The sequence below is a fragment of the Streptococcus sp. 2018WUSS126 genome, from assembly GCF_044427425.1.
Taxonomy (GTDB): domain Bacteria; phylum Bacillota; class Bacilli; order Lactobacillales; family Streptococcaceae; genus Streptococcus; species Streptococcus hashimotonensis.
On the sequence record NZ_JAOTGB010000004.1, the window covers coordinates 1 to 57,671 of the forward strand.

Annotated in this window: 53 protein-coding genes, 1 tRNA gene, 2 pseudogenes and 1 riboswitch (1 of these 57 running past the window's edge); of the genes and pseudogenes, 19 read left to right on the forward strand and 37 right to left on the reverse strand. The window is 39.2% G+C overall.

Annotated elements, in window-relative coordinates; translation table 11 throughout:
* The coding region (locus ODU34_RS02355) for an IS3 family transposase (RefSeq protein ID WP_205032623.1) at positions 1-581 on the forward strand (581 nt) is incomplete at its 5' end.
* 41 nt (positions 582-622) lie between these two features.
* On the opposite strand, the pseudogene ODU34_RS02360 reads toward ODU34_RS02355, so the two are convergent.
* The 3 genes and pseudogenes from ODU34_RS02360 to ODU34_RS02370 form a co-directional block, all read right to left on the reverse strand.
* Positions 623-1,135: pseudogene (locus ODU34_RS02360) on the reverse strand (HAD family hydrolase); the annotation flags it as partial.
* Between the two features lie 53 nt (positions 1,136-1,188).
* Positions 1,189-2,928 (reverse strand): ABC transporter ATP-binding protein, encoded by a 1,740-nt coding sequence (locus tag ODU34_RS02365; protein WP_105178708.1) that lies wholly within the window; start codon positions 2,926-2,928, stop codon positions 1,189-1,191.
* Positions 2,928-4,655 carry an ABC transporter ATP-binding protein gene (locus ODU34_RS02370; protein WP_029186307.1) on the reverse strand — a complete coding sequence of 576 codons (1,728 nt, stop codon included), beginning with the start codon at positions 4,653-4,655 and terminating at the stop codon, positions 2,928-2,930. Before ODU34_RS02370 ends, ODU34_RS02365 begins: the two co-directional genes overlap by 1 nt.
* 747 nt (positions 4,656-5,402) lie before the next feature.
* Here ODU34_RS02370 and ODU34_RS02375 point away from each other — a divergent pair.
* Positions 5,403-6,170, forward strand: a complete 768-nt coding sequence (locus ODU34_RS02375; RefSeq protein ID WP_105148304.1) for a DNA/RNA non-specific endonuclease — start codon at positions 5,403-5,405, stop codon at positions 6,168-6,170.
* Between the two features lie 91 nt (positions 6,171-6,261).
* On the opposite strand, the pseudogene ODU34_RS02380 reads toward ODU34_RS02375, so the two are convergent.
* Positions 6,262-6,447 (reverse strand): annotated as a pseudogene (locus ODU34_RS02380) (transposase); the annotation flags it as partial.
* 186 nt (positions 6,448-6,633) lie between these two features.
* Here ODU34_RS02380 and ODU34_RS02385 point away from each other — a divergent pair.
* Positions 6,634-6,706, forward strand: a tRNA-Thr gene (locus ODU34_RS02385).
* Between the two features lie 68 nt (positions 6,707-6,774).
* Here ODU34_RS02385 and ODU34_RS02390 read toward each other — a convergent pair.
* Both ODU34_RS02390 and ODU34_RS02395 read right to left on the reverse strand, forming a co-directional pair.
* Positions 6,775-6,987 carry a tyrosine-type recombinase/integrase gene (locus ODU34_RS02390; protein WP_105148305.1) on the reverse strand — a complete coding sequence of 71 codons (213 nt, stop codon included), beginning with the start codon at positions 6,985-6,987 and terminating at the stop codon, positions 6,775-6,777.
* Positions 6,974-7,504, reverse strand: coding sequence for a tyrosine-type recombinase/integrase (locus ODU34_RS02395; protein WP_105148306.1), 531 nt, complete (start codon positions 7,502-7,504; stop codon positions 6,974-6,976). Before ODU34_RS02395 ends, ODU34_RS02390 begins: the two co-directional genes overlap by 14 nt.
* Positions 7,505-8,245: 741 nt before the next feature.
* On the opposite strand from ODU34_RS02395, the gene ODU34_RS02400 reads away from it, so the two are divergent.
* The 3 genes from ODU34_RS02400 to ODU34_RS02410 are packed head-to-tail and all read left to right on the forward strand — an operon-like array spanning position 8,246 to position 11,009.
* Positions 8,246-8,716, forward strand: a complete 471-nt coding sequence (locus ODU34_RS02400) for a ferrous iron transport protein A (protein ID WP_014637631.1) — start codon at positions 8,246-8,248, stop codon at positions 8,714-8,716.
* On the forward strand, positions 8,713-10,857 hold the full coding sequence (gene feoB / locus ODU34_RS02405) for a ferrous iron transport protein B (RefSeq protein WP_398578353.1): 2,145 nt from the start codon (positions 8,713-8,715) through the stop codon (positions 10,855-10,857). The genes ODU34_RS02400 and feoB overlap by 4 nt, the downstream gene beginning before the upstream one ends.
* Positions 10,857-11,009 carry a FeoB-associated Cys-rich membrane protein gene (locus ODU34_RS02410; RefSeq protein ID WP_105119105.1) on the forward strand — a complete coding sequence of 51 codons (153 nt, stop codon included), beginning with the start codon at positions 10,857-10,859 and terminating at the stop codon, positions 11,007-11,009. The genes feoB and ODU34_RS02410 overlap by 1 nt, the downstream gene beginning before the upstream one ends.
* A 52-nt stretch (positions 11,010-11,061) precedes the next feature.
* Here ODU34_RS02410 and ftsX read toward each other — a convergent pair whose 3' ends face one another.
* The 6 genes from ftsX to ODU34_RS02440 all read right to left on the reverse strand — a co-directional run bounded on the left by ftsX (position 11,062) and on the right by ODU34_RS02440 (position 16,190).
* The gene (gene ftsX / locus ODU34_RS02415; protein WP_398578354.1) at positions 11,062-11,991 is read right to left on the reverse strand and encodes a permease-like cell division protein FtsX; all 930 of its coding nucleotides are present in this window, start codon (positions 11,989-11,991) and stop codon (positions 11,062-11,064) included.
* Complete coding sequence (gene ftsE / locus ODU34_RS02420; protein WP_002936190.1) at positions 11,984-12,676, reverse strand: cell division ATP-binding protein FtsE; 693 nt, start codon at positions 12,674-12,676, stop codon at positions 11,984-11,986. The genes ftsX and ftsE overlap by 8 nt, the downstream gene beginning before the upstream one ends.
* A 142-nt stretch (positions 12,677-12,818) precedes the next feature.
* A protein-coding gene (gene prfB / locus ODU34_RS02425) for a peptide chain release factor 2 (protein WP_105135597.1) occupies positions 12,819-13,914 on the reverse strand; the annotation gives its coding sequence in 2 pieces (ribosomal slippage) (positions 12,819-13,841 and positions 13,843-13,914; 1,095 coding nt in all).
* A 34-nt stretch (positions 13,915-13,948) separates the two neighbouring features.
* Positions 13,949-15,076: a tRNA epoxyqueuosine(34) reductase QueG gene (queG, locus tag ODU34_RS02430; RefSeq protein WP_105115569.1), complete on the reverse strand. Its 1,128-nt coding sequence runs from the start codon at positions 15,074-15,076 to the stop codon at positions 13,949-13,951.
* A gap of 40 nt (positions 15,077-15,116) precedes the next feature.
* Positions 15,117-15,605 (reverse strand): VanZ family protein, encoded by a 489-nt coding sequence (locus tag ODU34_RS02435; RefSeq protein ID WP_015646579.1) that lies wholly within the window; start codon positions 15,603-15,605, stop codon positions 15,117-15,119.
* A gap of 168 nt (positions 15,606-15,773) precedes the next feature.
* Positions 15,774-16,190: a TM2 domain-containing protein gene (locus ODU34_RS02440; protein ID WP_014637624.1), complete on the reverse strand. Its 417-nt coding sequence runs from the start codon at positions 16,188-16,190 to the stop codon at positions 15,774-15,776.
* Positions 16,191-16,323: 133 nt separating this feature from the next.
* On the opposite strand from ODU34_RS02440, the gene ODU34_RS02445 reads away from it, so the two are divergent.
* Complete coding sequence (locus tag ODU34_RS02445) at positions 16,324-16,713, forward strand: hypothetical protein (RefSeq protein ID WP_398578355.1); 390 nt, start codon at positions 16,324-16,326, stop codon at positions 16,711-16,713.
* A 115-nt stretch (positions 16,714-16,828) separates the two neighbouring features.
* Here the strand turns inward: ODU34_RS02445 and ODU34_RS02450 are convergent, their stop codons facing one another.
* The 3 genes from ODU34_RS02450 to ODU34_RS02460 all read right to left on the reverse strand — a co-directional run bounded on the left by ODU34_RS02450 (position 16,829) and on the right by ODU34_RS02460 (position 21,012).
* Positions 16,829-19,516 (reverse strand): cation-translocating P-type ATPase, encoded by a 2,688-nt coding sequence (locus tag ODU34_RS02450; RefSeq protein WP_398578356.1) that lies wholly within the window; start codon positions 19,514-19,516, stop codon positions 16,829-16,831.
* A 210-nt stretch (positions 19,517-19,726) separates the two neighbouring features.
* Complete coding sequence (locus ODU34_RS02455; RefSeq protein WP_172033142.1) at positions 19,727-20,113, reverse strand: DUF1934 domain-containing protein; 387 nt, start codon at positions 20,111-20,113, stop codon at positions 19,727-19,729.
* Between the two features lie 11 nt (positions 20,114-20,124).
* Positions 20,125-21,012, reverse strand: coding sequence for a TSUP family transporter (locus ODU34_RS02460; RefSeq protein ID WP_398578357.1), 888 nt, complete (start codon positions 21,010-21,012; stop codon positions 20,125-20,127).
* Positions 21,013-21,110: 98 nt separating this feature from the next.
* Between ODU34_RS02460 and ODU34_RS02465 the strand changes: the two genes are divergently transcribed.
* Both ODU34_RS02465 and yidA read left to right on the forward strand, forming a co-directional pair.
* Positions 21,111-22,424, forward strand: a complete 1,314-nt coding sequence (locus tag ODU34_RS02465) for an HD domain-containing protein (RefSeq protein WP_002936179.1) — start codon at positions 21,111-21,113, stop codon at positions 22,422-22,424.
* Positions 22,414-23,223 carry a sugar-phosphatase gene (yidA, locus tag ODU34_RS02470; RefSeq protein WP_009909496.1) on the forward strand — a complete coding sequence of 270 codons (810 nt, stop codon included), beginning with the start codon at positions 22,414-22,416 and terminating at the stop codon, positions 23,221-23,223. The genes ODU34_RS02465 and yidA overlap by 11 nt, the downstream gene beginning before the upstream one ends.
* Before the next feature lie 53 nt (positions 23,224-23,276).
* Here the strand turns inward: yidA and tpiA are convergent, their stop codons facing one another.
* The 8 genes from tpiA to ODU34_RS02510 form a co-directional block, all read right to left on the reverse strand.
* Positions 23,277-24,029: a triose-phosphate isomerase gene (gene tpiA, locus ODU34_RS02475; protein ID WP_004298713.1), complete on the reverse strand. Its 753-nt coding sequence runs from the start codon at positions 24,027-24,029 to the stop codon at positions 23,277-23,279.
* 174 nt (positions 24,030-24,203) lie between these two features.
* On the reverse strand, positions 24,204-25,400 hold the full coding sequence (gene tuf, locus ODU34_RS02480; protein ID WP_012775011.1) for an elongation factor Tu: 1,197 nt from the start codon (positions 25,398-25,400) through the stop codon (positions 24,204-24,206).
* A gap of 355 nt (positions 25,401-25,755) precedes the next feature.
* Positions 25,756-26,727: an anti-sigma factor gene (locus ODU34_RS02485; RefSeq protein ID WP_211839818.1), complete on the reverse strand. Its 972-nt coding sequence runs from the start codon at positions 26,725-26,727 to the stop codon at positions 25,756-25,758.
* Positions 26,708-27,211 carry an RNA polymerase sigma factor gene (locus tag ODU34_RS02490; protein WP_105154264.1) on the reverse strand — a complete coding sequence of 168 codons (504 nt, stop codon included), beginning with the start codon at positions 27,209-27,211 and terminating at the stop codon, positions 26,708-26,710. The genes ODU34_RS02485 and ODU34_RS02490 overlap by 20 nt, the downstream gene beginning before the upstream one ends.
* Before the next feature lie 114 nt (positions 27,212-27,325).
* Positions 27,326-30,022, reverse strand: coding sequence for a phosphoenolpyruvate carboxylase (ppc, locus tag ODU34_RS02495; RefSeq protein WP_141600517.1), 2,697 nt, complete (start codon positions 30,020-30,022; stop codon positions 27,326-27,328).
* A gap of 20 nt (positions 30,023-30,042) precedes the next feature.
* The gene (gene ftsW, locus ODU34_RS02500) at positions 30,043-31,257 is read right to left on the reverse strand and encodes a cell division peptidoglycan polymerase FtsW (protein ID WP_011922075.1); all 1,215 of its coding nucleotides are present in this window, start codon (positions 31,255-31,257) and stop codon (positions 30,043-30,045) included.
* 136 nt (positions 31,258-31,393) lie between these two features.
* Entirely contained in the window at positions 31,394-31,759 is a 366-nt protein-coding gene (locus ODU34_RS02505; protein WP_024399550.1) for a DUF4430 domain-containing protein, read from the reverse strand.
* Positions 31,756-32,259: a hypothetical protein gene (locus tag ODU34_RS02510; RefSeq protein WP_044670970.1), complete on the reverse strand. Its 504-nt coding sequence runs from the start codon at positions 32,257-32,259 to the stop codon at positions 31,756-31,758. The genes ODU34_RS02505 and ODU34_RS02510 overlap by 4 nt, the downstream gene beginning before the upstream one ends.
* Positions 32,260-32,371: 112 nt before the next feature.
* Here ODU34_RS02510 and ODU34_RS02515 point away from each other — a divergent pair, with 112 nt between their 5' ends.
* The 6 genes from ODU34_RS02515 (at position 32,372) to lysS (ending at position 37,601) form a co-directional block, all read left to right on the forward strand.
* Positions 32,372-33,226, forward strand: a complete 855-nt coding sequence (locus tag ODU34_RS02515) for a glycoside hydrolase family 25 protein (RefSeq protein WP_141600516.1) — start codon at positions 32,372-32,374, stop codon at positions 33,224-33,226.
* Between the two features lie 23 nt (positions 33,227-33,249).
* Positions 33,250-33,345, forward strand: a riboswitch (TPP riboswitch).
* A gap of 58 nt (positions 33,346-33,403) precedes the next feature.
* The gene (gene thiT, locus ODU34_RS02520; protein ID WP_024382172.1) at positions 33,404-33,952 is read left to right on the forward strand and encodes an energy-coupled thiamine transporter ThiT; all 549 of its coding nucleotides are present in this window, start codon (positions 33,404-33,406) and stop codon (positions 33,950-33,952) included.
* Positions 33,953-34,054: 102 nt separating this feature from the next.
* Complete coding sequence (locus tag ODU34_RS02525; protein WP_029752199.1) at positions 34,055-34,897, forward strand: DUF368 domain-containing protein; 843 nt, start codon at positions 34,055-34,057, stop codon at positions 34,895-34,897.
* Entirely contained in the window at positions 34,897-35,379 is a 483-nt protein-coding gene (locus ODU34_RS02530; protein WP_002938479.1) for an aminoacyl-tRNA deacylase, read from the forward strand. Before ODU34_RS02525 ends, ODU34_RS02530 begins: the two co-directional genes overlap by 1 nt.
* 2 nt (positions 35,380-35,381) lie before the next feature.
* Entirely contained in the window at positions 35,382-36,008 is a 627-nt protein-coding gene (locus ODU34_RS02535) for a histidine phosphatase family protein (protein ID WP_002938482.1), read from the forward strand.
* A 102-nt stretch (positions 36,009-36,110) separates the two neighbouring features.
* Positions 36,111-37,601, forward strand: coding sequence for a lysine--tRNA ligase (gene lysS / locus ODU34_RS02540; RefSeq protein ID WP_024380363.1), 1,491 nt, complete (start codon positions 36,111-36,113; stop codon positions 37,599-37,601).
* Between the two features lie 273 nt (positions 37,602-37,874).
* On the opposite strand, the gene ODU34_RS02545 is transcribed toward lysS, so the two are convergent.
* The 4 genes from ODU34_RS02545 to ODU34_RS02560 form a co-directional block, all read right to left on the reverse strand.
* Positions 37,875-38,939 carry an LLM class flavin-dependent oxidoreductase gene (locus ODU34_RS02545; protein ID WP_105095129.1) on the reverse strand — a complete coding sequence of 355 codons (1,065 nt, stop codon included), beginning with the start codon at positions 38,937-38,939 and terminating at the stop codon, positions 37,875-37,877.
* Positions 38,940-39,064: 125 nt separating this feature from the next.
* Positions 39,065-40,312 carry an ABC transporter permease gene (locus ODU34_RS02550; RefSeq protein ID WP_105095128.1) on the reverse strand — a complete coding sequence of 416 codons (1,248 nt, stop codon included), beginning with the start codon at positions 40,310-40,312 and terminating at the stop codon, positions 39,065-39,067.
* The gene (locus ODU34_RS02555) at positions 40,313-41,008 is read right to left on the reverse strand and encodes an ABC transporter ATP-binding protein (RefSeq protein WP_024386665.1); all 696 of its coding nucleotides are present in this window, start codon (positions 41,006-41,008) and stop codon (positions 40,313-40,315) included. It abuts the gene before it with no gap.
* Positions 40,989-42,146 (reverse strand): efflux RND transporter periplasmic adaptor subunit, encoded by a 1,158-nt coding sequence (locus tag ODU34_RS02560; RefSeq protein WP_024402725.1) that lies wholly within the window; start codon positions 42,144-42,146, stop codon positions 40,989-40,991. Before ODU34_RS02560 ends, ODU34_RS02555 begins: the two co-directional genes overlap by 20 nt.
* 212 nt (positions 42,147-42,358) lie before the next feature.
* Between ODU34_RS02560 and gorA the strand changes: the two genes are divergently transcribed.
* On the forward strand, positions 42,359-43,708 hold the full coding sequence (gorA, locus tag ODU34_RS02565; RefSeq protein WP_398578358.1) for a glutathione-disulfide reductase: 1,350 nt from the start codon (positions 42,359-42,361) through the stop codon (positions 43,706-43,708).
* Between the two features lie 50 nt (positions 43,709-43,758).
* On the opposite strand, the gene ODU34_RS02570 is transcribed toward gorA, so the two are convergent.
* Positions 43,759-44,496 (reverse strand): cyclase family protein, encoded by a 738-nt coding sequence (locus tag ODU34_RS02570; protein WP_398578359.1) that lies wholly within the window; start codon positions 44,494-44,496, stop codon positions 43,759-43,761.
* A 187-nt stretch (positions 44,497-44,683) separates the two neighbouring features.
* Between ODU34_RS02570 and ODU34_RS02575 the strand changes: the two genes are divergently transcribed.
* Positions 44,684-45,223, forward strand: coding sequence for a biotin transporter BioY (locus ODU34_RS02575; protein ID WP_044670857.1), 540 nt, complete (start codon positions 44,684-44,686; stop codon positions 45,221-45,223).
* Between the two features lie 102 nt (positions 45,224-45,325).
* Here ODU34_RS02575 and ODU34_RS02580 read toward each other — a convergent pair whose 3' ends face one another.
* The 5 genes from ODU34_RS02580 to ODU34_RS02600 are packed head-to-tail and all read right to left on the reverse strand — an operon-like array spanning position 45,326 to position 52,776.
* Complete coding sequence (locus ODU34_RS02580; RefSeq protein ID WP_044670859.1) at positions 45,326-47,458, reverse strand: alpha-amylase family glycosyl hydrolase; 2,133 nt, start codon at positions 47,456-47,458, stop codon at positions 45,326-45,328.
* A 10-nt stretch (positions 47,459-47,468) separates the two neighbouring features.
* Positions 47,469-48,296 carry a sugar ABC transporter permease gene (locus ODU34_RS02585; protein WP_023369590.1) on the reverse strand — a complete coding sequence of 276 codons (828 nt, stop codon included), beginning with the start codon at positions 48,294-48,296 and terminating at the stop codon, positions 47,469-47,471.
* Positions 48,293-49,603 (reverse strand): carbohydrate ABC transporter permease, encoded by a 1,311-nt coding sequence (locus ODU34_RS02590; RefSeq protein WP_044670860.1) that lies wholly within the window; start codon positions 49,601-49,603, stop codon positions 48,293-48,295. Before ODU34_RS02590 ends, ODU34_RS02585 begins: the two co-directional genes overlap by 4 nt.
* Positions 49,604-49,611: 8 nt before the next feature.
* The gene (locus tag ODU34_RS02595) at positions 49,612-51,066 is read right to left on the reverse strand and encodes an extracellular solute-binding protein (RefSeq protein WP_022540577.1); all 1,455 of its coding nucleotides are present in this window, start codon (positions 51,064-51,066) and stop codon (positions 49,612-49,614) included.
* Between the two features lie 9 nt (positions 51,067-51,075).
* Positions 51,076-52,776, reverse strand: a complete 1,701-nt coding sequence (locus tag ODU34_RS02600; RefSeq protein WP_013730216.1) for a glycoside hydrolase family 13 protein — start codon at positions 52,774-52,776, stop codon at positions 51,076-51,078.
* 63 nt (positions 52,777-52,839) lie between these two features.
* Between ODU34_RS02600 and ODU34_RS02605 the strand changes: the two genes are divergently transcribed.
* Positions 52,840-53,634 (forward strand): LacI family DNA-binding transcriptional regulator, encoded by a 795-nt coding sequence (locus tag ODU34_RS02605; RefSeq protein ID WP_023369586.1) that lies wholly within the window; start codon positions 52,840-52,842, stop codon positions 53,632-53,634.
* A gap of 459 nt (positions 53,635-54,093) precedes the next feature.
* Here ODU34_RS02605 and ODU34_RS02610 read toward each other — a convergent pair whose 3' ends face one another.
* Positions 54,094-54,870 (reverse strand): InlB B-repeat-containing protein, encoded by a 777-nt coding sequence (locus ODU34_RS02610; protein ID WP_044679035.1) that lies wholly within the window; start codon positions 54,868-54,870, stop codon positions 54,094-54,096.
* A gap of 277 nt (positions 54,871-55,147) precedes the next feature.
* Positions 55,148-55,363 carry a YdbC family protein gene (locus ODU34_RS02615; RefSeq protein ID WP_004194749.1) on the reverse strand — a complete coding sequence of 72 codons (216 nt, stop codon included), beginning with the start codon at positions 55,361-55,363 and terminating at the stop codon, positions 55,148-55,150.
* Positions 55,364-55,454: 91 nt separating this feature from the next.
* Between ODU34_RS02615 and ODU34_RS02620 the strand changes: the two genes are divergently transcribed.
* Complete coding sequence (locus tag ODU34_RS02620; RefSeq protein ID WP_014735563.1) at positions 55,455-55,778, forward strand: hypothetical protein; 324 nt, start codon at positions 55,455-55,457, stop codon at positions 55,776-55,778.
* 212 nt (positions 55,779-55,990) lie between these two features.
* On the opposite strand, the gene ODU34_RS02625 is transcribed toward ODU34_RS02620, so the two are convergent.
* Together ODU34_RS02625 and ODU34_RS02630 are read right to left on the reverse strand one after the other, a co-directional pair.
* The gene (locus ODU34_RS02625) at positions 55,991-57,277 is read right to left on the reverse strand and encodes a U32 family peptidase (protein ID WP_015646557.1); all 1,287 of its coding nucleotides are present in this window, start codon (positions 57,275-57,277) and stop codon (positions 55,991-55,993) included.
* A gap of 175 nt (positions 57,278-57,452) precedes the next feature.
* Positions 57,453-57,671, reverse strand: partial view of a peptidase U32 family protein gene (locus tag ODU34_RS02630; RefSeq protein ID WP_398578360.1) — the 3' end only. The gene runs 711 nt beyond the window's last position; the window shows 219 of its 930 coding nt (coding positions 712-930); its start codon lies off the right edge, out of view; its stop codon occupies positions 57,453-57,455.

The window sequence follows — 57,671 nt, forward strand, 5'->3', positions numbered from 1 at the left end:
TTCGCTCCATTATCAGAAGATCCAAGGGATATTGCACCAAGACTAGCTTTGTCAATGTAGAAGACAATATTCTCAATCGTGATTTTACAGCTACTGCCCCCAATCAGAAATGGTGTACAGATGTGACTTTCTTGAAGTACGGTATCGGCTGTAAAGCCTATTTGAGTGCGATTAAGGACCTTTATGACGGCTCTATTGTCGCTTATGTGGTTGGTCAGTTTAATGATAATGAGTTGGTATTAGAAACGCTTCGTAAAGCCCGAACAGCTAATCCTGATGCGACACCATTAATTCATAGCGATCGAGGATCACAATATACTTCGAAAGATTATTACCGTCTGACGACTCAGTATCAGATGACACGCTCTATGTCTCGTGTTGGTAAGTGTATTGACAATGCACCAATTGAGAGTCTCTTTGGGCACTTTAAGACGGAGTGCTATGATTTGAAGAAGTATAAGACCTTTGAGGAGCTAGTTTCAGATATTGATGCCTACATCTATTTTTATAATCATCAACGATTTCAAGAACGCAACAACGGCCTTGCCCCTCTTGAAATGAGGAACAAGGCCGTCGCCTAATCTTTTATTATTTCATTGTCCACTTGACAGGGAGCAGTTCACATCCCCAAACGTTCTTCCATTAGTTGAAAAATAGCAGGATTTGGCTTTGTGATACCAACTTGTCCAGAAATAAGGACATGTTCTAGCTCAAACCAATTAACTAACCCCATCGTGCGTATCTTTCTCAACTGATGTTTATAAGGTCCATTCGTAATAATCCCCATTGTAATTCCTTGCGCCTGACACCACGAAAATATTTCTGGAAACACTGGACTGAGCTCTATCTGCCCTTGAAAATAATCATAATCTATTTGAATAGCTAAGGCTGTTGCATCAGACACCTGATACCCAAAATCTGCCAAAGCATGTTTCATCCGATAAATATGACTGTCTTTCAGACTCATCTTTCCAGTTGCTGTCGCTTTAAATACTTCATCCGCATATCTGCGAAAGGAAAGGTAGAGTGGTTCAATTTGCTCTCTTGCTACTTCAATATGTCTTTCCAAAGCACGTTCAAACGGTTGAATCTGGTCATAAAGCGTATCATCTACATCAAAAATTAAGGCTTTCATGAGTCAATTATAGCAAAAAATTCCAGCCAAAGCTTGGAATTTTTAACTGCTTATTACACCTTTGCTTGAATCTCATGCATTTGAGCATATACTCCACCACGTGCAACCAATTCTTCATGCTTCCCATGTTCAATAATTCGACCTTGATCTAAGACAAGAATCTGGTCTGCATTTTGAATGGTAGAAAGTCGGTGAGCAATAATAAAGGTTGTCCGACCTTCTTTTACCACTTCCATGGCATGTTGGATAATTTCTTCCGTCTCCGTATCAATATGAGAAGTTGCTTCATCCAATATCAGAATTTTAGGATCAGAGTAGAGTGTCCGCGCAAAGGCAATCAACTGACGTTCCCCACTTGAAAAGGCCGCCCCCTTCTCAACAACCGGTTCATCAATCCCTTTCTCTAAGCGAGATAGCATAGGCCTTGCACCAACTTTTTCTAGCGCCTGCATGATTCTTGTTCTATCTGCTTCCTCTTCATTCATGGAAACATTGCTGGCAATCGTCCCTGTAAAGAGATAGGGATCTTGCAAAACAATCCCCATGTGACTGCGCAGGCTTTCACGAGAATAATCACGGATATTTTTCCCATCAATCAGTACACGTCCCTCCTGTGGATCATAGAAACGATAGAGGAGGTTCATAATAGAAGACTTACCAGACCCAGTATGCCCAACCAGAGCAACTGTTTCTCCTTTTTCTGCCCGAATGGTAATATCTTTCAAAACTGGTCTGTTTTCTTCATAGCTAAAGTTCACGTGTTCAAACACGACTTGCCCTTGTTCAACTTCCAAAATACGATCACAGTCGTCCTCCACCTCTTCTTCTAGAAGGGCCATTAGACGCTTACCTGTTTCAAAAGAGCGAAGCATATTTGGGAACTGTTGAACCAGCGCTCCCAAAGCAATGAAGACTCCTTCGATATAGTTGACATAAACAAAGAGTTTCCCAGCTGTAACTCCATCCTGTCCCGCAAGAAACTGATAGCCGACTACCGTTAAAATCGCAGCAATGACCAAATTTTGCAGAAAACCACTCAGATTCCACGTGGCAAGAGACTGGGCCCAGATAATCTTATTATCTGCCCGACGCATCTTGTCAGCAGTCACTTCAAATTCTCTCATGATGCGCTCTTCTTGTCCAAAAAGTTGAATCAAACTTGCACCATTCATGGTCTCATTCACCTGCGTATTGACGTCACTCCTTGCATCATAAAAATCCTTCATTGGCTTGTCTGTCATTTTCTTGTAAGCAAATTGAATACCGATATAGAGTGGTATCAAGAGTAACATCAGCCAACCGAGACTCCTATTCATGTAAAATAGAACACCGTATGTAAAGAGCAAACGAACAATATTGTTAAAGACATTAACTAAGGTCCCATAAAATTGTGTCCGCAGGGTTTCTGTATCATTGACAATTCTAGTTGCAATTTTTCCAGCGGGCTTATCATCAAAATAAGAAATAGGCAACCGTTGCATAACATCGTAGGCTTGATTACGTAGATTTTCAGCAATACGATTGGCGCAATGCATAAGTAAACGCATAGATAGGTAGAAGCCAATAGCTCCCAGAATAATCATTACCATGTATTGAACTGACTGGTTTAAGAAAACAGCTTCATCAAAGGGCAAACCCTTGCTCAAATCCGTAATCGGCCCATCAATCGCCTGCTGAATCAGCAGAGGAGCCAATCGAACCATGGTCGAAGCCAGTAGATAGAAGCCGACAGCTACTATAAATAGCCACTTAACACGACCGATTTGTTTTAATAAAAAACCTAAAATAGTCATTACTCTCCTCCTTCCTGGCTTTGTTGTCGTTGGTATTGTTCATAGTACCAACCTCTTTGGGCAAGCAAATCAGCTGGACGCCCTTCCTCAACGATACGCCCCTCATCCAAGACTAGTACCCAGTCTGCATGGTTGACAGCAGATAGACGATGGGTCACGATGACATTGGTTTTGCCTGCACGTTCTTTTTGAATATTTTGGATAATCTGGCGTTCTGTCCGAGCATCCACTGCCGACAAAGAATCATCTAGAATTAACAAATCTGGTTCTCGCAGGAAAGCACGGGCGATGGAAATCCGTTGTTTCTGACCGCCAGAAATAGACACACCACGCTCACCAATCATGGTATCAAGACCATCACTCATCCGTTTTAAATCTTGACTAAAAGCTGCTGTGGCAATGGCTTGTTCAATCTCCTCAGAGCTACTAGCTACTTTCCCAAGGGCAATATTTTCTCCAACAGACCTTGAAAACAAAATGTGTTCTTGTGGAACATAGCCAATTTTTTCCTCTATACTAGAACGTTTAAAGTCTAAAACAGATTGATGATTGATGAAAAAATTTCCCTGACCAATCGGATACTGGCGTAAGAATTGGCGAACCAAGGTCGTTTTTCCAGAACCAGTCTTCCCAACGATACCTACAGTTTGCCCTGCTTTCAGTGTCCAATTGATGTCCTGTAGGCTGGCTCTTTCTGCCTGTGGATAACTAAAGCTATAATTTTTGAAGGAAATGCTAGACAGCTCTGCAATTTCCTTAGAACCATCAGCCTCCAAATCATCACCCGTCTCAATCAGCTCTTGCAGTTTTTCAAAAGATGTCTTACCAGTCTGATAAACAAGGATGAAATCTGCTAGTGTCCAAAACGGCTCTAAAAGCGAACCGACATACAATTGAAGGGCAATTACTTGTCCCAAGGTCAGTTGCCCTGCTTTCACGGCTTGTGCCCCCATGAGAAGCACGAAAATAGTAGATAATCCCAAACAGACTGTGGCTAATGGATTATACAATGATTGCAAGGAAGTGATGCGGTCCCCACCTTGAGCCAATTGCTTGGTACGAGCTTGAAATTGAGCCTTTTGAGTTGCTTTTTTACTATAAGCCCTAGTCACTCGAATACCTTCGATGACCTCCAAAACTTCATTATTGAGCTGGGCTACAGCTTCCCTATTGGCATCAATCGCCTTATCTTGTTTTCTCCCGATAAAAAATATACATAGTGTCATGAATAGCATCGGTAGTAAAGCTACTAGCGAAATTTTCCAATCAATAAAGAACATCGTGGGAATGATAAAAGCCAACATACCGCCTGCATAGACGACAATCATAAGACCGTAACCCACCATCTCCATCAGGCCATCCACATCCGTTGAAAAACGAGTCATGACATCTCCTGAGCGGAATTTTTCATAAAATGGAGTCCGCATGGTTACTAATTTTTTAAAGGCACGTTGCTGCATATCAAACTTGAAGTTGACAGAGGCCTGAAATAATTTCAGATGCCAAATGAAGGCTGTTGCATAGTTCAGCACTGTTACCAATAACAATAAGGTCATCTCCTGAACCAATATGGCCTGAGTCAATTCATTCTTGGTCAGTATATCGACCATCCGCTGTATGATTTGCGTTGGTAGCAAAAGTGTGGCGTCATAAATAATCAAGGTCACAGCAACCAATAGATAGAGCCACTTATGACGCTTGATGTAGTCAAAAATTAATCGAAACATATATCTCCTTTACAAATCTATAACCTATCATTTGCCACTTTATTCAATGAGTAACAGTTGATAGACCTTACCTTTCTAAGCGCACAAAAAAGCCTAGGGAAGCATCTCACTCCACCTAGGCTTGTGTAAGTCCACAAAAATAGACCAGCTCTTGAACATAGTCGACAATTTTTATCACACCATGACCACAGTGCTTGATTGTCTCAACGTTTCAAAATATAGCCCACGAAAAACGACAAAAGTTCATCAATGAGCTTTGTTTTCCTGCTTAGAAAGGAGTGTATGATAAAAAATAGCTTGCTGCATGACAAGTTGCTTGTTCATTTGTTTTACTCCTTTCATATTTCTAAGCCCTATTCTACCATAATAAACATTCATGTCAAGGGATTTTTTTAAAAAAACAGCCTGAATAGGCCGTTCCTTATTTATGCTGGTTTCTGGGATATTTTAAAAATACTTGTATTGGTAGAAATGTAAAATAGCCGATTTAATCGCATTTTAAATTTATTTTTACAACTCATTAATACATTCTTTTTTACTTTTGGAGCGAATTGGGGACAACGACTCCAATTTCCTCATCACCCCCTGCAGCTTCTCTGCAGTCTAACTTCTTCATCTATTTTAATTCGCAAAAAAATTAAAAAAATTGAGAATTATTTTTTTATCATGACTTTTTATTACTATAGTTGATTGATTTTATTTTAGTGATACAATTAAATCGAAAAATAAAACAAAGGAGATATTAATATGTCTACACAATATCGTTGCATTTGGAAAAAATTAGCAATTGCTTTGTTAATTTTTGTAACCGCTTTCTCCGCTATCCCTAGCCAAGCTAGTACCGGGAAGAGGATTAAGAAATTCCCGAGTACTTCACATATCGAACTTCGCACGGATGTTAGTAATATCCCTGGTACATTGCCATTTGATGGGCAAAATAGACAACTTTCGCTTGGAGAGCTAGATAGTCTCAACCGACCTACCTATGCACATATCCAGCTCAGAGACCAAGACGAACCTACGCTGACACGAGAAACTTTGACATACAATCCTGTTGGTTGGTTTAATTACAAAGTACCATATAACGGGAAAAAAACTTGGTTAATGAATAGGGGGCATTTAGTTGGTTATCAGTTTAGCGGTTTGAATAACGAGGCTAGAAACCTGGTGACCATGACAGCCTACCTTAACACAGGAGCCCTATCGGGAGCTAATGATAGTAATCCAGAAGGAATGCTTTATTACGAGAATAGACTGGATAGCTGGTTAGCTTTACACCCAAACTATTGGTTAGATTATAAAGTAACTCCGGTATATCAAGACAATGAACTAGTCCCTCGTCAAGTGATTTTGCAGTATGTTGGTATTGACTCAGAAGGGCAGGCGTTACAGATTAGTTTAGGCGGCGAAAAAGAAGTAGTAGACAATTACGGTATTACTACCGTTACACTAGAAAATGTATCACCTTTAGCGGAAATTAACTATGAGACAGGCATGTCTCCTACTATTAGGTAAAAAATATAAGAGGCTGGCAAAACTAGCCAGTAAATGAAAACACAGATAGATTGAGCTGATTTTGATGAAATCCAGCCGAACTGTCTGTGTTTTTCTTTTTGTTGTTACTACCTTTGGCTAATTTTTTAGCCAATTTCGTTAAATTCATATTCATTAGGAAGTATCCTATCTCTGTTTCAACTACCTTTTATCCTCTGACATGGACTCTACGCACGCCAAAAACACCCTTCATCCTACCAAATACGAGTTCGACATCCACCTTGCGTTTGGCATAAATTGTCAGATACTGACTTGTCCAGTAGTAAGTTCTACCTGATTTTTTCATCTCAGTCTAATTTCCAGTTTTGGTGTTAGACTAGAACTTACTTTAACTTACTTTGAAAAGTTAGGCACTCTCTTTTTCTTTTTATTTTAAAAAAATCCATTGACATTTTTTTGAGATATGATATACTAATCAAGTACTGCTGGTTTAGCTCAGTCGGTAGAGCGCATCCATGGTAAGGATGAGGTCGCCGGTTCAATCCCGGCAACTAGCATGGAATAACGTTAAAACCCTTGATACACAAGGGTTTTTATTATGTCTTCTCCAATTTGCCCCAAATTTTTAGAAGATTTTTCTGACCTTGTCATTGCTCTTCTCTTTTAATGATTCAAGCTGATGGACATAGACCTTGAGTTTAATGTTTAAATTTTCATGTCCAAGTAATTGAGAGATAGAGATGAGCTCTACTCCTTGCGTAATCAGGTAAGATACGTAGGTAGGTCTCAATGAATGTATATGAACATTTCGACCGACAATCTTCTTAATCAGAAGCATAGACTCTATTCTGATTATTCTCAATCCAGCACTTTTCTTTATAGTCTTTCATCAACTTGACAGTATGATCATAGATAGGTATTTTATGCACTGAACTGGTATTCTTAGTCGGAGCAAAGTCAAAGGTGGTATTGTAGTTGTATATCTTGTTGACATCTATAATCTTGTTTTCAAAGCTGATGTCATTCCATGTCAGCCCCAATGCTTCAGCAAAGCGTATGTCTGTACCTGCTATTAGGTAGATAATGACGTAGGAGTGGTATCGAATATTCTGTCTGGCACATTCGATAAGACTTGTATACTCGTCGATTTTAAGAAATTTTGCTTCTTTTGGTTCGGACTCTACTGATGAACGTATGGTAGTAAAATCGCAGAAATTCCGCTCAATAATGCCCTCATGTACCGCCATCTTCACGGCTGTCTTTACTTGATAATGGAACTTTTCAACTGTTTCCTGTGGTGAGTACTGGCAAATTGATTCAGTACTTGTTGCTACATACTGTTGGTTATTTCGCATAGTTTCGTATTTTCGAAATATAATTTTATTTTCTTTTCTGTATACTCGTATTTTTTCCAAGTAACCTGGCTGAGATTTGATTTTTTGTGAATTTGTGCCTAATTGCTACAGCATTCAAAATATGCCATTGATTTACCCTTTCTATTTTGTTAAAATGGGTGTAGGAAAGAGACCTACTGAAAAGCAGTTTTTTACTATACTTGTCACCCTACACTCAAATTTTACGACAGAGAGTGTTGGGATTTTTTGTTTTTTAAAAAGAAAAGGGAATGAGAAAGAATTCGACTAGTCAAAAACATATGTAGGCTCGGGCTAAAATAGTCCACTGGACTGTTTCACTCCCACACCCGCACAACTCCAACATTCAGAGTAGTGAATGTTAAAGCCAATCAACCACTGCACTGAGAGGTTGACACGAACTCTGAGAAGTGGCGCTGGGCTTGAGCCCAGTCTCATCACGATATGGGACCAAGTCCTAAATGTAAACTTTATGGAGCCAAACTCCTGACAGTCATATTGTAGGATATTTTATAAATAAGTCAAGAAATTAGAATAAATATAGTTCTTTCAATTTGCCATACACTTTTACTTTTCTCAGACTAACTTCTAGAATGTCTGAAACTAGAACTTACTTTGAGAATTTACCAAAAATAAAGAGAAAATAAGTCGTTCCTAAAAATTATCTGACACTTTTAAGGAATTATGCTATACTATTGTTATAAAAATCACAAAGGAATCAATATGAAACTGCAAAACCTTCAAGTTGGACAATCTTATTTAGTCAAAGATTGTCTAACGCAAGATGATATTCGTAAACACTTAGCGCACTTGGGTTTAAAAGTCGGAGAAGAGATTCGCATCATTTCAAAAACCAAGACCAATGCTATTTTCCAAGTCAAGGCAAGCCGTCTAGCCCTAGACAGAGAAATTATTGAATCTCTGGTTTTAATAGAAAAGTCAGCTACGGAAATAATCAATCTATCTGAGGCACCTATTGGTAGCTCAGCTAAGGTCATGGACATCTATGCAACAGGTGCACTCCGTCGTCGCCTCATGGATATGGGACTTACAAAGAACACGCAGCTATTTCTCAAAAAAGTCGCACCCCTGGGAGATCCAATCGAAATTACCTTGAGAGGATACGAGCTGACACTACGCAAATCTGAAGCGCAAATGATTGGTGTTCAAATCACAAGCGAGGTGAAGAAATGACAAAACACATCGCCCTTGCAGGAAATCCAAATAGCGGAAAAACAACTCTTTTCAACCTCCTAACAGGAACCAACCAACGTGTTGGTAACTGGCCTGGAGTCACCGTTGAAAGAAAATCTGGAACGATCAAAAAGCGAAAACATTTACTAATTCAAGATTTACCAGGTATCTACTCGCTATCTCCCTACACACCAGAAGAACGGGTTGCCAGAGATTATTTGATAGCGGACCAACCAGCTGCTATCCTCAACGTCCTTGATGCAACAAACTTGGAGCGAAATCTCTATCTGACCTTGCAGTTATTAGAAATGGGCCTTCCTACTGTTATCGCCCTCAATATGACAGACGCCCTGAAAAGTCAAGGTCGCTCAATAAACAGCGACCAGCTCTCCTATCAATTGGGAGTTCCTGTACAGCCTATCAGTGCACTAAAAAAGCTAGGTATATCCCAGCTCCTCCATGAAGTAGAAAAAATTACCAATCAGCAAGCCGAGCCAATCTATCCTCAGTATGATAAGCAATTTGAAGCCGGTCTCGCCCAAGTTATTGACCTATTATCGGATTCCATCCCAAATCATCAAAAACGCTTCTACGCTATTAAGCTACTCGAACAAGATCAAGTCATTCTGGACCAATTGCAACTCAATGCACAAGACATGCTTGATTTGACCGAAATCATTGCCATTTTGGAAAAAATTTACGCAGACGATATGGAAGCCATTATCGTCAATCAACGCTACCAATTTATCGAGAAAATCACAGAACTGGTCACAAAAGACAGCGATAAGGCTTTTAACCTGTCTGATAACATAGACCGACTTGTTACCAATCGTTTTCTTGCCCTCCCTATCTTTGCGGCAGTCATGTGGCTGACCTACTTCCTGTCTATTCAAACGGTTGGCACAATGGGGACGGACTGGGTGAATGATATCCTCTTCGGAGAGCTTGTTCCAGGCCTTATTCAGGAAAATCTAGATCGATTTGAAATCGCTGGCTGGCTACAATCTCTGGTCCTTGATGGCATTATTGCAGGATGCGGAGCCATCCTCGGTTTTGTACCACAAATTTTCGTCCTCTTCGTCTGCTTGGGAATCTTGGAAGACATCGGCTATATGAGCCGAGTAGCCTTTGTCATGGATAGGATTTTTAGACGTTTTGGTCTATCAGGCAAATCCTTTATTCCCATGTTGATTTCCACAGGCTGTGGCGTTCCTGGAATCATGGCAAGTCGGACTATTGAAAATGAACAGGACCGAAAAATCACCATTATGACAGCAACCTTCATGCCCTGTTCTGCCAAACTTCCTATCATTTCGCTGGTAGCCGGTGCTTTCTTTCCTGACAATCCTTGGATTGCTCCAAGCGCCTATTTTGTCGGTATGGCCGCCATCGTCCTATCCGGAATGGCACTAAAAAAGACCAAGCAGCTCGGTGGAGTCGCAAGCCCCTTTATCATGGAATTACCATCTTATCACTTACCGAAACTCAGTACGGTTCTCCGGTATGCATTCGATAAGGCCCTTAGTTTTATCAAGCGAGCTGGTACCATTATATTTGTGACCAACATCATTATTTGGTTCAGTAGTTCCTATAATTGGTCTTTACAAATGGTAGAAACAGATGAGAGTATCTTAGCCTCCATTGGACGCAGTTTTTCTCTCCTCTTTGCCCCACTTGGTTTTGGAAATTGGCGAGCAACTGTTGCAGCCATTACAGGTCTCTTAGCCAAGGAAACCGTCATTGCCACCTTTGGTATCCTCTATAAATTAGGAGAAACAACCGAAGAAAATCCCGAACTCTGGGGGCTTTTACAACAAGACTATACCGCATTATCAGCCTATTCCTTCCTAGTATTCAATCTCCTCTGTGCCCCTTGTTTTGCGGCTATTGGTGCCATTCACCGTGAAATGGGAGAAGCCAAGTGGACATGGATTGCTATCGGTTTTCAAACAGGTTTAGCCTATGCAAGTAGTTTGGTTATCTATCAGCTTGGTCTTGTACTTATCTACGGACAATTACCAACCGTCTGGACATTTATCGCTATCTTTCTAATTATCACAGCCATCTACAGCCTAGTGAAAAAAACAGCCAATACTCTTCCAATCGTCACGCTAAAAACATTAGAAAAAGGAGAATATTAATGCCTACTCTTATCCTCTTTCTCATCATCGTCATCTTATTTTCTCTTGCTATTCGCAGTCTCATCAAAGGAAAAGGATCCTGCGGAGATTGTTCCTGCGACTGTACTATTAAGCAAGAGATGAACAAATCTTCTCACCATAGACATCCATAACAAAAAGGTCTGCCTCATTATTGTGCAGACCTTTTTACATGTAGCTTGTCTATTAAATTTTTAAGTAGCGGTTCATGGAAATGACTGATCCCAAGGAACCAATAATAATACCAATTACAAAAAGTGCGCCAATCATTCCTGGAACAAAGACATTCATACTAATCAGAGACAAATCTTGACTAGCAAGACTAGCATTTACTGAAGTATAGATCATCTTATAAAGAGAATAGACTAAAACAGAAGGTAAAATAGCTCCGAGGAACCCTACCCAGGCACCTTCCCAGAGGAATGGTCCACGAATATAACTGTTTTTAGCACCAACCAGACGCATAATCTGAATTTCACGGCTACGAGAAATAATGGTAATTCGAATAGTATTGGAAATCAAGAAGACCGCCGTAAAGAGCAACAAACCAGTCGCTGCCAATCCCCAAGTCCGAACTAAATCAGCCAACTTGAAAATGCGCTCTGTCTCTACTTCACCATCTCGAACCTCTGTAACACCATCAATTTTAGCAATCTCTGCTGCAACAGTTTTTACATACTGCGGTTCAGTCGTATCAATGATATAAGCATCGTAAAGTGGATTGGCATCTCCTTGGAATAGGTTCCAAGTATCTCCCAAGGTAGCTGTTAATTTCTGCAACTGTTCATCCTTACTTGAATAAGTGACAGATTGTACATTTTCTAAGGCTGTAATCTGATTATACACCTTTTTATAATCTGGATTAGCTACCGTCTCTCCTGCTTCGTTCACAATCGTCTCAGCTTGATCGGTTGAGTTCGCTCTCAAATACACATTGATGCGTACATTCTGTTCCAAATCCGAAGCGAGCTTTGCCGTGTTCAAAATAACTGAAGCAAATAGACCAACCAAGGTAAGGGTAATGGCTACAGATGAAATGGCTGCAATCGTCATCCAACCATTTCGCTTCAAACTCTTCAATGACTCAATAAAGTGTCTAAAAAATCGATTACTCATCGTATCCATATTCTCCTTCCGCTTCATCACGTACTACACGACCATCTTCAATCGCAATAACACGATGACGAAGTGTATTCACAATCTGACTATTGTGTGTCGCCATCAAAATCGTTGTCCCCTGTAAGTTAATTCGCTCCAATAGATTCATGATTTCCCAAGAGTTTTCAGGGTCCAAGTTACCAGTTGGTTCATCAGCAATCAATACTTTAGGATTATTTACAATGGCACGGGCAATAGCAATCCGCTGTTGCTCACCACCTGAAAGTTCATTTGGGAAAGAACGAATCTTGTGCTTCAAACCAACCAAATCTAAAACTTCCATTACACGTTTCTTGATATTCCGTGGTTTCTCACCGATAACTTCCATCGCATAAGCAATATTTTCAAAGACAGTCTTTTTAGGTAAGAGTTTGTAGTCTTGGAAAACCACTCCTACACTACGACGTAGAAGAGGAACATCTCTCTTTTTAATTTTTGCAAGGTCAAACTTACCAACCTTTAAACTCCCCTTATCGAGCTTTTCCTCCCGATACAAGAGTTTGATAAAGGTTGACTTACCTGCACCAGAAGGACCTACAATGTAGGCAAATTCTCCCGCTTCAACATTGACTGATACTCCGCGAAGGGCAGTCGTTCCGTTTCCATATTTCTTGGAAACGTCTTTCATTTCTATTATTCCCATAGGATTTCCTGTCTTAGACAGTCCTTTCTTTAGATTTGAGAACGTTTTTTTCAAAATACAGTCCGTATTCTCTCAAAAAACTTCCTTGATGAGCGAAAAACTATCTCTTATATACAAGCACCTCACTTGTAAATACAGGTTCTTAGCTAATTCGCCATTTTAAATAAGCATCTATAAAGCCGTCCAAGTCTCCGTCCATAACCTTATCGACTTGAGCCACCTCATAACCAGTACGGTGGTCTTTTACCATTGTATAAGGTGTAAAGACATAAGAACGAATCTGACTTCCCCAAGTGATTTCTTTCTTGTCTCCCTTGAGTGAGTCTACTTCTGCCGCTTTCTTCTCCTGCTCCAATTGATACAATTTAGCCTGCAAGAGTTTCATTGCACGGTCTCGGTTTCCATACTGAGTACGGTCAACTGTGGACTGAGTTACAATCCCTGTCGGAATGTGCGTCAAGCGAACACCCGTTGAGACCTTGTTGACGTTCTGTCCACCAGCACCGCCTGACCGGAAGGTATCCATCTTCACTTCATCATCTCTGATTTCAATTTCAATGGTATCGTCCAACTCAGGCATTACCTCTACAGATGTAAAGGAAGTATGACGACGCTTAGCTGAGTCAAAAGGTGAGATGCGCACCAACCGATGAACACCCATTTCTGACTTAAGCAAGCCATAGGCATTTGGCCCAGTAAAGCTTAGAGTTACGGACTTAATACCTGCCTCATCACCAGCTTGATAATCCAAGGTTTCAACTGTAAAACCCTTGGCATTTCCATAACGCTGATACATCCGCAGAAGCATTTCTCCCCAGTCTTGTGCCTCGGTACCACCCGAACCTGGATGGATTTCCAAAATCGCATTATTGTGGTCGTAGGGTTCTGACAACAATAGGGTCATCTCGTAAGCAGTCATGGCTTTGTCCAATTCTGCCAACTTCTCAACCAGTTCATCCCGAACAGACTCGTCTTCTGCTAGAAAATCTAGCAAAATTTCGGATTCATCATATAAATCCAACATCTGATGGAAATTTCCATAAGTATTTTTTAATTCATTCAACTCCTGAGACGTCTTCTGGGCTGCCAAATTATCATTCCAGAAATCTGGCTCCGTCATCTTGTTCTCAAGAATGGCAATCTCTTCTTCCAGACCTTCTAAGTCAAAGAGACCCCCTAAAGGAAGTTAATTTTTTGCCAAGTTCTTCAATCTTTTGGCGAATTTCTGCTGTATCCATATACACCTCATTTTTATTCATAATCTTTATTATATCACATTTGTAAATCCTTGACCATGTTGAGAAAGGCCGCTTGCTCCGCTATAACATCATCATTGTCTGATGAAATGCCTGCAATAAAGTCTACCATCTCATCATTGGGTTGTTTAACCAATTGCCCCAAGGCCCAGATAGCCGTTGCCATGTGGACCGGATTTTGTTTTTTATCGATGATTTCTAGGAGTTTGGGAATAGCAGAGCGATCATTACTATTAGCCAAGGCTATGATGGCATTGCGCTGGAGAATATTTTTCCCCCGCCAAGAACCAGCAATCATGCCAAATTTTTCCTTGAACTGCCCATTTGACAAGTCCAAGAATGGAATCAGCTCAGGCTCTGCCAAATCAGGGTCGATCTCCACCACAGGTGGACTGGAAATTCCCTTGTTGTAAGGACAACAAATCTGGCAAATATCACAACCATAGATGACCGTCTTGATTTTCTTACGAAACTCCAAGTCCATCATACCCTTATCCTGTGTCTGAAAGGACAGACAACGACGAGCATTCATAGTCGTGTCACCTAATAGACAAGACGTTGGACAGGCTGCAACACAACGATTGCAATCGCCACAGTCATAATCTACTGGTTGATCCGGTTCGATGTCCAGGTTGGTCACTAATTCTCCTAGAAACATATAGGAACCAAATTCCTTAGAAATGACTAGCCCATTCTTCCCGATAAAGCCAATTCCTGCACGACGAGCGACCGCTGTATCCACCAAAGCTCCTGTATCTACCATAGCCTTGTATTCCAAACCATCCGTCAGTTTCTCAATTCCCCGTGCCAAACGCTCCATCTTATCTTGCAAGATATAGTGGTAATCAAGCCCCCATGAACTAGGGGTAATCTTCCCACGTTTGTATTGGGTCTTCTGCGGTTTGACAGGCAAATGTCGAGGATAAGCTACCGCGATAGAAATGATGGTTTTGGCAGATTCTAACGACAGTTTGGGACGGATACGTTCTTCGATATTCTTGTGTTCAAATCCTGACGAACGCCCCTCTTCCTGACTAGCACGAAGTGATTTCTCCAAATAAGCAAAATCATCAGCCGTTGTAAAACCAATCTTCGAGATTCCGATTTCCTGAGATAATTTAATAATCTCTTCCTTAATATTCATTATATTCATTTTAGCAAACTTTGGATATATTTAGCAAGACCTACATAGCTAAATAAGTTATTAATATAACAAAAAACGTTAGTACAAAACAAAAAATATTCATACGAACATAGGCCTTCTCCCGCCAAATACTGGTCAAGACATACATGATATTAATACCGATTGCTCCCCCTAAGCCGTTAGCCAGTAAATCAGTTATATCTGCAACCCCAAGTAAAAGAAGATATTGCAGAACCTCAAAGCAGAGACTCACTAACATAATCAAACATAGATTAGCCACCCACGATGCCTTGCGAAATAGCATTTCCATATAAATACCAAAGGGAATAAAACTTACAATATTAAATAGAATTTCTGGAAAATCCAGCACTCCATCATAGACCGCTGTTCCTGCAAACGGAATTAAGTTTATACTAGCATAACCATAGCGTCCATATACGATGCTCAAGTCCATCTTAAAGACAATCATCCAAGTAAGTAAAAGGAGATAGGCAAAAAATAAAAACATACTCATTTTCTTTGTCTGCATAGAAATTCTCCTCTCAACTAGCATATTTTATCATTATATCATAAATGCTGTTCTATAAAATGTCACTTCTGTGACAAAGCTCGTTCCATATTACAAGTACTTTACAGCCTACTAAAAACAGAAAAGGAAGACACTACCAAGCCTCCCCTTATTCCAAAAAATATCTTATTAAAATGTCTGATTGCTATGCTGAAAAGCCTTATATTGATGGATTTGTAGCATCAAACGCTCAAAGTTCGCTTCCTTACATGCTCGCATGATTAAGAAGCAATCAATAAACTTCCACAAATAAAGTCCAAAAAATAACAAGAAACCAATCAAGATAAATAGCGTAACAAAAGATACTGCAAAAGCAATCAGCTTGGCAAATCCCAATTCTTTATTCCCGACATAAAAACGGTCGACACCAAACTCACCGAAGAAAATAGCCAAAATAAGAGCGACAAGAGGTTGACGCATCTCAACCATCATAAGAACGTTTAAAGCCTCATCATCTAAATCTTCTAGTTCTTTTTGCAGAATGAATAACTTATCAGATGGCAAATAACTGCTTTTACTTAAAATATAATTCTGAAGATAATTCATATAAACTCCTACCTCTTCAAAATTATAGCAGTTTCTTATTCTTCAAGCAAGCCTGTAGGGGAAAACAGTATCAGAAACCGTTTACATTTTTTTCTTTTTTGCTATAATGAAACTAGATTACAAGGAGGTTCATATGAGAGTTATTATTCATTATCCAAAACCTATCAAACAACTATCCTCCCAAAAACTTCCACTCCTGGTAGATGAAAAAATTGCTGGGACAGTTACTCAAGGTAAAATTCTAAGCTTACCAATTACACAACCATCTGTTACACTAAGCATTCGAGGGGATAAAAAATCAGCCATTCAAGTTAAGGAAGGCGATAGGGTCCAAATAATGGAAAATAGCAGGTACTTCATTCTCTACTACTTCAGCTTGGCTATCGTACCAATCGCCTTACTGTTTAACTTACCAACTCTTGTCAAAACCATCCTCCTCATACTAGCATTAGCCATTACGTTGTTGGGACAAGCAATCTTCCCAAAATACATTATCAGTACAGAAAAAAGCTCAGACCACTAAATCTGAGCTTTTTCAAATGATATTTGCTTTTAGTACAAGGTAACGAGGCGCAGGCTGTACTGAAGTACGGCAAGTCGAGTTAACGAAGTAATAAAAGATAAGCTGAATAACTATATTAGATAGCTTTTTCATCCAATCCCAACTTACGTTGAACAAATTTAACAATTTCTACAACGACAACCATGAGACCTGAACCGATTACTGTTACCATCCATTGAGTCGGTGTCAAGATAGATACCTTGAAGAAGGTATTGAATCCTGGAATCACAACAGTCGCCATCAAGAGCAAGAAGGCAGCTACGATAGACCAGTTAAAGAGTTTGTTCTTGAATGGCCCAACGGTAAAGATAGATTGGTAAACAGACTTAACGTTGAAGGCATGCACCAACTGAATCAATCCAAGAGTAACATATGCCATCGTAAGAGCATCCGCATGAATGGCATGGTTATCTCCAGCATGCTCTGGGTAAAGAAGTGCAAAACCATATACGCCCAAGACAAGTGCTGTTTGAAGGATACCTTGATAGATAATCGAACTCAAGACACCACCTGAGAAGAAGCTTGAGTTACGACCACGAGGTTTGTGCTGCATAACACCTGGTTCAGCAGGTTCAACACCAAGGGCAATCGCTGGAAGTGTATCTGTTACCAAATTGATCCAAAGAAGATGAACTGGCTCCAATACGTCCCAACCAAAGAGGGTAGCAAGGAAGATACACAATACCTCAGCAGTGTTGGCTGACAAGAGATACTGGATGGTTTTTTGGATGTTTGAGAAGACTTTACGTCCTTCTTCAACCGCCACAATGATAGTTGCAAAGTTGTCATCTGCAAGGACCATATCAGAAGCACCTTTCGAAACTTCCGTACCTGTGATACCCATACCGATACCGATGTCGGCTGTCTTAAGTGATGGCGCATCGTTAACACCGTCACCAGTCATGGCAACAACCTTACCATCATTTTGCCAAGCCTTAACGATACGAACCTTATGTTCTGGAGATACACGAGCGTATACCGAGTATTGTTTGAAGACTTTTTGGAACTCTTCATCCGTCAATTCGTTGAGCTCTGCACCTGTAAATACATGGTCTTCTGTATCGTTTGGATCGATGATACCAAGACGTTTTGCAATCGCCTCAGCTGTATCTTGGTGGTCACCCGTAATCATGATTGGACGGATACCAGCTTCCTTAGCAACACGAACAGCTTCTGCCGCTTCAGGACGCTCAGGGTCAATCATACCAACCAAACCTGAGAAGACAAGGTCGTTTTCAACAACGTCAGATTCCAATTCAGGAATAGCATCAACATACTTGTAAGCCATCATCAAGACACGAAGGGCTTGTTTAGCCAAGTCCTTGTTAGTTGCAAGAATGGCTTGTTTATCCGCATCGGTAATCGGACGAATTGTCCCATTTTCTTCAATTTGCGTTACACGTTTGAGCAATTGGTCTGGGGCACCTTTAACAGCTACAAAGAAGTTTCCAGTAGCTTGTTGGTGAATAGTTGACATCAATTTACGTGTTGAATCAAATGGCAATTCAGCCACACGAGGCTCCGATACCAAGACTTCACGAACGTCAAAGTTTTGATCCAAACCAAATTGAACAAGTGCCGTTTCCGTTGGGTCACCGATCAATTTACCAGTTGGGTCAACTTTTGTATCGTTGGCAAAGTTCATAACACGAAGCGTTGTATTGCTTGCATCCAAAGCTTCTTTAGCATCCACCAATTGACCGTTTGTATAGACTTTTTCAACAGTCATCTGGTTCATAGTCAAAGTACCAGTTTTATCTGATGCGATGATTTCAGTTGAACCAAGTGTTTCAACAGCAGGCAACTTACGGATGATAGAATTACGCTTAGCCAATACTTGAGTACCAAGTGAAAGGACAACCGTTACAATAGCTGGCAAACCTTCTGGAATGGCCGCAACCGCAAGAGCTACAGAAGTCATAAGAGCAGGCAAGATACCTTCACCACGTACGAAGACTGAAACAGCCATCGTTACCGCTGCAATTACAAGAACTGCATATGTCAAGACTTTTGATAGCTGGTGCAAGTTTTGCTTCAATGGTGTATCAGTCTCATCAGCATTAGCAAGCATGCCAGCGATGTGCCCAACCTCTGTGTACATACCTGTATTTGTAACCACACCAAGACCACGTCCGTAAGTAACATTTGAGTTTTGGTAGGCCATGTTGACACGGTCACCGATTGGTGCATCTTCAGCCAAAACTGCTGACAAATCTTTATCAACTGGTACAGACTCACCTGTAAGAGCTGCTTCTTCGATTTTGAGGGAGTTAGCTTCCAACAAACGCATATCGGCAGGGACAACATCACCTGCTTCAAGCAAGACGATGTCACCTGGTACCAAGTCTTTAGAATCAACTTCGACTACATGATTGTCACGAAGCGCACGCGCAACTGGGCTTGACATGTTTTTTAGCGCCTCAATAGCTGCCTCAGCTTGACCCTCTTGATAAACACCAAAGGCAGCGTTCAAGATAACCACGGCCAAGATGATAATGGCATCTGTCAAACCGTGTGAACCTTCTGTAATCACCGTCAAGATTGCTGCTGCAATCAAAATGATGATCATCAAATCCTTAAACTGATCCAAGAATTTAGCCAAGAGTGTACGTTTCTCACCCTCATCCAATTCATTACGACCATAGTCTGCCAGACGTTTGCTAGCTTCACTACTAGACAAACCGTCTAAAGAAGACTCCATGCTTGACAATACTTGCTCTTCGCCTTGTGTATAAAACAAATCGCGTTTTTGTTCTTTTGACAATTTCCTTCTCCTTTTCGGCCTCTTCTCTACCTTCTACAATAAAAAAGAGACCTGTTTTATTAAAACAAGTCTCGCTATTTAATATATTGCCGGAAACAAGTCGGATTGACGACAATATCACGGAATTTTCCGCTAGCTACTCCCTCGATTTGTTAACTATTATATCAAAAATCCCGAGAAATTCAAGAATATTTTTCTGGAAATAAGAGATTATTTCCACGAGATTTCCAAATTATAGGAAGCAAAAAGCTGCTGGTTCTCCAATCCCTTTAATTCATATTGCAACTGGACACTTTGATCCGAACGGTTTAATTGGTAACGTTTTGTATCGGTCACAAAATGCTGGATTCCTAACGGTGTAGGAATGGTCACAATAGCTTCTTTACCAGAAATGAATCGCATAATAGACTTCGGAGTGGAAAAGCGTGTCATCACTAACTCTTCTTCGTCACATTTTATGACAACTTTTTCAGCTTCATCGTTACTATAAATGAGATAGAGATTCCCATCTTTTTCCTTAACTTCCACTTGAAATTGCTGATCCACTACCTCAATCTGCCCGTCCAGATCAATTTCATTTCGTAAATGAATATCCATAGTTCCTCCTACTATTTTTTAATCCTAGTAACAAAGGATGAACGAAGCAGAGTAAAGCCTGTATACGCTGCAATGAAAACAACTAAAATTTTCAAATTATTAATATCCAAATTTGATAGGAAGAAAGCGGCTGTCAAAACACCTAGCACCCCACCGACAATGATTCCTGGAACTCCTGGCCAGTTTACTCGTCCTGATTGGATAAACTGCTTGGCACCAGCTGTCATAATCATAGCAGCATTCAACATCATAACTGGAAGAGCAACCGCTGGACTAATTCCCATCAATGAGAAGAAAATTAACTCAGGAGCATAGTTACCCAGTCCCATACTCATCAGCATTCCCACCATAAAATCAAAGGCAATACCAACAGCCAGTTTCCAACCAGTTAAGCCCTTTACTTCATTGGTAAGATCTGCGCCAGGGTTAGTAATCATGCGATAGACCATGAAACAGGCTGCAATAATTAGTAAAATCCCAAGAATTCGTTGAACTTTCTTTGTATCCCATTTTTGAGTTACCTTGGCACCAATAAAGGCACCCGTAAATGCCGCTGCTGCCATAGCAATCAGAGTGACCATATCAACCTCAACTATCGTAATAAACAATAGCGCCTCTACTAAGACTGGTATGATGTGCGCCGTTGTCATGGTCGCAGGAATTTTACGATCGTCTTCCACCAACTTTGTCAGTTTAAACATAGTGGTTGTCGTTGCAAAGGTTCCAATCCCCAAGGTGTCTAGCAAATCAGTAACATAACCGATACCAAATCCTGTCCAAAATTTCTCTTTTAGAGAAATATCGTGCTTTTTAGTATAGGATAGAATTGTGTAAAGCATCCAAAGAATCAGGGCTACAATAAAGACCTGAATTGTTAATAAGATAATTTGATTATTCATTTCTCCATTATACCAAAAGATTCCATTGGGTACATAGCAATATCCTTGTGTTTTAGAAAAATCAGGAATTTATCTCCCTTTTTTGTTATAATGAAACTATGATAGAAAAAGTATTTCGCGATCCAGTTCATAACTATGTACATGTTGATCATGAGCTGATTTATAAACTTATCAATACAAAAGAATTTCAGCGACTACGCCGCATCAAGCAACTAGGGACTACTTCCTATACCTTCCATGGTGGCGAGCATAGCCGCTTTTCGCACTGCCTCGGCGCCTACGAAATCGCCAGACGGATTACTCAAAAATTTGAAGACAAGTATCCACAAATCTGGGATACAAATGAGTCCCTACTGACCATGGTTGCTGCGCTACTCCATGATGTCGGACACGGAGCCTATTCTCATACCTTCGAGCGTCTATTTGATACAGACCATGAGGAAATGACCTGTGCAATTATTACTAGTCCAGAAACGGAAATCAATGCTCTGTTGAAACAAGTTTCACCTGAGTTTCCAGACAAGGTTGCTAGTGTTATCAAACACACCTATCCAAATAAACAGGTCGTTCAACTCATTTCGAGCCAGATTGATGTTGACCGGATGGATTATCTATTACGAGATTCCTACTTCACGGGTGCGAACTATGGTGAATTTGACCTAACTAGGATATTACGTGTCATTCGCCCGACAGAAAACGGAATTGCCTTCAAAGAATCTGGTATGCATGCAGTAGAAGACTACGTTCTCAGCCGCTACCAGATGTACATGCAAGTCTATTTTCATCCAGCAAGCCGCTCTATGGAAGTCCTATTGCAGAATTTACTCAATCGTGCCAAACTACTATATACTAGTGAACAGGAGTTTTTTGCACGAACTTCACCTCGGCTATTACCTTTTTTTGAGCATCGTATCCGTCTAACCGACTACCTCAGTCTTGATGATGGAGTTATGAATACTTACTTTCAATCATGGATAGATGGACCAGATCGTATATTATCTGACTTAGCCCAGCGCTATATCAATAGGAAAGTGCTCAAATCCATCACTTTCAAGGCCGAAGAAGAGGAAGCTTTGGACCGCCTGCGTAGCCTGGTCGCAGACGTCGGGTTTGACCCAGAATACTATACTGCTATTCACCACAACTTTGATTTGCCGTATGACATTTACCGACCGAATGCAGAAAAGAAACGGACTCAAATTGAGATTTATCGCAAAGATGAAACCTTGGTAGAACTATCCTCTCTGTCACCAATTGTCCATTCCTTATCAGGCACAATCCATGGCGATAGCCGCTTCTATTTCCCAAAAGAAATGTTAGAAGAAACAGGAATTTTCGCACCTCAAATAGCTGATTTTAACAGCCACATACATAACGATCATTTTATAATTGGAGAATCAAATGAGCATTAAACTTGTCGCCATCGATATTGATGGTACACTACTAAATAGTCAACACCAAATTACAGCTGAAGTACACTCAGCAATCCAAGAATCAAAAAAAGCAGGCGTTAAAATTGTTATTGCTACTGGTCGCCCCATTTCCGGTGTTCAAGCAATTTTAGAAGAACTCAATCTTACAGAAGCAGGTGACTACGTCATCACTTTTAACGGTGGCTTAGTCCAAGATGCAGCAACTGGTGAGGATATTGTCAAAGATACCTTGACTTATGAGGACTATCTCGACATCGAATCTGCTGCCCGTAAACTCAAGCTCCCAATGCATGCCAGCACCAAGGAAGGCATCTATACTGCTAACCGTAACATCGGTAAATACACCATTTACGAATCAACACTAGTAAGTGCACCCATTTTCTATCGCACTCCTGAAGAAATGGCTGACAAGGAAATCATCAAAACAATGATGGTTGATGAGCCAGAAATTCTTGATGCTGCTATTCCACTTCTACCGACCAGCTTGACTGAGAAGTACAACGTAGCAAAATCAGCACCATTTTATTTGGAAATCACCCCTAAAACTGTTAACAAGGGACAAGCTATCATTCATCTAGCTGAGAAGCTTGGACTAACTATGGATCAAACTATGGCCATCGGTGACCAAGAAAATGACCGTCCAATGTTGGAAGTTGTTGGTAATCCTGTTGTCATGGAAAACGGAAATCCTGAATTGAAGAAAATCGCCAAATACATTACGAAGTCAAATGATGAGAGCGGTGTAGCCCACGCTCTTAGAGAATGGGTACTGAAATAGCCTCTTAAAATATCAAAAAAAGCATCGAATTCAAAATCCGATGCTTTTTGTTATTAGAAGTTCAACAAAGCCAAGAAGCTTTCTGCTTCAAGTGATGCACCACCAACTAGCGCACCGTCAACGTCTGGACATGCCATGTATTCAGCAACGTTTGATGGGTTTACAGAACCACCGTATTGAACGCGAACTTTGTCTGCAACTTCTTGACCGAAATCAGCAGCAACAACGTCACGAACAGCCTTACACATGTTTTGTGCATCATCTTTAGTAGCTGATTTACCAGTACCGATTGCCCAGATTGGCTCATAAGCAATAACAAGTGATGCTACTTGCTCAGCAGTCAAGTCTTTCAAAGCTGCAGAAACTTGTGCACCTACAAATTCAACCGCTTTACCAGCTTCGTAAGTTTCAAGTGACTCACCACAACAAATGATTGGAGTCAAACCGTTACGGAAGATTGCATGAGCTTTTTTATTAATATCTTCATCAGTTTCGTGGAAGTAATCACGACGCTCTGAGTGACCGATAACAACATAGTTAACACCCATTTCAGCCAATACTTTTGGAGATGTTTCACCAGTGAAGGCACCAGCATCTTCAAAGTAGCAGTTTTGAGCAGCAACTTTCAATTCAGAATCTTTAGCGAACCATAAGAGAGCGTTCAAATCTACAGCTGGAGCTGCGATAGCTGCTTCAATTTTGTCGCCTGCAGGCAATTTTCCTGCAATTGCCTCAACGAAAGCTTGTGCTTCTTGAGGGTTTTTGTTCATTTTCCAGTTACCGGCAATGATTGGTTTACGTGACATTTCACTTACCTCTTCTATATTTATTGTACAAGGTACATTATAGCATAAACTTAGCTAAGATTAAAGAATTTCTGTGCATTTTATGAATACTTACAGAAAAACTCTCTACCCGAAAGTAGAGAGTTACAATTAAGTTGTCTGACTATAATTGTTATTTCTGGGAACTCAATCGAATTAAGCTTCGATTTCTGTAACCATACCTGAACCAACAGTACGTCCACCTTCACGGATAGAGAAAGTAGTACCTTGTTCAACGGCGATTGGGTGGATCAATTCAACGTCGATAGTAACGTTATCACCAGGCATTACCATTTCAGTACCTTCTGGCAATTTGATTGAACCAGTTACGTCAGTTGTACGGAAGTAGAACTGTGGACGGTAGTTGTCGAAGAATGGAGTGTGACGTCCACCTTCTTCTTTAGTAAGGATGTAAACTTCACCTTTGAATTTAGTGTGTGGGTTGATAGAACCTGGTTTAGAGATAACTTGACCACGTTCGATTTCATCACGTTGTACACCACGAAGAAGCACACCAACGTTATCGCCGGCAAGACCTTCGTCAAGTTGTTTACGGAACATTTCAACACCAGTAACAACTGCTTTAGATTTTTCTTCTTGAAGACCAACGATTTCGATTTCGTCGTTGACACGAACAGTACCACGGTCGATACGTCCTGAAGCTACAGTACCACGACCAGTGATTGAGAATACGTCCTCGACTGGAAGCAACAATGGTTTGTCAGTGTCGCGTTCTGGTTCTGGAATGTACTCATCAACAGTGTTCATCAATTCCATAACGATGTCTTCGTACTTAGAGTCACCTTCAAGAGCTTTAAGAGCTGAACCTTGGATAACTGGAAGATCATCACCTGGGAAATCGTATTCTGAAAGAAGGTCACGGATTTCCATTTCAACCAACTCAAGCAATTCTTCATCGTCAACCAAGTCAACTTTGTTCATGAAGACGATAAGGTGTTTAACACCAACCTGACGTGAAAGAAGGATGTGCTCACGAGTTTGTGGCATTGGACCGTCAGTTGAAGCTACTACAAGGATCGCACCGTCCATCTGAGCAGCACCAGTAATCATGTTTTTAACGTAGTCCGCGTGTCCTGGAGCGTCGATGTGAGCATAGTGACGTTTTTCAGTTTCGTACTCAACGTGTGCAGTGTTGATAGTGATACCGCGCTCGCGCTCTTCTGGAGCAGCATCGATAGACGCATAGTCTTTAGGTTGGTTAACTGATGAAGGCAAGCGACGTGCCAATACAGTTGTGATAGCTGCTGTCAAAGTAGTTTTACCGTGGTCAACGTGTCCAATTGTACCAATGTTAACGTGTGGTTTACTACGATCGTATTTTTCTTTTGCCATTTTGGTAAAAGCCTCCAATAAAATATATTTTATAGATAGACAGTAGGCAATACAGTCTAACTTTACCTTACTATTCTATCAAATTGTAGCAGAATTGCAAGCATTTTCTATCGTTTTTTATTTTATCCATTTTCTGCAAGGGCTATTAGCTTCGCTTATAACTTTTTTTATCATCCCATTTTAACCTATTACTCAACTAAAAACACCTCACTTCCATAGGAATATTGATGTTACCATAGCTACAAGGTGCCACAAATACGAGACTACTGCGACAGACCTTTCTCCATTCAGTCATCCTACGACTCCCTGACAAGCCTCTTGCTATAGGTATTGAAAATATATTGACTATTTTCACTTAATGATGCAGTTGATAATAAGGCTGAATAGGAATGGACGCGCCAATACTAGAAGAATAAATCCAGTCCTTGCCTTCCAACTGAGCAAAGTCTTCTGCTTTTCCTGTTAGGATAATGCCTGCGAACTCCAACTGATCAATCTCTTCTTGTTTAGTAAAGTCTGTATCGCCAAATTTGTCAACAAAGGCTTGCAAGTCATCCACAGGTATGTCCAGATACTGCGCTCGCTCCTGATCTCCCGATTCTAAGAACTCTTTCATAAAGTCCATACCTGTCATATAGTCTCCAGGCATATCCGAAAAGACTAGTTGAATATCCTCTGGATCTAACCCCAAAAGCTGCTCTGGACGATAGTAATGGGTATTCTGCTTCCCTTCTGTCCCTATCCAATACCAATTTTGCTTGAGATTGCTGGGAATCATTTGCTTGATTTCTGCCAAACTGTACTTCTTATCAAAGGAAATAGCCACTTCTACTAGCTGCCCACTCATGTCTTTAAGATAATGCAATTCATTGGCAATGTCTTGAACACTCCAAACAGACTTTTTTCTATTGTAAAAAACAGGTACCTTGGTATTGGTTGTGAAATCATATAGATATTTGAAGGTATTGCCGGGTATATGCTGGGCAAAGTCATAATGACTATCAAACAGGTCATAGTAAATTTCGTGCTGACCAAAAGCCATAGGAACACCAGCTAGATCCTTATATAAATTGCAGTAAAGTTTCCCAGAAACATAACTCGTGCTTTGGATTTTAATACCGTCATGTTTTATATTTGGATAAGAGATTTCCATTAAAATAATTTGTTTCCAATTCTCACTACCTTCTCGTGCACCGACAATTATTTTTACAGTTTGAATGCCCATCAACAATAAGATAAAGCCGATGAACGATGATAGTCCAACTGTCTTCCATAAATTTTTCCGCTTACTCTTTTTTGTCACTTCTTCAAAAGTCTTCATAGTCATATCCTCTCTCTTCTAGTACTTTCCTTAACTGCGTGCGTCCGCGGTAAAGGCTGATTTTCACCCAACTTTGACCAGCACCTAAAATATGCGCAATCTCTTTGACACTCATATCTTGGAAGTAGTATAAGTCAATCACTTGCTGGTATTTTTCTGGCAGGTCTGCAACAGCTTGATAGAGTTCCTCATAATCTTCTTGGTCATAGACCAAAAAATTTTCAGGTGTAAAAAACTCCTTTTGTAAAATTTCATGGTAGCGCTTGTCTCGCCTGTATTTGTCAATGTAAGCCCGAACTGCAGAACGGTAAAGCCAAGCTCTTAGTTTTTCGAAAGGAAGGACAATATCAGATTCAAGCAATTTGACTAGAACATCTTGGGCAATATCCTGACTGTCAGCTGGGCCGGCTCCTGATTTTTGCAAATAGTAGGAAATCTCCTCTGCAATACCAATAATTTCTTTTTCATATTGATCTAGTTTGATACTTATCCCCTCCTTTCACTGATAAAACGAATAAAGGGTGATTTGGTTACGCTTTCTTATAATTATTATATATTTTTAGAATAGAAAAAAACAACCTCCGAAGAAGTTGTTTTATGCCTATTAACCTGAGTTGCGCAAACCTGTAGCCACACCATTGATGGTAATATGAATGAGATTCTCTTGTTCTTTGCTCAATTCTCCACGACGAAGACGATGAATTAATTCAATCTGAATATAGTTGAGCACATTGAAATAAGGCATGCGATAATCAAGACTAGCTTTTAGAAACGGTAGTTCTGCTAAAAGCTCATCATTTTGCTCGATTGATAAAATGATTTCTTTGGTCAACTGCCATTCATCTAAAATGACATGGAAGATATTTCGTACCTCTTCGCTTTCACACATTTTAGCATATTCAAATGCGATATTCATATTGGATTTAGACAATACCATATCCACGTTTGATAGAAGTGAACGGAAGAATGGCCAAGATTCGTACATTTTTTGTAACTTAGACAAATTATCAGGGTGCTTATCAATAAAGCGTTTGAAACTTGAACCAACTCCATACCAACCTGGCAACATGACACGGTTTTGTGACCAGGAGAATACCCATGGAATCGCACGCAAACCACCGATTTCTGTAATGGTTTTTCGAGCCGCTGGACGTGAGCCAATGTTCAGACTTGATACTTCACGAATTGGACTAGCGGCAAAGAAATAATCATAAAAATATGGATTATTGAACACAAGATCTCTATAAATACGATAGCTATCTGATACAATTTCATCCATGGTTTCGCGATAGCCATCGATTTCATTTGGATTGGTAATCATTTGTGTGACCATACGGTCAAGCGTTGCAGATACCAGCATTTCTAAATTATAGTAGGCTGCGTCTTTGTTACCGTATTTATTGCCTATCACTTCGCCTTGTTCTGTCAAACGAAGCCGGTCCTTGATGGAACCAAATGGCTGAGATGTAATCGCATCATAGGAAGGACCACCACCACGACCAACAGTACCTCCACGACCGTGGAAGAAGGTGATGTTTACTCCGTAGTCTTGACCAATTTGCGTCAATTCATTCTGTGCTTTGTAGAGTGTCCAGCCGGAGGATAGGTAGCCACCATCCTTGTTGGAATCTGAGTAGCCAAGCATGATTTCTTGGTAGTATTTATTGCCTGCAATCCAACGTTTCGCTAAATCTAATTGCAGATATTGACGCATGGTATCAGGTGCATTATCTAAGTCCTCGATTGTCTCAAAAAGTGGAACAATCTGAACACGGGCCTTATCGACATCTACTAGACCAACTTCTTTTAATAGGACAGCTAATTCCAGTAAATCAGAAACACTCTCCGAGTGTGAAATAATATGTTGCTTGATGATTTCCTCACCTAGCTTATCTTTCAATTCACGCGCAGCAGCAAAGATGGCCAATTCTTTTTCTAATTGTTCTGACTTTGGCATGTGCGTTGCAGAAAGAATGCGTGGATCAGTTTCCAACTGTTTCAAAAGAACATGGCATTTAGCTTCCTCAGATAAACTGGAGTAGTCTTCTACGATACGGGCAGAAGCCAATAGTTCCGCAACACTTGCTTCATGAATAGAAGAATCTTGGCGCATATCGATACTAGCTAGGTAGAAACCAAACGCTTCAACCGCTTCAAGCAATTCTGTAAAATCACCTTTCAATAGCGCCATAGATTTATTTTCGACCAAAGATTGTTTGATGGCTAATAAATCAGCTTTAAACTCGGCTACATTACTATAGCGAACATCTGACGGCTTATTGTGAACTAGATAATCTCTTGTATTTGCAAGTTTCATCTGAATATAATGAAAAGCACGACGATAAGGCTCATTTTCACGGTAGACAGAACTATCTTCAGATAAATCCGCCAGCATCTTAACCGCTGTAGATACATTTACAATGGAAGTTGAGAGCGAAAAATTCCGATAGAGTTTATAGAGTTGCTCATCGTAATAATTCATAATGACTTCACACTGAGTCAAGGCTGACAGCTTCAAGGTCTCTGCAGTAACAAATGGATTTCCATCACGGTCTCCCCCAATCCACATACCCATTGTAATTGGACGAGGATTATTTAAGACGATTCCTTTCTCAGCGGCCAAACGTTTGTATTCCCGCTGCAACTTAGTGACAGCCTTAATAAAGGAAGAATTGTAATACTCCATAACGTTTGTGATTTCGTTGGTTACCTTCAACTTCTTCTCACGAATCATATCCGTCTGCATGATAATTTCAATGTAACAACGGAGCTCATCTTCCCATTTGTTTTTATTGAGCAAGCCCAATTTTACATCGCGATAACGACGAAGCAACTCATGAATATGCTTGGTTAAATCAAGCATAGACTGGCGTTGAACCTGAGTAGGATGGGCTGTCAAGACTGGAACAACATTCAGCTTTTCAAGGATTTCAGCTGCATTTTCTTGTTTGGAAACCATATCAATTGTTGTTGAAATCTTACCAAGATAATCTTGATCAATATTGTTTTGATGGTTGATTTCATAGGCCAAATCAACATCTTCTGATATATTAATCAAAAGTGGCAAAACAGCAAAGTATCGAGAAATAACTGCTAGTTCATCATTATTCAACTGACTGATAATAGCAATCAATGCCTGATAATCATCTTGACGAGACAATTGAGATAATTCTACAATTTTAGCAAAAGTCTCTGCAGGCATCATTTGGGCTGCTACTTCTTCCAAAATAGATGTTAGAATCGTTACTTCTTCACGGATTGCTTCCTTGTTGTTATAGTTTTCTAATTTTTGAATAGCCATCTCCTACCTCTTTCCTATCTCTAAATTAACGTACGCTCTATTTCTTCTTCAATTAATCGACGTTTTTCACTAGCATCAATATTCAGAACAAACCCTATCCCGATGGAAATAATCAAAAGACTCGATCCCCCCTGTGACAAGAAGGGGAAAGTTACCCCCGTTGCAGGAATAATTCCTGAAATTCCTCCGATATTGACAAATGTTTGAATCAGAAGCATACCTGCCATTCCAAGTGCCATCATCGCATTAAATGGACTACGAGCACGGACGCCTACAATAATAATTCGAATAATCAAAAAGAACAATAAGGCTAGAATTAAACTAGCTCCGACAAAACCGAGTTCTTCAATGACAATCGAAAACGCAAAGTCGGTGTGGGCCTCTGGTAGATACCCCTTTTTCTCAATCGAATTTCCCAAGCCACGTCCAAGCCATCCACCGTTACTCATCGCATAGTAAGAATGAGTCAATTGAAGACCTGAGTTGGTGGCATTACCAAATGGATCAAAATAGGCCGCGAAACGACGAGCAATATAACCAAAGAGTGGAATTTTTTCCACCGTTTCTACACCCAAAATACGAATCGTCCCTAGAATAACTGTTGAGGCGGCCACAATTCCCAAAACCGCTGTTGAAAACCAGCGATAGGCAATCCCACTCACACTAATCATCACGACCATAATCAGCACAATAATCGTCGCATTTCCCAAGTCTGGCAGTGTCGCAACTAGACCAAGGAGGAGCAGACTGACCACCCGCCAATCTGTAAACTCTTTCGGAATCCAACTTCCTTTAATCAACGATACATAGTCATAAGTCCGAATATCCGCCTGTTGTTTTGCAAACTCATGTGCCAGATACCAAATGATAATTAATTTCAAATATTCTGCTGGCTGCAAGGTTCCTGCGATTGGCAGAGGAATCCAGCCATGAGCCCCGTTAATCGGAGGAAACAACCTAGAAATAGCTAACAGAAATACTTCTACCAAAATAACCGAATAGATAACGGCTTTCTTGCGTAAAAAACTTAATTTCATACGATAAATCGTATAGATTGCTACCAAGCTGACAATCCAGAATCCTGCCTGGTTAATCACTGTTCTAAATGGATTTCCACCATTAATAATTTGCGTAGCACTGGTTGTCGAATAGACCATGACCAACCCAATCACCGATAAGATGAGATAGGGAATCAGTATGGAATAATTCAACAACTGGCGTTTGTCAATCTTCATTGCTTATCCAACCTTCTTCGAGTATAGCTCTTATTATAGCATACTTTGTATAAAAATACTTATCACTTTCTAAGTTGCTCTGCAAACATTCAGAACTGACTTTTGTCGACAAGAAAAAGGCCGAAGCCTTTCATATCTATTCAAATGTTTCAAGATAAAATTCAATTTCATCCCCATTCGCAACTGTAAGGTCTTTCGCCCCTTTATCAGCCATTTGGCCATTAACTTTATACATCCAGTATGTATTGGTACTCGCATCTTGGCTAACACCATCAATTTCTGTTATCAAACCATTGTCTTCTACAATGTCATGATGTTCTTTAAGCACATCCATGACACTATCACCTTCTTCCGCAGTGACTTCCTGACGATTCTCTTTGTCCTTGGTTGTAATCTGCAAAGTGACTTCGATAGCCGAGTTGTTCTGTTTCTCAGTGGTGTTTGTACAAGCAGCCAAGAAGAGCGAGAAGACAACCGTCAACATAATACTAATTTTTTTCATTTATAAAATCTCCTAAAAATATAATCAATAATTGGATAAAACAAAACTGTTGAAGCAGCGTGTAAACTATCAAAGACTAAACCATTAAGCCAGAAGACGATAGGGGAAGTCCCAAACTGTGTAGCAGATAAAAAACTTATCGTTAGCCCATACAAAAAGACAAGAATCCCCGCCAGAAGACTCTGTAGCCACAAGGGAATGCTCTCTTTTTTGATAAAAGGACCGATTGCCAACCACCATATAAATTGGATAAAAGCAAAACTAAGAACTTGCCACAAAACAACTGTGCCAAATCCAAATAGCAAGCCACTCCCTACCATCACTAGTATCATCAATATCCAGCTCTCCAGCAAACTGAAATAGGACAGAACAATGAGGAAAATAGCCGTGAGAGGCTTTATATTGGGAAATGGCCCAAAAACCACCCTTAAAACAATCGTCAAAGAGGACAGAACAACTAGCTGACTAACACGTCTTACTTTTTCACTTTTGTCATGCATACCAATTTAGCCTACCCTATTCCCTTTATTATGTCAAGTTCAGATAATCTTTTACTATTTCTTGAATCGTATTTTTTTGATTTTTTCATGATTTTACGGTAGAATTGAGGAGATGAGAAAGAAACTAAATCCGATGATTGTTGTTGGTTTTTTCCTATCCTTCTTTGCTCTTATTTTCATCACTGGGGTGACTGGAAATACTGTAAATAAGACGGAGGTAGCTAACGAACCCGCAGTCACACAATCAAACACCAGTACAAGTTCTAAAACAACAAATTCTAGCTCAAGTTATTACATTGCAAATGCGCTCGAAATGAAACCTATCATCGACGTTTCGGCTTGGCAGAGACCGTCTGAAATTGACTACGATACCCTTAGCAAAAACATTTCTGGCGCAATCGTACGTATTCAAAGTGGATCACACACTAAAAACGAAAATACTGCGACTGATAAAAATGGGTTAGATAAATCCTTTGATACCCATATTAAAGAATTCCAAGCAAGAAATATACCTGTTGCTGTCTATGCCTATGTCACGGGAAATAGTATTGAGAACATGCGAGAGGAAGCTCGAAGCTTTTATAAGGCCGCAAATAAGTACAAGCCAACCTTCTATTGGTTAGACGTTGAAGAATATACCATGGATGATATGAATGCTGGAGTGGAGGCTTTTCGAAAAGAGTTAGAAACTCTCGGCGCTAAAAACATTGGAATTTACGTCGGAACCTATTTCATGGAAGACCACAGCATCAATGTGGATAAATTTGACGCTATTTGGATTCCTACATACGGTGATGATTCTGGCTACTACAATGCCGCTCCAAATACTGACTTGAACTACGATCTTCACCAATATACCTCACGTGGTTATGTAAACGGCTTTGAGCACCACCTAGACCTCAACATTATTACTACCCTGAAGAATCCTAATGAAGTTTATCAGAAACTATTTACAACACCCGAATAAAATGATACAATTTCACTAATTACATATACACAAAGGAGTGCTTCGGCTGAGATCGCAACTGCGAAATCCTCGAACCTGATCTAGTTAAAACTAGCGTAGGAATTGTGTGCTTTATAGAATGATACTATACTCTGCTATAAACACTCCTTTGTTGACCATCTACAAAGGAGTCTTTTTATGCCCACATCAAAATTACCCATCCTAGCTGAAGTTGCTATCTTTTCTGCCATTGCCCTCGTCTTTGACAAAATCCCGCTCTTTACAATGCCCCAAGGTGGATCTGTGTCTTTAGTCATGCTTCCAATCCTACTGCTTGCTCTGCGCCACGGACTAGGGGTGGGAGTTCTTACTGGTGGTATTGTAGGAACCATTCAACTTTTCTACGGTGGCTACTTCCTAAACGTTTTTCAAGTTTTTCTTGACTACGCACTTTCTTACGCCGGAATTGGTTTAGCAGGTTTAGTGGCACCCACCCTATCCAAACAAAAAGATCTTAAAAATGCTACTCTCATCATTACTCTGGCTAGTTTTCTAGGAGGAAGCATCCGATTGTTAGCCACCTTCTTATCAGGAATTATTTTCTACGCAGACTACGCTCCAGATGGTATGCCTGTCTGGTTCTATTCCTTTACCTACAATATCAGCTATATTCTTCCTTCCACTGCAATTGCCTCTATTCTGCTCATTTTACTCTATAGAGCAAGACCAGGTTTTTACAATCTTTAACCAAAACTGCCTGCTGGATTTTATCTAACAGGCAGTCTTTTTAATTATTTTTACTTGCTTTATGCTATAATAGGAACGTTATAATACATTTTGGAGGAAATTATGGCTTCTTGGATTTCAAGAATTATTAAAGGTATGATTATCGCACTCGGCTTTATCTTACCTGGTGTCTCTGGGGGGGTACTCGCTGCTATCCTCGGAATCTATGAGCGACTAATTGGATTTTTAGCAAATATTCGAAAAGATTTCAAGGAAAACTTTCTTTATTTTGTTCCTGTAGGAATTGGTGGAATTTTGGGAATCGCACTTTTCTCTTTCCCTGTAGAATTTTTATTGCAACATTTCCAAGTCCCAGTTTTGTGGGCCTTTGCGGGAGCAATCGTGGGAACGATTCCTAGCCTACTTAAAGAATCAATTCAAAAGAGCAAACGAGATAGCATTGATTTGGCTTGGTTGATTGGGACATTCATTATTTCTGGCCTCCTACTTTACAATTTGAGCGATCTTGTCGGGACACTTCCAGCTACTTTTGCTAGTTTTGTATTGGCAGGTGCCTTGATCGCTTTAGGGGTACTTGTTCCTGGACTCAGCCCTTCAAACTTACTATTGATTTTGGGTATCTACACGCCAATGCTAAATGGTTTCAAATCACTTGATCTATTCGGTACCTTCCTACCAATCGCAATCGGTGGTGTTCTTGCAATGGTTGCATTTTCAAAAGCAATGGACCACGCTCTGAAAGTATACCATTCACGTGTTTATCACTTTATTATTGGTATCGTTTCATCTTCTACTCTCCTAATTTTGATTCCACAAGCAAGTAATAAAGAGTCAATTTCCTATGCTGGAGCGAACTTTGTTACATGGATTGCTGCTATTGTCCTATTTATACTAGGAGCATGGTTAGGGCTTTGGATGAGTAAACTTGAGGAAAAATATAAATAATGGCAAAAAAGGTTAAAATAAAGAAAACCTTGGTGGACCAAATATTGGACAAGGCTAAGATCAATCATGATAGCCTTGTTTTAAATGCCTTCGAAGGTCAACTTCCACCAGGAATTGAAGAACACGAAATTTACAAAACACTGGCATTAACTGGAGATAAAACTGGACCAATTATCGGCATTGTCCCAATCACAGAACACCTGTCTGAGAAAAAATTAGCCAAGATCTCTGGCAATAAAAAAGTGAGTATGATTCCGCAAAAGGACTTGGAAAAGACAACTGGCTACATCCATGGTGCCAACAATCCCGTAGGCATTCGTCAGAAGCATAATTTCCCAATCTACATTGATCAATCTGCCCTTGAACTCGGTCACTTGATTGTCTCTGCTGGAGAAATTGGTCGGTCGATTCGAATTGACAGTCAGGTATTAGCTGATTTTGTAAAAGCTGACTTTGCCGATTTGATCGAGGGGAGGGACTAGACTTGAAAATCTACTTTGTCCGTCACGGTAAGACCGAATGGAATTTGGAGGGACGCTTTCAAGGCTATTCTGGAGATTCAGCTCTCTTGCCTGAATCTTATCAGGATTTAGAAAAACTAGGCAAATACCTTGCTGAAATCCCCTTTGATGCTATTTATTCTAGTGATTTGCAGCGCGCACATAGCACTGCCGTAGAAATTGCCAAAGCCAATCACCATTGCCAAACCGTTCTAACCACGCAACAATTACGTGAATGGAATTTTGGAACGCTGGAAGGAAGCAAGATGGCAATTTTTCGTGCCATCTATCCCAAACAAGCCTGGGCACTCAAACATAATCTAGCACTTTTTAACAATGACTTATTTGAAGCTGAGAGCGTTCGCCAGGTAACTCAACGAATGGTGGACTTTGTCCAATCGCTGAAAGGGCAAGACATGGAAACAGTCCTCATCGTCAGCCATGGTGCTTTTCTAACCGCTTCTATCCATCGCCTACTTGGTTTTCCACCAGCCCAACTGCGTCACCGAGGTGGTTTGGATAATGCATCGGTTACTATTTTAGAAACAAGCGATTTCGAAAACTTTACAGAATTAGCTTGGAATGATACCAGCTATAAAGCAAAACAGTAGAATTTTCTGCTGTTTTTTCCTATCCTATTAGCAATTTATACTGATTTTTTCTCTCTTCTATGATAAAATAGAAATAACAGACTTTGGAGGAATAAAATTTTTATGTCAACTGAACATTTTGAAGAATTAAATGACCAACAGATTGTCCGTCGTGAGAAAATGACGGCTCTTGCTGAACAAGGCATTGACCCATTTGGAAAACGTTTTGAGCGTTCTGCCAACTCAGCTGAATTGAAGGCCCAGTACGAAGACAAATCAAAAGAAGACTTGGAAGAATTAGGGCAAACAGCAATCATTGCAGGTCGTATTATGACCAAGCGTGGTAAGGGTAAGGCAGGTTTTGCTCACATTCAAGACCGCGAAGGCCAGATTCAAATCTACGTTCGTAAGGATGATGTTGGCGAAGAAAACTATGAAATCTTCAAAAAAGCAGACCTAGGTGACTTTATCGGTGTCGAGGGAGATGTCTTCAAGACAAACGTTGGTGAGTTGTCTATCCATGCTCGCAAGTTGACTCACTTGTCTAAAGCGCTCCGCCCATTGCCAGAAAAATTCCACGGTTTGACAGACATCGAGACCCGCTACCGCAAACGTTATTTGGACTTGATTACCAACCGTGAAAGCTTTGACCGCTTTGTAACTCGCTCAAAAATCATCTCAGAAATCCGTCGTTACCTTGACGGACTTGGTTTCTTGGAAGTGGAAACACCTGTCCTTCACAATGAAGCTGGCGGTGCTGCAGCTCGTCCATTCATCACCCACCACAATGCCCAAAACATTGACATGGTCCTTCGCATCGCGACAGAACTCCACCTCAAACGCCTGATTGTCGGCGGTATGGAACGCGTTTATGAAATCGGCCGTATCTTCCGTAACGAAGGTATGGATGCGACCCACAACCCTGAGTTCACTTCCATTGAGGTTTACCAAGCTTATGCAGACTACCAAGACATCATGGACTTGACCGAAGGCATTATCCAGCACACTGCCAAGGCTGTTGTCGGCGATGGTCCTGTGACTTATCAGGGCACTGAAATTGCTATCCATGAGCCATTCAAACGTATCCACATGGTTGACGCTATTAAGGAACAAACTGGCGTGGACTTCTGGCAAGAGATGAGCTTCGAGGAAGCAAAAGCCCTTGCAGCTGAGCACAAGGTCCCAGTGGAAAAACACCATACAGAAGTTGGTCAAATCATCAACAGCTTCTTTGAAGAATACGTTGAAGCAACTCTTATCCAACCAACCTTCGTCTATGGTCACCCAGTAGCCGTATCTCCACTGGCTAAGAAAAACGATGAAGACCCACGCTTCACAGACCGCTTTGAGCTCTTCATCATGACCAAGGAATACGGAAATGCCTTTACAGAATTGAACGACCCAATCGACCAATTAGAACGCTTCGAAGCCCAAGCCAAAGCTAAAGAACTCGGTGACGACGAAGCGACAGGCGTTGACTACGACTACATCGAAGCCCTCGAATACGGTATGCCACCAACAGGTGGACTTGGAATCGGTATCGACCGCCTCTGCATGCTCTTAACAGACACAACAACTATTCGGGATGTACTCCTATTTCCGACTATGAAGTAAGTAAGAGTAGCTTGCTAGGATTGTTTTCACTAGAATGTACCAATCGCTCTCCAGTTTCTTGGCGATTGGCTGAAAAGGTCTACTAGACCTTTTCACTCCCGACGATGAAATAAAAATTACAAACTGTTTAACACCGTTACTTAAAACACTCTTGGAAATTCCAAGAGTGTTTTTGCATGCAAAAAAATCCCAACCACATGGTCAGGATTTTCAGGAGATTATGAAAAATATTTAGGATTAACTATAGTATAACTCATCCTATCAACTATCTCATCAGTCTTGGGACTGATTCTCTTCTTTTTTTGCAAAATAATCTCGGACAATTGGCACAACTTCTTTTCCGTAGAGTTCGATAGCACGGAGGACATCTTCATGTGGCATTGAGCCGATTGGGAGATGGAGGAAGAAACGGTCCAAGTCAAGTGTTTCAATAGTCTTGATAATTTTTTCAGCGACTCGTTTTGGATCTCCGACGATGGTTGCTCCTTCGTCTGTCAGAGAGTAGAGATATTGCGCCTTGGTTATCTCGCTCCAATGTGGGCGGTCTTTGGCAATATTGTCCGTAATTACTTTAGTTGGATGATAGTATTCTTCCACAGCCTTGTCATGGTCGTCTGCAATCCAACCCCAAGAATGGGCTGCAACTTTCGTTTTCTTTGGATCATGACCTGAGTTGCGAGCAACCTTGCGATAAGCATCGACTAAAGGTTTAAAGCGATGGGCACCTGCACCAATGACTGCATACACGATTGGCAGGCCTTTCTTAGCAATCTTGATGGTGGACTCTACATTGCCCCCAGTTGCAACCCATATCGGAAAATCTTCCTGAACAGGACGTGGATAGACTGGCTTATTATCGACTGACTGGGTAAAATGCCCATCCCACTTGAGATTGGTTTCCTTGTCGATTTCCAGAAGCATATCTAGCTTTTCATCGAAGAGTTCTTCATAGTCGTGGAGATCATAGCCAAACAAGGGGAATGACTCCGTAAAGGAACCACGACCCGCCATGATTTCCGCTCTGCCATTTGACAAAGCATCAATGGTGGTGTACTGCTGATAGAGCCTTACAGGGTCCATGGAGGAAAGGATTGAAACTGCTGATGTTAGTTTGATATGCTTGGTATTGACGGCACCAGCTGCCAGCACAATCTCAGGTGCAGAAACCGCAAAATCTTCTCGGTGATGCTCCCCAATCCCATAAACATCAAGACCCACCGCATCAGCTAGTTCGATTTCTTTGACTAGCTGGCGAATCCGCTCGTCGTGGCTGTAAGTTTCCCCTGTTTTTTCTAGTGGAGTTGTTTCGCCAAATGTTGAAATACCTAATTCTACCATGATGTGTTCTCCTTTGAAATCACTATTTCTTAATTGATGCGTCTATTTTATCTCTAATTAGTGATAAAGTCAATTGATTTGCTCAAAAAATAAAACGACTAGGAAAACCTAATCGTTTCAATAGATTATTCATAGCGCAAAGCTTCAATTGGATCAAGCTTAGATGCTTTGTTGGCAGGTAGTACGCCAAATACAATACCAACTACCGCTGAGAAAGCCAGACTACCTAACACAACAGGAATTGAAATTTCAGCAGCTATTCTTTCGCCCAACGCCTTGCTCACATTGAGCAAGAAAACTATTGTCTGAGCGATTGCGAGACCAATTGCTCCACCAAGAGTTGTCAAGACCATCGCTTCTATCAAGAATTGAATCAAGATATTTCCTCTAGTTGCTCCAAGCGCTTTTCGAAGACCGATTTCACGAGTCCGCTCAGTTACTGATACCAGCATGATATTCATGACACCGATACCACCAACTAGCAAGGAGATACCTGCAACAGCACCGATAAACAATGTAACGCCAGACATTTGAGATTTAAACTCCTCCAACATAGCTGACATATCATAAATCTCGTATCTCGCTTCTTTCAATCCAGTCGCTTTAGTCAAGTAATCTGCAGCAGCCTGACCAACTTCTGTTGCCCGAGTAACATCTTCAACATGGACAAAGATTTGAGAATTTTCTTTCATGCCTGTTTCAGCAGCTAGCTGCGTATTAGTCATGACGGCATTTCCACCTGAATTCATTCCATAAATAGCTGTCCCTGCTTTCGGATCTTTGTAGACCCCTATTACTAGATAGGCATTGCTATTAACACTAATCGTCTGATTGAGAGAGTTCTCTATAGAACCAAATAACTTCTCTGCTAATGCCGTATCTAACATAATCATACGTGAAAAATGACTATAGTCGTTAGCTGTAAACTGACGACCAGCTAAAATCTCATACTCTTTCACAGCAAAGAAATTCTGGCTAACACCAGTAATAGTGACATTCTCTGCTTTTTTATTGCCCGATCTGACTTCAGCTATGTTGCTGATGCTGGAGTAATAGTTTGATACGCCATCAATCTCTAGCAGTCCTTTTAAAGTAGAATCCGTCAAATCCGGCTCTTCCTCTAAAATTGGTTCTTCTGTCGACGCTGTGCCAAACGGACCGAAAGCTGTACCTGAACTGGAGAAAGCAGTAAAGTAAACCTGAACATTATTTTGATCACCAGCTAGAGACTTTTCTATGCTTTTAGCCACCCCTGTTCCCATGGCAACAATAATGACAACTGCAGCCACACCAATGATGATACCTAACATAGTAAGGAGCGATCTCATTTTATGAGCCATAATAGATTTGAGGGCGAATTTCCAATTTTCCATCTAAACTCCCTCCCTTCGACTATCTTCAGTGATCACTCCATCACGTAGAACTATTTTTCGTTTTGCGTAGGCAGCAATCTCAGGCTCGTGCGTAACCATGATAATGGTCTTTCCTTCATTATTCAACTCCGTCAGAAGTTGCATAATCTGCTCACCTGTCTTGGTATCTAGAGCACCTGTAGGTTCATCCGCTAAAATAATAGCTGGGGTATTGACTAGTGCACGAGCAATAGCTACCCGTTGTTTTTGACCACCAGACAATTCCGATGGTAAATGCGTCATCCGCTCTGCCAACTCAACTTTTTCAAGATATTGTTTCGCTAGTTCCTTACGTTTGCTTGATGGAACTCCAGCATAAATCAAGGGTAATTCTACATTTTGAAGGGCGTTAAGTTTCGATAAGAGGAAAAATTGTTGAAAGACGAAACCGATTTGGTCATTCCGAACCTGAGCTAATTTTTTCTCAGAAAGTTGACTGACTTCTTCACCTTCCAGCCAATAGTTTCCTGAACTGGAACGATCCAAAAGCCCAATAATGTTCATCAAGGTTGATTTCCCTGAACCAGAGGGCCCCATAATGGCAAGAAATTCTCCCTCTTCCACCTCTAAATCAATATTCTTTAAAACTCGGAGTTCTTGATCACCATTTTTGTAGGATTTATTGATACTTGTTAGTCTAATAAGCTGGTTCTTCATTGGCTTCAACCTCTTTGCCATCTTCGAGATTCGGAGTTGGAATGGTAATAACCTTATCTCCTGCTGCTATACCAGCGGTCACTTCCTGGTTCAAAGCATCTGCGTTCCCCAGAGTAACTTCTACTTTCTTAGCTTTCCCATCAACCAAGGTCCACACATAGTTTTTATCTTCTTCTGGCACAACTGCGGACACCGGAATTAAAATGTTTTTACTTGTATTGACAACCTCAATATTTACAGAAAATCCTTGTTTCAACTCACCTAATTCACTAGTTAAAGCTGCCTTAAATGGATATTTGGCACCTGAACCACTGGTTCCTGTTGTAGCAGCACCAGCTTGATCACTAGATGGATAGTTTGAAATATAGGTAATTTTCCCTGTCCAAGTCTTATCGGGATATACCTTGCTAGTCAGCTTGACCTCTTGATCCACTGCAATGTTAGCCAAATCGTATTCTGTCAAACTACCTGTTACTTGCAAACTACCTTGATTTACAATGTGTACAACTGTTTGGCTCGATGTAGAATTCTTAGAAACAGCCTTATTCACCTCAACAACTGTACCAGCAACGGTACTAGTTACTGTCGCTTCTGTTAAGGCTGTATATGCTTTATCAACCGCAGCTTGAGCATCTGCGTATGAATCATTCAAGTCTGCCAACTGCATATCTACTGAACGTTGTGCAGTAGCAGTTGCTGCAGCATCTGTTTCTGCATCACCAGTTGTTTGAACAGTCTGACCGTTGGTTCTTAAGTCTGCAATTTGGCGACCAATCTTATCACGACCACGAACAGCAGTATCCAAAGCAGACTGTAATTCTGTAGCATCATAGCGAATCAAAGGGGTACCTACTTCGACCTTAGCACCTGGAGCAACCAAAACCTCACTCAAATCTCCCTTAGAAGGATCATAGTAAACATACTGCTCGTCTGCTGCTGTAATCGTTCCTGTAAGTAGCGTTGAGGAAGCAATTGAGCCTTCTTTAGCAACAGTATAGGTCATACTCATGGCTACATCTTCTGAAGATGATGGTGATGTTAGCATATTGCTAAAAATCAAAGCCCCACCTACTAAGGCAACTGCGACTACCCCAAGACCACCAAACAAAGCAATTTTTGCTTTCTTCGTCTTTAACATAACAAACTCCTTTTCTTTACAAAACATACCTATTTGTGTTGTCTATATAATACACAAATACAAGAACAAATGCAAGTTTTTTCCTAACTATTTTATAAAAAGTTCGGCAATTTTCCCACTTACATTTTTGTAAGGTAACGTAGCGGATTTTTGATTGACACACAAAAAAGCGTTACAATGAATATAGTTAATGATTTTATTGGAGGAAATTTATGAAAGTGTTTGATATTATCGCTATCGGAGGTGGGAGCGGAGGCATCGCTACCATGAACCGAGCTGCTATGTACAGTGCCAAGGCAGCAGTTATTGAGGGAAGCTATCTAGGAGGGACTTGTGTTAACCTTGGCTGTGTACCCAAAAAAATTATGTGGTACGGCTCTCAGGTAGCAGAAGCCATTCAGCATTATGGACCTGAATATGGATTTACTAGCCAAGAAGTGACCTTTGATTTTGCCACCTTGCGTAAAAATCGCGAAGCCTATATTGAGCGTTCACGCGCATCCTACGGTAATACTTTTAACAATAACGGAGTAGAAGTTATCCAGGGTTTCGCACGTTTTGTGGATAATCAAACGGTTGAAGTCAATGGTGAGCTGATTCGTGCAAAACACATTGTCATCGCAACTGGCGCCAAACCGGTAGTCCCTGCTATTCCTGGTAGTGAGCTAGGGATTGTATCTGACGATGTCTTTGCATGGGAAGAATTACCTTCTTCTGTGGCTGTGATTGGTGCTGGTTATATCGCTGTGGAAATGGCCGGTCTCCTACATGGACTCGGTGTCCAAACTGACCTCTTTGTTCGTGGAAATCGCCCTCTTCGTAGCTTTGATACCTACATTGTTGATGCCTTGATGGAAGAAATGCAACGTACCAACCTTCCACTCCATACCGGGAAAACTCCTGTCAGTCTTGAAAAAACTGATGATGGACAAATCCAGATTAACTTTGCTGACGGTAGTAACCATATTGCTCAGAAGGTCCTTTGGGCAATTGGACGTAAACCAAATATTGACAAACTCAACCTGGAAGCAACTAGTGTTCAACTTACTTCTTCAGGACATATTTCTGTCAATGAATACCAAGAAACAGCTGTACCAGGCATCTATGCCCTCGGTGATGTAACTGGTGAAAAAGAATTAACACCCGTTGCAATCAAGGCAGGTCGCCTTTTGGCAGAACGTTTATTTAACAATAAACCAACCGCAAAAATGGATTACACAACCATCCCAACTGTCGTCTTTTCTCACCCCGCTATCGGAACCGTTGGTCTAACTGAGGACGAAGCGATTACCCAATACGGTCAGGACAATGTAAAAGTCTATACTTCAGCCTTTACTTCTATGTACACTGCGCTAGAAAACAATCGCCAAATGGCTAAGTTTAAATTAGTAACTGTGGGAGAAAATGAAAAAGTCGTTGGACTGCACGGCATTGGCTATGGTGTCGATGAAATGATTCAAGGATTCTCAGTTGCTATCAAAATGGGAGCTACAAAAGAAGAATTTGATGCCGTTGTCGCCATCCATCCGACAGGTTCTGAAGAATTTGTTACTATGCGTTAACTCAATTGAAAAAGCCCAGACATGAAGGTCAGCACTGTCTGGACTTTTTCTTATGGTAATATAGCAATTGCTCGCACTGGTGAACCCGAAGTCTTCTCCCAATGAGGAAAAGCGATTGAAATCATTGCACCTGTTGGTGGTACCTGATCCAAGTTTGCCAATACTTCCAACTGATAAATATCTTTTGATAGGAGATAGTATTCTTCTGGTAAACTTCCTCCGTGTTTGACTGCAGATACTCCTAAATCGGTATCCAATGTTTCATGACCAACTGCTTTCACCTGACGTTCTTCAATCAAATATTCTAGAGCTTCATGACTCCATCCTGGTGTACGTTGAACTCCATCTTCGTCTAGATTACGAATGGCATCTTGACTAGGCCAGCGCTTTGACCAATCCGAACGAAAGGCAACAAAAGATTCTGGCGCTATCGGACCATATTCAGCCTCAAAGTCTAAAATATCCTGCTTAGTTATCTCGTAGTCATTATTTTCTATAACAGCAGCTGATTTATCAATAACGTAGAGTGGCAGGAGTAAATCTTTCAAATCAATCTCATCAAGATAACGAGCTCCTTCTACAAAATGAATCGGAGGATCAATATGGGTTCCATACTGCCCCACAACCGTAAATTGTTCGACAAAGAAACCATCCTTATGAGTAAATAGGGCTTTCTTTTCGAGAGCTGGTAGCGCAGGGAAATGCAGGCTCTTTTCATTGATTTGGTGAGTCAAGTCTACCCAAGTTTTAGATTTAAGAGTACGGTAAATATCAAGTAATTCTGTCATAGAAATTCTCACTTTCTTTTTTTATTATTCTAGCATAGGTATAGGTTGTTTTGCATATAATTTGTTGTTTTTTACTATAGTTATAAAAATCACCTATAGAGTTGTTACAGCCGATGAAAGAGCATTGACTTTCTTATCCAATCTCACTATAATTTTTGTTAACCATAAAATTTTAAGAGGATAACAAATGAAAACAACTTCTATCAAATCACTTGTTTATATCGCTATTGGAACAGCCTTAATTTCCACCCTTTCACAAATCAGTCTGTCTATCGGACCTGTACCATTTACATTACAAACCCTAGCTATCGGCTTAGTAGCTTGTCTATACAAACCCAAGGAGGCAATTACAAGTGTCAGCTTATATCTAGTTCTTGGTGCTATCGGTTTACCTGTTTTTTCGGGTTTTTCTGGTGGCTTTGCTGCACTCACAGGACCGACCTCGGGCTTTCTATGGGGGTTTCTACTCTACACTATCATCACTTCTGCCCTCACTAAATCAGACTCCTCACCAGTCACAATTTTTCTAGCCTGCCTACTTGGAACAAGTATCTGTTTCCTTCTCGGCTGTTTTGTATTTAAACTAGTTTCAGGTGCCAGTTGGACTGACTCTATCGGATGGACTGTTCTGCCTTTCATTCTTCCTGATTTAGCTAAAATTACACTAGTCATGATTTGTCATCGTTTATTGCAACCTGTTATCAAAAAAGAAGCCTATTTTGCTTAGGCTTCCTTCGTTTATTTATTGGCAAATGCGAATAAAATTCTTCGTTTTACGTATTTTATTAAAAGTTTTTTCACTTGGAAAATCGTCGTACTAATATACTATCTATTTTTGCCAATTTTGAATAAATGTATCTGCAATTGTTGATGTATTCAAAACATGGTTCGAACCACTCTCCCAAGTAACTTCTCCACTTTGATTTTTTTTAATAAACTTGTATTCTATCCTAGTATTAACTGGTAGATTTATATCGTAAAACCATGATGGATATTGTGCTATAGTTGCAGTTGAATTGAAGAATGTCCCCACAGCCTTTTCTGGATTCCAATTACCAAGCTCACTGACATTACCAACTACATACACATTCTCTCCATATGATGTCTCAGCATTATTTACGATAAAACGAACAGGAACTTGAGTTGCCGTTAATATTTCAAAGTTTGAAAAAATAGTCTCCATTCCACTCTGATTCAATACCTTTACATTATAAATTCCAGCAGGAGTTTCTGGTATTCTAACTTTAATAAGCGTATCAGACCACTCAACTATATCCGAAAGTGTATTTTCAAAATAAACTTGACCTACTTCACTACCAAATCCTGTTCCTGAAATACTAACCTCATTTCCACTAATACCTATTGAGGGACCGATGTTTCCGATTGATATGTCACTATTTTCATCACTATACACCCACACTCCAACTTCACCTTTGCTCAGCTCAAATGAAGCTACTGCACCATTTGAATCCACAGATATGGAATCTGAATATAATAGACCACTCAATTGATCCTCGTAATTTCCTAATGGTAAACTTGTATATAAATTTTCTATTTTGTAACTACTACTTCCTTTGTTAACTGCAATCAAAGCTACAGTAGAACCAAATTTCCTCTCAAAAATGAGCACATCTGAGTTTATCCACCTCTCTTGTGTCGTACCATATGCCAAAGCTTGATTATGTTTTCTCAAGTTTGACAACTTGCTTATTACTTTATATGCATTACTATTTTTATTGAAAGAACTTATATCAGACCTATTCTCTGGATCATTTCCTCCTTGATCATATTGTTCACTTCCGTAATAGATTGTCGGAACTCCTCGAGAAGTTAATAAAAGTGCGTAAGCTTGATTCACTGCAAGTTGATTTCCATTAACTAATGTTGAAAAGCGACTCATATCATGATTATCAATAAAGGTAACCTGATCATTTATTTCTTCGTAGTCATTTTCAGTCGCTTGCAAAACATTATAAAAATCCAGCATTGTAAATGTATCACTCGAATAGAGATTTCTAATAGCATTTGCAAATCTAAAATCTAATAAACTCATACCACTATTGTTCGCGAATGATGTCATTTCTACTTCGGCCTCAGTACCTCCTGTATACCATTCACCAAAAACAAATATCCCCGTCTTCTCATAAATATAGCTCAGCCAATTTTTTTGCCAACCAAGAGACATATGTTTTACTGCATCAACTCTAATTCCATCAATTCCATAATCTATCCATGATACGATAGCATCTTTAAGATATTTATCAATAGTTGGATTAATATTATTCAAATCTGCCAATCCATATAAACTATGATAAATCCCATTTTCATAAGTGCTATAGTCCGTCCAAGACTCATGATTAAATATACCATCAACATCATTTGAGAATGTCCCAATTAAATTTCCATTTCTAAATAAAGCCCCATCTTCAGGAAAAGAATAGCCCGAATATTCTGCGGTTGAAGTATGATTCGGAGCAAAATCAATTACTATTTTAATATTATTTTCATGTGCAATGGATACCAATTCTTTAAAATCCTCTTGTGTCCCAAAAGCAGAATTAGTATTAAAGAAGTCTCTAGCCCAATAACCATGATATGAAGCACTATTACTAGTAGGGTCTATACTAGTAATATTTTCAACAGGTGAAGATATCCAAATTGCTGTAATTCCGAGATCTGTTAAATAGCCATCCTGAATCTTCTTTATTATTCCTCGCCAATCTCCTCCATGATACTTCCTAAGATTTGTAGTATCAAAAATCTCACCTGATGGATTATTAGTCGAATCACCATCATAAAACCTATCGGTAATAATTTGGTAAATAACATCCGATGAAAAATCAACCTTATTGTTAATTGAATTATAACTTTCTGCATTAATAACACTAAATTTTGTTGTAACTAAAAATAAGATAATAATAGGCAGTGCCATTAAATAATCTTTCCAATAAAATTTCTTCATCATTCACCTCTTATTTTACTGCTCCAGCGGTCAAACCATTGACCATATTTTTTATTAGCAAGAAATATAACACTACAATTGGAACCGCAATAAATATACTTCCTGCTGCAAAACGTGCAAACTCTGTCTCATCTAAATTCATCAAGCCAACAGCAACGGTATAAAGATTTTTTTCCTTCAATAATAATTTTGGTAAAATGAAGTCACTCCATGGCCATGCAAAATTGGTTAATGCTGTATATGTAATAATCGGCCTAGACAACGGCAAATGGATATGCCAAAAAATTTGAAAACTCGTAGCTCCATCCATTCGGGCTGCTTCATCAATGCTATAAGAAATGGTATCAAAAAAACCTTTTTGGGTTAAATAACCCATTGGAGCTGCTGCACTATATATTAATACCAATCCCCACAATTGATTAATTAGGTTAAATTGAGTCATCAGCAAATAAACAGCAATCATCCCCATAAATGACGGAAACATACCTAGTACCATTGTTGTCTTCATTAATGCATTCTTTCCATTAAAATAAAAACGAGACATTGCGTATGCTGTTAATATGACTAAAAATGTTCCCAGTATACAGCTCATACTTGCAATAAACAACGTATTTAAGAACCATCTCGGATAGTTATATAGATCTGTATCTGTAAACAAAGTTATAAAACTTTTTAAACTATAAGATGTTGGAAAAAAGCCATCAAATGAATAAATAGTGCCTGATTGAGAAAATGAGGCTAATATCAACCAAATACAGGGAAAGAGAAAGATAAAACTTACCAAAATAAGCATGCAATATATCCCTGTACTTTGTAAAAAGTGAGACCATTTTCTCATAAAAATCTACCTCCTTCCTTATAAGAAGATGTTCGAACGTAGACAGAAAGTGAAATAACAGAAGTTAATAAGAAGATTATTAGACTAATAGTAGCCCCTATACTATAATAATTATTATCAATTGAAAGATTGTATAACCAATTAATTAGTAAATCTGTATCACTTGCTAGAAAATAATCATCTAAATATAACCCACCTCTTAGGAAATAAAAGATCCCAAAGTTATTGAAATTACCGACAAACTGACCGATAAGGACTGGCGTTGTCGCTGTCAATATATAGGGAAAAGTAATTTTTGTAAATTGTGCCCACTTATTTGCACCATCAATTTCTGCTGCTTCATAAAGTGATGCGTCCCGATTGGATAACAAACCAGTTGCTAATAGCATAATTGATGGTACTCCAATCCAAGCGTTTACCATAAGGCCAATGACACGAGCTGACCACTTGGCATCAACATCAAGAAACCCTATTGCTTGAAACCCCTGGTTTTGCAAAAGTTGATTGATTGGACCACCATAAGAAAACATGAATTTAAATGCCAATAAGCTAATAAAACCAGGTATAGCATAAGCCAAAATAGGAAAAGCTCTCCAAACCACTTTCCATTTGACACGTTTATTTGAAAAAAGTAACGCTAAGGATAAACCACCAAAATAGTTTAAACCTGTAGACAGAACTGCCCACAAAATATTCCAGCTTAAGATTTTAAAAAAAGTTGGAGCAAATTGAGTCAAAGAGACTATTTTTACAAAATTTTGAAGTCCAATCCAGCTTACTAATTCTGGAGGAACAATTTTTCCACCATAATTCGTAAAAGCAATTAATATCATAAAAATAATTGGAAGGACACTAAACACCATAATTCCTAAAACTGGAAAAAATAGGACAAAAGCTGGAAAGTTTCTATCAATTGAAATTTTTATCTCCTCACGGAACGATGGAATCTTTTTTCCTTCACGTATTAATTGATCAACATATAATGCATCTTTGATATTTATAACATACAAATATATAGCTAGTGAAAATATTATGAAACCCAAAATTCCCATGAGTAACATGATAATCGAATTGTCACCTTCTATTCCAAACCAGGTGTCTGTTTTTTGTGTTCCAAGTGTAAAGAATCCTATTATATCTCTAAAGCCTCTAAAAAATAAATAACTTAAGAAAAATAATTCAATTCCAAAAAATAGTATTCCTTTAAATTTTTGACCGAGAAGAAATTGGCCAAAACCCATGCAAAATAAAGATGTTTTAGCTTCGACAGATGCTTTTCTCAAATCTATTTTTCCATGCTTAAACATATTTTCTCCTATTCTAGTGTATGAATGGCATCACTAATTTGCTGAGTCACTTTTTCAAGTCCTTGTTTAAGATCTTGATTAGTTCTAAATTTTTTCTCTGATTCTGCGCGAAAAACATCTTTAGTAATATCAGCAAAAAATGTTTGAGTAGGGGTCCAAATTTGTGATACAGCCGAATTTGATGGCATTAATACAATATTATTATTTTCGAGCTCTCCATACACTGCTTCTGAAATTCCGCCGATTTCCTTTATTACATCTGATCTGGTAGGCACAATACCCAACATTTCATATCGTTTTAAAATATTTTCATAATTTGTAGCAAAATTTACAAAGGCAAGACTTGCATTTGGACAAGGAGTATAAGCACTAATTGCATAACCATTCACTCCTCCCATTGTTTTTGTGTCAATCAGCTCCGAATTAACATCCGTTAAATCACCACTTTTAGGTAATTGAGGTAAATTAACCATTACCAGATTCTCACTTGCTAAAGTCTCTGCCTCAATTGTAGACATCCCTTGGTGTTCATAATATTGAATCAATTCATCTAAAAAGGTTGAATAAACATCTGGTGTAGACATTGTTGCAAAAAAAGTCCCATCTGCAAGTTTACTATATGCACTTGTAGTTATCGTATCATCAATACTTTCTTCATTCATAGCTGAAGCCAATTGCTGAATAACTTTTGCACCTTTTTCCGCATCCCCTGATGCAAATCCAATATCATTTGTATCTAAATTATCATTTCCAAAAATATATGCACCATAAGAAAACAAGAAACCGCTTGAAAAATATGAATCATACAAGGATTTCATATAGCCATATTTAGAAGAATCGGCAGCATGACGTTCTTGTGAAAATCTCAGTAAACTTGACCAAGTTTCAACCATGTCTGGGATTTGATTTTTATTGTCATCCCACTTACTTTCCCAATCAACTGGTAGTAAATCTTTGCGATAATACAGCATAGGTGTCTGAACATTCACAGGGACACCTAGAGTATATGTTGTTCCATCTAGATGATATTCAAATGCTTTCCATGCCATTGAAGAAGTTGTTTCATATGCATCCAAATCTTTTATTGGGAGGGGATAAATGTGTTTATCTTCTGCATATTTCATAATGACATCATTAGCCTGATACAGAACATCTGGTCCATAACCATAAGGACCATCATTAGCCAAATCAACATACTGATCTATGTTTGCATCTACTGCTATAATATTTTCATCAGCATACATTTCATTAAATGCTGCAATAAGTTCAGCAAAATATCCCTTTGAAATTGCTGTATTGTTTTCAAGAACTTTAATTGTAGCCCCATTTTCAAGTTTTCCAGTAAATATCATACTGTCATTCGTTGATTGATTCTTATTAGGAATAATCGGTGGACTAACACTAGCTAAAAACAAGCTTGTAATTGCAGTTACAGATATAGCATAAAGTGTTTTGAGTTTCATTTTTTTCACCTAAAATTCATAAAAAATATACCCATATCGTGACAAGAATCCATCACTATCTAATCCCCTAGATACAAGAGGAGTGCCTTCAAAGCAAATCTTCTGTTTTTTTTCATCCAAATTTAAGAGGAAATGCACACTCTTTTCTTGCCACTTACGCTCCACATGAACCAATTCTCCTTTATTCAGAATTGATATATCACCATTCTGGATTGAGGTATTTTTTCTTGTAGATATGATTGCTTTAATATTGTTTAAAAATTCGTTATCCCATTCCTCTGTGTTCCAATTAAAGGTCCTACGTGAATCGGGATCGTATCCTCCTTCCAAACATATTTCTGTTCCATAATAGATACATGGAACACCTGGAAAAATAAACATTAAAGCCAAAGCAGCTAATACTTTATCTTTTGAATTTCCAACCTGTGTAAAGATTCGATGTGTATCATGGGAATCCAATAAATTTAAATTCATTTGGTTCACCTGTGTTTGATTCCTCATCAAAATATGATTCAGTCGTTCCACTAAATCTTTAGCCTTAAATCGGTCAAATGCGAAACAATCTAAACTTGCTTTTGTAAAAGCATAGTTCATTATACTATCATATTGATCTCCCATTAAATACGGATATGCATCATGCCAATTTTCACCAATTAAAACACAATCTTGCTTCACATCCTTGATTGCCAATCTAAATTGTCTCCAAAATTGATGAGAAACCTCATCAGATACATCCAATCGCCATCCATCAATATTTGCTTCTTTAATCCAGTACAGTCCAATATCTATCAAATGTTTTCTAACTTCTGCATTCGAGGTGTTCCATTTTGGCATATAGTAACACGAAGCAAAGCATTCATAATTAACCTTTTCAATATCAGGGAAATCACCATCAATCATAAACCAATCATAATACGGAGAATCCTTCCCTTGGTTGATTACATCAATAAATTCTTTTGAATTCATACTGCAATGATTAAAAACAGCATCCAGAACAACTCTTATCCCTCGCTGATGACACTTACTAACAAGTTCTTTTAAATCTGCTAAAGTCCCAAATTGTTCATCAATCTCATAATAATTTTCAATATCGTACTTATGATTGGTGGGTGATTTAAAAATAGGAGTTAAATACAAAGCATTAATTCCCAAATCTAAAAGATAATCCAATTGATTAATAATTCCTCTCAAATCTCCACCAGCAAAACTTTTAGGTGTTGGCAGGTCTCCCCAAGACATATCAATGTATGACTGTTTTTTTAAGTTATCACCTTTAGCAAATCGATCAATAAAAATTTGATAGAAAGTACTCTCCTTCAACCAGTCGACTGTAGGAAAAATATCAATTTGATTAATGTATGGCATTTGAAAAAAATTATAAAAACCAGTATCAAAATGATAATACTCAGTTAACCCATCTTCACTGAAAAAATAGCTTTGTGTATTTTTTTCTAGTCTAAAGATATATGCTAATCTTGTATCCGTAACTTTTAAATTTATTTCAAAATATGCAAATGTATTATCCTCATAACGAAGTGGAACTCTTAACTCCTTCCTGTCGAAATGATAATCATATTTTTTTCCATATACAAGATAGATATGTGTGTCTCTATCCTCTTTGGCCGTTCGTATCCTAATTACAACTTCATTTTGATCTATTGCAAAACAATATCTTGAATCTGGAATATGCAAAATTCCTGCTTCATTCATCACTTACATCTCCTACATTATTTTTAAGTTGACTTTTTGTTTTTTTTTTTATATAACAATCCTATGAAAAAGATTACCATAAAAGACGTTGCACGTGAGGCCGGGGTCTCCGTTGCTACTGTTTCCTACATTATCAACAATCGTGAAGACCAAAAAATTAGTCCTGAAACGCGTAATAAAGTTCTACAAATTATTAATTTATTGGACTATACTCCTAACCAAGCCGCAAAGTCACTTGTAACTCAAAAATCGCAAATTGTTGCCCTTCACTACAAGGAAGCCGAGTCCTATTTGCAAAAAGCCGAGCAACTTCATTTCATCAATAAATTAACGAACTTTCTACATAATAAAAATTACTATTTAATGTGTCTTAGTGAACATTACATTGAAAAAATAGATTTAGCTGATGTAATATTAACTCTTGACGTGGCTAAGGAAGATTTCTATAAAATCGGGAATGCCAATTTCTCGCCTCTAATTGCCCTTGATAGTTTTATTGATGATCCTGTGTTTTTTCAAATAAATTCAGATTTTCAAAAATTAAAAAAACAGGCTATACAATATTTTGGAGAGACTACTTTTACTTTTGTATCTCTGCCAATAAATGATGAAAAAAGAAAAGAATTAATTCAAAATACATTTTCTTCAATTAAATACGTTAAATCAGTGGAAGAACTAGATAACTTTGATTACAAAAATGTTTTAATTATTGATTCAATCTTGGAACAATTAATCTCGAACTATTACAACAAATTGTATATCTCAGGTTTCTCAGATGAAAAATTTGAAAAAATTTTTCAAGCTATCGAATGGGCTTCACAGCGTATTGAAATCAATAATCATAACATTGTTGTTTAGAAAGTTAGAGTAGCTATTTCTCGAGATTACATGCTAATACTTACTCATTTTCAAGTCCCTCCTCAGACATATAAAGCACCGCCATTTTGTTTATTTATTGTAATAACTCTAACTATTTATGAAACATTGAAAATTGAACAAACTTGGTTCTCATCATAAACTGCAAGCGTAACTTGAATTTGACGTGGTGAGATAACAAATAATAAAAGAAAAACTAATAAACAGTGTCACTCCAACTGAACAACAAAATATTTAAATAATTTAAATAATTTAAATAATTTAACTAAATTGTCAAAAATTAAAATCAAACTGGATAAGGGAGGAAACAATTTTCTCCCTTAAAAATTCCTTCACTCCTGTGTCAGCGAGTTTTTCAACAAATTTTTTATCTTGTTGAAAAAACTCGCTTTTTTAAAATTTCACAAACGGTTAGATAATCTAATTCATTTTTTAAACTTACTAGTTTTCATACGTCCAAGCAATCGTATCAAAATTATTTATATTAAAGGATTCTTTCTTTGCTTCTGAATATTCGGAATTTTCAGTGTCATAAGTATCTTCAGCAGGATGTGTAATTAAAGTAAATGTATATGTTCCTGATTTTGCAATCTTAATATTCGACCGTTTGCTTGAAGTTTCACCAAGACCCCCAGAATTTTCAAAATAAGTTACACCATCTTTCTCAATTGTCTCCAAATATCCAAACCCTCTTTGATTTTCCCAACTACTATTTATTGCAAATTGAAATTCGTCGCCTTCTTCTAAATTCATTGTAATCGAATAAATATTGCTTTCGTTACTCTCCTCTTTTATGAGTTTATGCTTATCACTTACGTTTGCCCCCCAATTTGATTCTTTAAGAATCTCACTATTTCCATTCCCTACAACAATAAAACTCCGGGTATCTTCTTTATAAGCTGAGAAACCAGCGTATAAGGATAAATCGCTTGTAATATTACTACTCTCAGTGAATTTTCGTGAAAAATCTGGTTTTACATACCATCCAACAAAGGTTTTTCCCTCCTTTGAAGGAGTGTATTTTAGTATATCTCCTGTTGATTTTACTTGCTCAGTTTTTAAAACTGTTGTGCCATCACTGTCATAGTAAGTAACTTTGTAGTTTGAAACTTCAGAAACAACTGAATTAGTCGAATTTGCTTCTTGGGAAGCTTGAGTGCAGGCAACCAAATTTAAAGAAAGTGCTGCAATAGTCAAAAAATATAGACATTTTTTCATGATACCACCTCGGATATTAATATTTTTCTAACTTAACTTAAACGTTTAAGTTAAGTTAATTTTATTGCAATCGCTTACAAATGTCAATACTTTTTTCCTAATTTTTATAAATTTTATTTAATATCAAAAAAATATTAAATTAGTGAAATATTAAATTAGTTATGTTTTTCCGAATTTCAAATAAAAAACATTATGGACACATAATCTAATCCATAATGTTCTCTTCATTATTATTCACTTTGTAGAATTATTCCTTCTTCGCTTAGGCTTCATTCGTTTATTTATTGGCAAACGCGTCGAGTAGAACTTGAAATTCCTCATTGCTAAGAGTGATCCCTTTCCCCATCTTGGTATGGTCAGGACTCCAGGTACGGATGTCATACTTGGCTGGTGCGCCATTAAAAGATACTCGATTAAGCTCCTTGGTCCATCCTTTATCATTTTCAGATAAGACCAATAATTTTTCTTCAATTTCAAATGTAAATTCTGCCATTTGTTACCTCCTCACTTATCTATTCGAAAAAGCTTGTCATTTTTATAAAAATTAGATAATATAATTATATCAAGTTTGAAAGGATTATGCCATGAAGAGGTTTTTAGAAGTTATTTTCGAGCAGTTCACCGTCTTTTTAGAACATGGCAAAGCTCCTAAGTCTATTGAGCCAGATAGCAAGGAAGAAATCAAGAATAACTTGGAGCTGGCTTTATATAAAAAAGCTGCAGTCCATGTCATCTATGGTGATCGTAGTTTCACAGGTGACATTGTGAAATATGATACCGATCGCCAACGGATTATCATGAAAAATTTCAAACGTCAGGTTACAAGCATTATAAAAATCGAGGACATCAAAAAAGTCACCTTGGTTCCAGATAGCATCAAGACTTCTCAACAACAAACAAAAGGCTGAAATTTCAGCCTTGCAGATTGAAGAAAAAGTCCATTTTGGACAATTTTCTTCAATCTTTTTTCTTTATGTTGAAAATTAAAAACTCTCAGAAACGCCGAAATATCAATGTTTCTAAGAGTTTAATGACTTGCTATCTTTCGCAAACTTCTTAATTTTTTATATTTTTAAGAGTTTATCTACGTTCTGAGGCTGAAATTTCGGCCTTTTTATGTTTATGCACGAATAGTTAGGGATTGCCCATCTTCTTGGTAGAGGTTGATGAGGCCTGATTTGCAGGCACGAATCATGTCACCAGGATAGATTTCACGGTCTAGTTTGATGGTCAGGAGTTCCATCGGCTTGTTGGCACGGTCAATCTTTTCTCCATTTGAATCATGCAAGTCCTGAATAGTCGTTTCAAAATGACGGAAACCTGGTCCGTAAAACTCTACTTGGTCACCTTCGTTGATAACATTACGCTGACGAATGGTTGCAGTCATGGTTTCCTTGTCAAAAGCCACTACTTCGGCGATGAATTTGTATTCTGGAATCTTACGGCGGGCTCCAAAGAGCTGCTCATTTTCACTCGGCGGGCTATAGTAGAAACCAGTTGCCAATTCACGTTGGGCAACCTTCCACATCTCATCAATCAGGTCTTGCTTGATCGCTTCAAACTTTTCTGGGCTTTCAAGATAGGCATCTACCGCAGCCTTGTAGCAGTTGGTCACTGTTGATACGTAGTGGACAGATTTCATACGGCCTTCGATTTTCAGGCTATCGACCCCGTTTTCAATCATATCTGGAATATGGTCGATCATACACATGTCCACCGCAGACATGGAGAACTCCTCTGGGATTTCCCCTTTAATCGAACGACGTTCTTCGCCAAATGGGAGGTCGTAGAGATTGTACTTCCAACGGCAAGACTGGGAGCAGCCACCGCGGTTAGCATCGCGTTTGCTCATGTGGTTAGAGAGAACGCAGCGACCTGAATAGGAAATACACATAGCTCCGTGAACAAAGGCCTCAATCTCAACGTCTGTCCGTTTACGGATTTCAGCCACCTCGTCCATAGTCACTTCGCGGGCCAGGACGACACGAGTCAAGCCCAATTCCTTCCAGAACTCGAAGGTCTCATAGTTGGTGGAAGAAGCCTGGGTTGACAGGTGAATTTCAAGGCCTGGCGCTTCAGTAGCACAGATAACGATGAGAGCCGGGTCAGATACGATAACGGCATCCAAGCCCATGTCACGCAATTCACGGAACCAGGCTCCTGCTCCTTCTTCATTGCCTTCGTGAGTGACCATGTTGGCAGCTACATAGACCTTGGCACCACGGGCATGGGCATATTCAATCCCTTCCCGCATCTCGTCCATGGTAAAGTTCCCTGCTCGGCTACGCAGACCGTAGGCCTGGCCGCCAACAAAGACCGCATCAGCACCATAATCAATGGCAACCTTCAATTTCTCCAAAGTCCCAGCAGGTGACAAGACCTCGGGACGCTTTAATGTTTTTGACATAATATACTTCTTTCTATTTGCAGGATAGAATACTGTAAACGATGTTGTTTCACTCGGAAACCTAGTGCAGAGTTTAGAAAATCGCCCAAAGGCGTTTTCGTGCTCTGACCTTACATAGTAAGTGACAGAGCTAACTCTGTCAGGCTAAAGTAAATAAATTCTGCTATAAATATTGTTATTTAACCTTATTGCGGTCAAATTCGTAGAAGCCTGTATCCAAGCCACGTTCAGCTGGATGGAGCTTTCGTACCTGTTCATCCAAAAGGAAGGCCTGATCATAAGTGAAGTCGCCTTTTTCAATCAAATCTCTTGCTTGAACAAAAAGCTTAACAATTTCAACAAAATTCTGACCAGGGCAATAGATACCATCAAGTTTCCAATTATGATAACCATG

Excerpts from the sequence above, each read along its gene's own strand:
- ODU34_RS02445 (WP_398578355.1), top strand. The coding sequence starts at position 16,324 with ATGAGAGTTATTATTCATTATCCAAAACCTATCAAACAACTATCCTCC.
- lysS (WP_024380363.1), top strand. The coding sequence starts at position 36,111 with ATGTCAACTGAACATTTTGAAGAATTAAATGACCAACAGATTGTCCGT.
- tpiA (WP_004298713.1), bottom strand. The coding sequence starts at position 24,029 with ATGTCACGTAAACCAATCATTGCCGGTAACTGGAAAATGAACAAAAAC.
- ppc (WP_141600517.1), bottom strand. The coding sequence starts at position 30,022 with ATGGCTATTCAAAAATTAGAAAACTATAACAACAAGGAAGCAATCCGT.
- ODU34_RS02575 (WP_044670857.1), top strand. The coding sequence starts at position 44,684 with ATGAAAACAACTTCTATCAAATCACTTGTTTATATCGCTATTGGAACA.
- ODU34_RS02585 (WP_023369590.1), bottom strand. The coding sequence starts at position 48,296 with ATGAGAAAATGGTCTCACTTTTTACAAAGTACAGGGATATATTGCATG.
- yidA (WP_009909496.1), top strand. The coding sequence starts at position 22,414 with ATGAGCATTAAACTTGTCGCCATCGATATTGATGGTACACTACTAAAT.
- ODU34_RS02620 (WP_014735563.1), top strand. The coding sequence starts at position 55,455 with ATGAAGAGGTTTTTAGAAGTTATTTTCGAGCAGTTCACCGTCTTTTTA.
- ODU34_RS02545 (WP_105095129.1), bottom strand. The coding sequence starts at position 38,939 with ATGGTAGAATTAGGTATTTCAACATTTGGCGAAACAACTCCACTAGAA.
- ODU34_RS02595 (WP_022540577.1), bottom strand. The coding sequence starts at position 51,066 with ATGAAACTCAAAACACTTTATGCTATATCTGTAACTGCAATTACAAGC.
- ODU34_RS02390 (WP_105148305.1), bottom strand. The coding sequence starts at position 6,987 with ATGCTTCTGATTAAGAAGATTGTCGGTCGAAATGTTCATATACATTCA.
- ODU34_RS02615 (WP_004194749.1), bottom strand. The coding sequence starts at position 55,363 with ATGGCAGAATTTACATTTGAAATTGAAGAAAAATTATTGGTCTTATCT.
- ODU34_RS02465 (WP_002936179.1), top strand. The coding sequence starts at position 21,111 with ATGATAGAAAAAGTATTTCGCGATCCAGTTCATAACTATGTACATGTT.
- ftsW (WP_011922075.1), bottom strand. The coding sequence starts at position 31,257 with ATGAAGATTGACAAACGCCAGTTGTTGAATTATTCCATACTGATTCCC.
- ODU34_RS02505 (WP_024399550.1), bottom strand. The coding sequence starts at position 31,759 with ATGAAAAAAATTAGTATTATGTTGACGGTTGTCTTCTCGCTCTTCTTG.
- ODU34_RS02560 (WP_024402725.1), bottom strand. The coding sequence starts at position 42,146 with ATGTTAAAGACGAAGAAAGCAAAAATTGCTTTGTTTGGTGGTCTTGGG.
- ODU34_RS02375 (WP_105148304.1), top strand. The coding sequence starts at position 5,403 with ATGTCTACACAATATCGTTGCATTTGGAAAAAATTAGCAATTGCTTTG.
- tuf (WP_012775011.1), bottom strand. The coding sequence starts at position 25,400 with ATGGCAAAAGAAAAATACGATCGTAGTAAACCACACGTTAACATTGGT.
- ODU34_RS02395 (WP_105148306.1), bottom strand. The coding sequence starts at position 7,504 with ATGCGAAATAACCAACAGTATGTAGCAACAAGTACTGAATCAATTTGC.
- ODU34_RS02515 (WP_141600516.1), top strand. The coding sequence starts at position 32,372 with ATGAGAAAGAAACTAAATCCGATGATTGTTGTTGGTTTTTTCCTATCC.
- ODU34_RS02440 (WP_014637624.1), bottom strand. The coding sequence starts at position 16,190 with ATGAATTATCTTCAGAATTATATTTTAAGTAAAAGCAGTTATTTGCCA.
- ODU34_RS02460 (WP_398578357.1), bottom strand. The coding sequence starts at position 21,012 with ATGAATAATCAAATTATCTTATTAACAATTCAGGTCTTTATTGTAGCC.
- thiT (WP_024382172.1), top strand. The coding sequence starts at position 33,404 with ATGCCCACATCAAAATTACCCATCCTAGCTGAAGTTGCTATCTTTTCT.
- ODU34_RS02590 (WP_044670860.1), bottom strand. The coding sequence starts at position 49,603 with ATGTTTAAGCATGGAAAAATAGATTTGAGAAAAGCATCTGTCGAAGCT.
- ODU34_RS02550 (WP_105095128.1), bottom strand. The coding sequence starts at position 40,312 with ATGGAAAATTGGAAATTCGCCCTCAAATCTATTATGGCTCATAAAATG.
- ODU34_RS02555 (WP_024386665.1), bottom strand. The coding sequence starts at position 41,008 with ATGAAGAACCAGCTTATTAGACTAACAAGTATCAATAAATCCTACAAA.
- ODU34_RS02530 (WP_002938479.1), top strand. The coding sequence starts at position 34,897 with ATGGCAAAAAAGGTTAAAATAAAGAAAACCTTGGTGGACCAAATATTG.
- gorA (WP_398578358.1), top strand. The coding sequence starts at position 42,359 with ATGAAAGTGTTTGATATTATCGCTATCGGAGGTGGGAGCGGAGGCATC.
- ODU34_RS02485 (WP_211839818.1), bottom strand. The coding sequence starts at position 26,727 with ATGACTATGAAGACTTTTGAAGAAGTGACAAAAAAGAGTAAGCGGAAA.
- ODU34_RS02370 (WP_029186307.1), bottom strand. The coding sequence starts at position 4,655 with ATGTTTCGATTAATTTTTGACTACATCAAGCGTCATAAGTGGCTCTAT.
- ODU34_RS02625 (WP_015646557.1), bottom strand. The coding sequence starts at position 57,277 with ATGTCAAAAACATTAAAGCGTCCCGAGGTCTTGTCACCTGCTGGGACT.
- ODU34_RS02435 (WP_015646579.1), bottom strand. The coding sequence starts at position 15,605 with ATGCAGACAAAGAAAATGAGTATGTTTTTATTTTTTGCCTATCTCCTT.
- ftsE (WP_002936190.1), bottom strand. The coding sequence starts at position 12,676 with ATGGGAATAATAGAAATGAAAGACGTTTCCAAGAAATATGGAAACGGA.
- feoB (WP_398578353.1), top strand. The coding sequence starts at position 8,713 with ATGACAAAACACATCGCCCTTGCAGGAAATCCAAATAGCGGAAAAACA.
- ftsX (WP_398578354.1), bottom strand. The coding sequence starts at position 11,991 with ATGAGTAATCGATTTTTTAGACACTTTATTGAGTCATTGAAGAGTTTG.
- ODU34_RS02525 (WP_029752199.1), top strand. The coding sequence starts at position 34,055 with ATGGCTTCTTGGATTTCAAGAATTATTAAAGGTATGATTATCGCACTC.
- ODU34_RS02510 (WP_044670970.1), bottom strand. The coding sequence starts at position 32,259 with ATGCATGACAAAAGTGAAAAAGTAAGACGTGTTAGTCAGCTAGTTGTT.
- ODU34_RS02605 (WP_023369586.1), top strand. The coding sequence starts at position 52,840 with ATGAAAAAGATTACCATAAAAGACGTTGCACGTGAGGCCGGGGTCTCC.
- ODU34_RS02410 (WP_105119105.1), top strand. The coding sequence starts at position 10,857 with ATGCCTACTCTTATCCTCTTTCTCATCATCGTCATCTTATTTTCTCTT.
- ODU34_RS02600 (WP_013730216.1), bottom strand. The coding sequence starts at position 52,776 with ATGAATGAAGCAGGAATTTTGCATATTCCAGATTCAAGATATTGTTTT.
- ODU34_RS02610 (WP_044679035.1), bottom strand. The coding sequence starts at position 54,870 with ATGAAAAAATGTCTATATTTTTTGACTATTGCAGCACTTTCTTTAAAT.
- queG (WP_105115569.1), bottom strand. The coding sequence starts at position 15,076 with ATGAATATTAAGGAAGAGATTATTAAATTATCTCAGGAAATCGGAATC.
- ODU34_RS02365 (WP_105178708.1), bottom strand. The coding sequence starts at position 2,928 with ATGACTATTTTAGGTTTTTTATTAAAACAAATCGGTCGTGTTAAGTGG.
- ODU34_RS02455 (WP_172033142.1), bottom strand. The coding sequence starts at position 20,113 with ATGGATATTCATTTACGAAATGAAATTGATCTGGACGGGCAGATTGAG.
- ODU34_RS02580 (WP_044670859.1), bottom strand. The coding sequence starts at position 47,458 with ATGAAGAAATTTTATTGGAAAGATTATTTAATGGCACTGCCTATTATT.
- ODU34_RS02400 (WP_014637631.1), top strand. The coding sequence starts at position 8,246 with ATGAAACTGCAAAACCTTCAAGTTGGACAATCTTATTTAGTCAAAGAT.
- ODU34_RS02570 (WP_398578359.1), bottom strand. The coding sequence starts at position 44,496 with ATGACAGAATTACTTGATATTTACCGTACTCTTAAATCTAAAACTTGG.